The 56,970-nt window shown below is 43.0% G+C and carries 43 protein-coding genes, 3 tRNA genes and 2 pseudogenes (1 of these 48 only partly in view); 9 read left to right on the top strand and 39 right to left on the bottom strand.

The window, feature by feature from the left end:
• Positions 1 to 215 precede the first annotated feature (215 nt).
• Positions 216 to 2,786, bottom strand: a complete 2,571-nt coding sequence (gene secA, locus DW650_RS16545) for a preprotein translocase subunit SecA (protein WP_118210557.1) — start codon at positions 2,784 to 2,786, stop codon at positions 216 to 218.
• A 312-nt stretch (positions 2,787 to 3,098) separates the two neighbouring features.
• Here secA and DW650_RS16540 point away from each other — a divergent pair, with 312 nt between their 5' ends.
• Complete coding sequence (locus tag DW650_RS16540; RefSeq protein WP_117920732.1) at positions 3,099 to 3,359, top strand: TIGR03905 family TSCPD domain-containing protein; 261 nt, start codon at positions 3,099 to 3,101, stop codon at positions 3,357 to 3,359.
• Positions 3,360 to 3,488: 129 nt separating this feature from the next.
• Here the strand turns inward: DW650_RS16540 and DW650_RS16535 are convergent, their stop codons facing one another.
• The 6 genes from DW650_RS16535 to DW650_RS16510 all read right to left on the bottom strand — a co-directional run bounded on the left by DW650_RS16535 (position 3,489) and on the right by DW650_RS16510 (position 10,640).
• On the bottom strand, positions 3,489 to 4,073 hold the full coding sequence (locus tag DW650_RS16535; RefSeq protein WP_117920731.1) for a dipicolinate synthase subunit B: 585 nt from the start codon (positions 4,071 to 4,073) through the stop codon (positions 3,489 to 3,491).
• Positions 4,073 to 4,924 carry a dipicolinate synthase subunit DpsA gene (locus tag DW650_RS16530; RefSeq protein ID WP_118210556.1) on the bottom strand — a complete coding sequence of 284 codons (852 nt, stop codon included), beginning with the start codon at positions 4,922 to 4,924 and terminating at the stop codon, positions 4,073 to 4,075. Before DW650_RS16530 ends, DW650_RS16535 begins: the two co-directional genes overlap by 1 nt.
• A 788-nt stretch (positions 4,925 to 5,712) precedes the next feature.
• Positions 5,713 to 7,032, bottom strand: coding sequence for an aspartate kinase (locus tag DW650_RS16525; protein ID WP_117920729.1), 1,320 nt, complete (start codon positions 7,030 to 7,032; stop codon positions 5,713 to 5,715).
• Between the two features lie 193 nt (positions 7,033 to 7,225).
• A complete protein-coding gene (locus tag DW650_RS16520; RefSeq protein ID WP_117920728.1) occupies positions 7,226 to 8,050 on the bottom strand; it encodes a metallophosphoesterase family protein in 825 nt (274 codons plus the stop codon).
• Positions 8,040 to 8,945, bottom strand: coding sequence for a DUF4474 domain-containing protein (locus DW650_RS16515; RefSeq protein ID WP_243006814.1), 906 nt, complete (start codon positions 8,943 to 8,945; stop codon positions 8,040 to 8,042). Before DW650_RS16515 ends, DW650_RS16520 begins: the two co-directional genes overlap by 11 nt.
• A gap of 87 nt (positions 8,946 to 9,032) precedes the next feature.
• Positions 9,033 to 10,640: a mannitol dehydrogenase family protein gene (locus DW650_RS16510; protein ID WP_117920726.1), complete on the bottom strand. Its 1,608-nt coding sequence runs from the start codon at positions 10,638 to 10,640 to the stop codon at positions 9,033 to 9,035.
• Positions 10,641 to 10,819: 179 nt separating this feature from the next.
• Between DW650_RS16510 and DW650_RS16505 the strand changes: the two genes are divergently transcribed.
• The gene (locus DW650_RS16505) at positions 10,820 to 11,695 is read left to right on the top strand and encodes a helix-turn-helix transcriptional regulator (protein WP_006856715.1); all 876 of its coding nucleotides are present in this window, start codon (positions 10,820 to 10,822) and stop codon (positions 11,693 to 11,695) included.
• 3 nt (positions 11,696 to 11,698) lie between these two features.
• Here the strand turns inward: DW650_RS16505 and DW650_RS16500 are convergent, their stop codons facing one another.
• The 3 genes from DW650_RS16500 to DW650_RS16490 are packed head-to-tail and all read right to left on the bottom strand — an operon-like array spanning position 11,699 to position 14,851.
• The gene (locus tag DW650_RS16500) at positions 11,699 to 12,535 is read right to left on the bottom strand and encodes a creatininase family protein (protein WP_117920725.1); all 837 of its coding nucleotides are present in this window, start codon (positions 12,533 to 12,535) and stop codon (positions 11,699 to 11,701) included.
• Between the two features lie 56 nt (positions 12,536 to 12,591).
• Positions 12,592 to 13,461, bottom strand: a complete 870-nt coding sequence (locus tag DW650_RS16495; RefSeq protein WP_117920724.1) for an amidohydrolase family protein — start codon at positions 13,459 to 13,461, stop codon at positions 12,592 to 12,594.
• Between the two features lie 16 nt (positions 13,462 to 13,477).
• Positions 13,478 to 14,851, bottom strand: a complete 1,374-nt coding sequence (locus DW650_RS16490) for an MFS transporter (RefSeq protein ID WP_199654302.1) — start codon at positions 14,849 to 14,851, stop codon at positions 13,478 to 13,480.
• Positions 14,852 to 15,051: 200 nt separating this feature from the next.
• Between DW650_RS16490 and DW650_RS16485 the strand changes: the two genes are divergently transcribed.
• Entirely contained in the window at positions 15,052 to 16,023 is a 972-nt protein-coding gene (locus DW650_RS16485; RefSeq protein ID WP_241070865.1) for an AraC family transcriptional regulator, read from the top strand.
• A 164-nt stretch (positions 16,024 to 16,187) separates the two neighbouring features.
• Here the strand turns inward: DW650_RS16485 and uxuA are convergent, their stop codons facing one another.
• The 6 genes from uxuA to DW650_RS16455 all read right to left on the bottom strand — a co-directional run bounded on the left by uxuA (position 16,188) and on the right by DW650_RS16455 (position 21,641).
• Positions 16,188 to 17,267: a mannonate dehydratase gene (gene uxuA, locus DW650_RS16480; RefSeq protein ID WP_334294387.1), complete on the bottom strand. Its 1,080-nt coding sequence runs from the start codon at positions 17,265 to 17,267 to the stop codon at positions 16,188 to 16,190.
• 283 nt (positions 17,268 to 17,550) lie between these two features.
• Positions 17,551 to 18,363, bottom strand: a complete 813-nt coding sequence (locus DW650_RS16475; RefSeq protein WP_241070864.1) for a LysM peptidoglycan-binding domain-containing protein — start codon at positions 18,361 to 18,363, stop codon at positions 17,551 to 17,553.
• Positions 18,364 to 18,500: 137 nt separating this feature from the next.
• Positions 18,501 to 19,193 (bottom strand): LrgB family protein, encoded by a 693-nt coding sequence (locus DW650_RS16470; RefSeq protein ID WP_118210553.1) that lies wholly within the window; start codon positions 19,191 to 19,193, stop codon positions 18,501 to 18,503.
• The gene (locus tag DW650_RS16465) at positions 19,190 to 19,555 is read right to left on the bottom strand and encodes a CidA/LrgA family protein (protein WP_118210552.1); all 366 of its coding nucleotides are present in this window, start codon (positions 19,553 to 19,555) and stop codon (positions 19,190 to 19,192) included. The genes DW650_RS16470 and DW650_RS16465 overlap by 4 nt, the downstream gene beginning before the upstream one ends.
• A 144-nt stretch (positions 19,556 to 19,699) precedes the next feature.
• A complete protein-coding gene (locus tag DW650_RS16460; RefSeq protein WP_117920717.1) occupies positions 19,700 to 20,356 on the bottom strand; it encodes a YkgJ family cysteine cluster protein in 657 nt (218 codons plus the stop codon).
• Positions 20,357 to 20,459: 103 nt separating this feature from the next.
• On the bottom strand, positions 20,460 to 21,641 hold the full coding sequence (locus tag DW650_RS16455; protein WP_117920716.1) for an alpha/beta hydrolase: 1,182 nt from the start codon (positions 21,639 to 21,641) through the stop codon (positions 20,460 to 20,462).
• An 812-nt stretch (positions 21,642 to 22,453) separates the two neighbouring features.
• On the opposite strand from DW650_RS16455, the gene trkA reads away from it, so the two are divergent.
• The 3 genes from trkA (at position 22,454) to DW650_RS16440 (ending at position 26,182) form a co-directional block, all read left to right on the top strand.
• Positions 22,454 to 23,812: a Trk system potassium transporter TrkA gene (trkA, locus tag DW650_RS16450; RefSeq protein ID WP_117920715.1), complete on the top strand. Its 1,359-nt coding sequence runs from the start codon at positions 22,454 to 22,456 to the stop codon at positions 23,810 to 23,812.
• 6 nt (positions 23,813 to 23,818) lie between these two features.
• The gene (locus DW650_RS16445) at positions 23,819 to 25,258 is read left to right on the top strand and encodes a TrkH family potassium uptake protein (RefSeq protein ID WP_118210551.1); all 1,440 of its coding nucleotides are present in this window, start codon (positions 23,819 to 23,821) and stop codon (positions 25,256 to 25,258) included.
• 63 nt (positions 25,259 to 25,321) lie between these two features.
• Positions 25,322 to 26,182, top strand: a complete 861-nt coding sequence (locus DW650_RS16440; protein WP_118210561.1) for a class I SAM-dependent methyltransferase — start codon at positions 25,322 to 25,324, stop codon at positions 26,180 to 26,182.
• Between the two features lie 91 nt (positions 26,183 to 26,273).
• Here the strand turns inward: DW650_RS16440 and DW650_RS16435 are convergent, their stop codons facing one another.
• From DW650_RS16435 to DW650_RS16395, 9 genes are all read right to left on the bottom strand, one after another.
• A complete protein-coding gene (locus tag DW650_RS16435) occupies positions 26,274 to 27,215 on the bottom strand; it encodes a magnesium transporter CorA family protein (protein WP_186900054.1) in 942 nt (313 codons plus the stop codon).
• 78 nt (positions 27,216 to 27,293) lie between these two features.
• Positions 27,294 to 27,794, bottom strand: a complete 501-nt coding sequence (locus DW650_RS16430; protein WP_241070863.1) for a GNAT family N-acetyltransferase — start codon at positions 27,792 to 27,794, stop codon at positions 27,294 to 27,296.
• A gap of 128 nt (positions 27,795 to 27,922) precedes the next feature.
• Entirely contained in the window at positions 27,923 to 28,585 is a 663-nt protein-coding gene (locus DW650_RS16425) for an HAD family hydrolase (protein WP_118210550.1), read from the bottom strand.
• Entirely contained in the window at positions 28,576 to 29,214 is a 639-nt protein-coding gene (thiE, locus tag DW650_RS16420; protein WP_118210549.1) for a thiamine phosphate synthase, read from the bottom strand. Before thiE ends, DW650_RS16425 begins: the two co-directional genes overlap by 10 nt.
• Complete coding sequence (gene thiM / locus DW650_RS16415) at positions 29,201 to 30,028, bottom strand: hydroxyethylthiazole kinase (protein WP_118210548.1); 828 nt, start codon at positions 30,026 to 30,028, stop codon at positions 29,201 to 29,203. The genes thiE and thiM overlap by 14 nt, the downstream gene beginning before the upstream one ends.
• A 542-nt stretch (positions 30,029 to 30,570) precedes the next feature.
• Positions 30,571 to 31,299 (bottom strand): TraX family protein, encoded by a 729-nt coding sequence (locus tag DW650_RS16410; protein WP_118210547.1) that lies wholly within the window; start codon positions 31,297 to 31,299, stop codon positions 30,571 to 30,573.
• An 83-nt stretch (positions 31,300 to 31,382) separates the two neighbouring features.
• A complete protein-coding gene (pyrF, locus tag DW650_RS16405; protein ID WP_118210546.1) occupies positions 31,383 to 32,081 on the bottom strand; it encodes an orotidine-5'-phosphate decarboxylase in 699 nt (232 codons plus the stop codon).
• A gap of 132 nt (positions 32,082 to 32,213) precedes the next feature.
• Positions 32,214 to 34,331: a methyl-accepting chemotaxis protein gene (locus tag DW650_RS16400; RefSeq protein WP_118210545.1), complete on the bottom strand. Its 2,118-nt coding sequence runs from the start codon at positions 34,329 to 34,331 to the stop codon at positions 32,214 to 32,216.
• A 178-nt stretch (positions 34,332 to 34,509) separates the two neighbouring features.
• A tRNA-Pro gene (locus DW650_RS16395) sits at positions 34,510 to 34,583 on the bottom strand.
• 246 nt (positions 34,584 to 34,829) lie between these two features.
• On the opposite strand from DW650_RS16395, the gene ymfI reads away from it, so the two are divergent.
• Positions 34,830 to 35,561 carry an elongation factor P 5-aminopentanone reductase gene (gene ymfI, locus DW650_RS16390; protein WP_186900059.1) on the top strand — a complete coding sequence of 244 codons (732 nt, stop codon included), beginning with the start codon at positions 34,830 to 34,832 and terminating at the stop codon, positions 35,559 to 35,561.
• Positions 35,562 to 35,626: 65 nt separating this feature from the next.
• Here the strand turns inward: ymfI and DW650_RS16385 are convergent, their stop codons facing one another.
• Both DW650_RS16385 and DW650_RS16380 read right to left on the bottom strand, forming a co-directional pair.
• Positions 35,627 to 37,741 (bottom strand): glycogen debranching protein, encoded by a 2,115-nt coding sequence (locus tag DW650_RS16385; protein ID WP_118210543.1) that lies wholly within the window; start codon positions 37,739 to 37,741, stop codon positions 35,627 to 35,629.
• Positions 37,738 to 38,484: a class II aldolase/adducin family protein gene (locus DW650_RS16380; protein WP_118210542.1), complete on the bottom strand. Its 747-nt coding sequence runs from the start codon at positions 38,482 to 38,484 to the stop codon at positions 37,738 to 37,740. The genes DW650_RS16385 and DW650_RS16380 overlap by 4 nt, the downstream gene beginning before the upstream one ends.
• 142 nt (positions 38,485 to 38,626) lie before the next feature.
• Between DW650_RS16380 and DW650_RS16375 the strand changes: the two genes are divergently transcribed.
• Both DW650_RS16375 and DW650_RS19800 read left to right on the top strand, forming a co-directional pair.
• Complete coding sequence (locus DW650_RS16375) at positions 38,627 to 39,661, top strand: pectinesterase family protein (RefSeq protein WP_118210541.1); 1,035 nt, start codon at positions 38,627 to 38,629, stop codon at positions 39,659 to 39,661.
• A gap of 104 nt (positions 39,662 to 39,765) precedes the next feature.
• Complete coding sequence (locus DW650_RS19800; RefSeq protein ID WP_186900061.1) at positions 39,766 to 39,918, top strand: hypothetical protein; 153 nt, start codon at positions 39,766 to 39,768, stop codon at positions 39,916 to 39,918.
• 145 nt (positions 39,919 to 40,063) lie between these two features.
• On the opposite strand, the gene DW650_RS16370 is transcribed toward DW650_RS19800, so the two are convergent.
• From DW650_RS16370 to DW650_RS19590, 12 genes and pseudogenes are all read right to left on the bottom strand, one after another.
• On the bottom strand, positions 40,064 to 41,125 hold the full coding sequence (locus tag DW650_RS16370; RefSeq protein WP_118210559.1) for a CPBP family intramembrane glutamic endopeptidase: 1,062 nt from the start codon (positions 41,123 to 41,125) through the stop codon (positions 40,064 to 40,066).
• Between the two features lie 88 nt (positions 41,126 to 41,213).
• Positions 41,214 to 41,744: a helix-turn-helix domain-containing protein gene (locus DW650_RS16365; RefSeq protein WP_118210540.1), complete on the bottom strand. Its 531-nt coding sequence runs from the start codon at positions 41,742 to 41,744 to the stop codon at positions 41,214 to 41,216.
• A gap of 128 nt (positions 41,745 to 41,872) precedes the next feature.
• Positions 41,873 to 42,535: pseudogene (locus DW650_RS20670) on the bottom strand (endo alpha-1,4 polygalactosaminidase); the annotation flags it as partial.
• Between the two features lie 204 nt (positions 42,536 to 42,739).
• A pseudogene (locus tag DW650_RS20665) lies at positions 42,740 to 43,654 on the bottom strand (DMT family transporter); the annotation flags it as partial.
• Between the two features lie 136 nt (positions 43,655 to 43,790).
• Complete coding sequence (gene tuf, locus DW650_RS16350; RefSeq protein ID WP_118210539.1) at positions 43,791 to 44,978, bottom strand: elongation factor Tu; 1,188 nt, start codon at positions 44,976 to 44,978, stop codon at positions 43,791 to 43,793.
• Between the two features lie 225 nt (positions 44,979 to 45,203).
• Complete coding sequence (gene fusA / locus DW650_RS16345; protein WP_117920699.1) at positions 45,204 to 47,321, bottom strand: elongation factor G; 2,118 nt, start codon at positions 47,319 to 47,321, stop codon at positions 45,204 to 45,206.
• Between the two features lie 168 nt (positions 47,322 to 47,489).
• Positions 47,490 to 47,960 carry a 30S ribosomal protein S7 gene (gene rpsG, locus DW650_RS16340; RefSeq protein ID WP_207661930.1) on the bottom strand — a complete coding sequence of 157 codons (471 nt, stop codon included), beginning with the start codon at positions 47,958 to 47,960 and terminating at the stop codon, positions 47,490 to 47,492.
• Positions 47,961 to 48,298: 338 nt separating this feature from the next.
• Positions 48,299 to 48,718 (bottom strand): 30S ribosomal protein S12, encoded by a 420-nt coding sequence (gene rpsL / locus DW650_RS16335; protein WP_006859047.1) that lies wholly within the window; start codon positions 48,716 to 48,718, stop codon positions 48,299 to 48,301.
• 295 nt (positions 48,719 to 49,013) lie between these two features.
• Positions 49,014 to 52,685 carry a DNA-directed RNA polymerase subunit beta' gene (rpoC, locus tag DW650_RS16330; protein ID WP_118210538.1) on the bottom strand — a complete coding sequence of 1,224 codons (3,672 nt, stop codon included), beginning with the start codon at positions 52,683 to 52,685 and terminating at the stop codon, positions 49,014 to 49,016.
• A gap of 19 nt (positions 52,686 to 52,704) precedes the next feature.
• Positions 52,705 to 56,601 (bottom strand): DNA-directed RNA polymerase subunit beta, encoded by a 3,897-nt coding sequence (gene rpoB, locus DW650_RS16325; protein ID WP_117920696.1) that lies wholly within the window; start codon positions 56,599 to 56,601, stop codon positions 52,705 to 52,707.
• 204 nt (positions 56,602 to 56,805) lie between these two features.
• Positions 56,806 to 56,879, bottom strand: a tRNA-Arg gene (locus tag DW650_RS16320).
• A gap of 34 nt (positions 56,880 to 56,913) precedes the next feature.
• Positions 56,914 to 56,970: transfer RNA gene (locus tag DW650_RS19590), tRNA-OTHER, on the bottom strand; it runs 71 nt beyond the window's last position.

Here is a 56,970-nt window from a genome sequence, read left to right as displayed (position 1 = left end):
TCTTATTTTCGTACAACGGAACAAAACGAGTCCCGGCTTGATGCAATTTGCCAATCGTAACCCCCCGGAACCACCCTACACGAGGAAACTCATGTCACCCACAAACCACAATTTAGCGAACCCCCCGTCTGCTAAGCAGCTCATCCTATAAAGTAAAAAGCGCCACATCTATGAATCACTCCATAAACATAACGCTTTTTTATTATTTTTTAATTTTATGCCATTCTTCCACAGCACTGTTTGTATTTTTTACCGGAACCACATGGGCACGGATCATTTGGGTATACTTTAGCAGCCGCACGTTTCTTTGGTGTATTGGTTGCCGTTTCATCCTTATTAGTACCGGTTACTTTCGCAACCTGCTCGCGCTCTACCTTCTGCTCGATCTTGACATGGTACAGCAGACGGACTGTATCTTCCTGAATGTTGGCGATCATATCGTCAAACATATCAAATCCTGCCATCTTGTATTCAACCAGCGGATCTCTCTGTCCATATGCCTGTAAGCCGATACCCTGACGAAGCTGATCCATATCATCAATATGATCCATCCACTTGCGGTCGATGACTTTCAACAGTACTACACGCTCTAATTCACGGAACTGCTCCGGCTCCGAGAATTCTGTCTCTTTTGCCTCATACAGTTTCACTGCACGCTCTTTTAAGAGATGTTTTAATTCTTTGTTGTTCTTAACACTGTCCACATCAGCAGCATTTACAGGCTCTAATGGGATAATATCTGTCAGAAGCTGATTTAACTCGTTTAAATCCCACTCTTCTTTCGGCAGCTCAGAAGAAATGCAGGTATCCACACAGCTCTCAACACGGTCTGTGATCATCTTGAAAATCACATCACGCATGTTCTCTCCGTTTAATACACGCATACGCTCTGCATAAATGATCTCTCTCTGATCATTCATAACCTGATCATACTCAAGAAGATTCTTACGGATACCAAAGTTGTTACCCTCAATCTTTGTCTGCGCTTTCTCGATCGCAGAGGTTAACATCTTATGCTGGATCTGTTCATTTTCAGGAACACCCAGTGTATTAAAGATATCCATCAGCTTTTCTGAACCGAACAGACGCATCAGATCATCTTCCAGGGAAATGAAGAACTGGGATTCACCCGGATCTCCCTGACGTCCGGAACGTCCACGCAGCTGATTATCAATACGTCTTGACTCATGGCGCTCTGTACCAATAACTTTTAATCCGCCAGCCTCTTTTGCATCATCATCCAGTTTAATATCCGTACCACGACCAGCCATATTTGTAGCGATCGTTACCGCACCGTGCTGTCCTGCTGCGGCTACGATTTCAGCCTCAAGTTCATGGAACTTCGCATTCAAAACAGTATGTGGGATTCCCTCTCTCTTTAACATCGCACTGATCGTCTCAGATACATCGATCGTGATCGTACCAACCAGTACCGGCTGTCCCTTTGCGTGGGCAGCTTTTACTTCCTCGACAACTGCATGATATTTTTCTTTCTTTGTCTTATAAACAGCATCCTGTTTGTCCACACGGATGACCGGTCTGTTGGTCGGGATCTCGATAACATCCATGCCATAGATATCACGGAACTCTTTTTCCTCAGTCAGTGCCGTACCTGTCATACCGGATTTTTTGTCAAATTTATTAAAGAAGTTCTGGAACGTGATCGTTGCAAGAGTCTTGCTCTCACGTTTTACTTTTACATGCTCTTTTGCCTCGATTGCCTGATGCAGACCATCCGAGTAACGGCGTCCCGGCATGATACGTCCGGTAAACTCATCAACGATCAGTACCTCATCATCTTTTACAACGTAATCCTGATCGCGGAACATCAGGTTGTGTGCACGCAGCGCAAGAATCACATTGTGCTGGATCTCAAGATTTTCTGCATCTGCAAGGTTACCGATCTTGAAGAACTGCTCAACTTTTTTCACACCCTCCTGTGTCAGGCTGACAACCTTGTCCTTCTCATTGACAAGGAAATCACCTGTTTCTTCCTGCTCGATACCCATAATAGCATCCATCTTGGAATACTCCGGTACATCCTCGCCACGTTTCATCTGCTGTGCTAAGATGTCACAAGCCTCATAAAGACGGGTGGATTTGCCGCTCTGTCCGGAAATGATAAGCGGTGTACGTGCCTCGTCGATCAATACGGAATCGACCTCATCGATGATCGCATAATGAAGACCTCTCTGAACAAGCTGTTCCTTATAAATAACCATGTTGTCTCTCAGATAATCAAATCCGAGCTCATTGTTTGTTACATAGGTGATATCGCAGTTATATGCCTCACGGCGCTCATCATTGGTCATGGAGTTTAAAACTACTCCGACTTTTAAGCCAAGGAACTCATGAACCTGTCCCATCCACTCAGAGTCACGCTTTGCAAGGTAATCGTTAACTGTTACAATGCACACACCCTTGCCCTCTAAGGCGTTCAAGTATGCAGGAAGCGTAGAAACAAGTGTCTTACCTTCACCAGTCTTCATCTCTGCGATACGGCCCTGATGTAAGATAATACCACCAATGATCTGTACACGGTAGTGTTCCATTCCAAGTACACGCTTTGCTGCTTCACGGACAGTTGCATATGCCTCCGGAAGAAGATCATCAAGTGTCTCTCCTTTTTCCAGTCTCTCTTTATATTCTTTCGTCTTGTCTCTTAATTCTTCATCGGACAGCGCTCCCATAGCGTCACGGTATGACTCCACTTTATCAACGAGTGGATAAATTCTTTTTAACTCGCGTTCGCTGTGCGTTCCGAATAACTTTGTAAATGCGCTCATAAAAACTCCTATTCCTGGCTATTTCTCAAATTTGCAAGTCCTTTTACAGGCTAAACCTTGCACAATATTGTCATTGTAACACTTTTCCCTTATTACCACAACCAAAATAGGGGTAAACGTTTTGTGAATTTTTTATTAACGTTAGAAAGAATCCTGTCCGGAGGTTTTTTTATGTAAGCGGGAATTTCAACGAATTTTCCGCTTACATAAAAAAGTCCTTGCACTGCTGCACACTTGTGTTTATACTCTTACTGAATCGCAGTTTCTGCGACGGCACACAGACTATGATCTATAACAAAGGAGGAATCTGATATGACTTATTCTTATAAAACAAAAGGAACCTGCTCCACACAGATCGACTTAGAACTGGATGGAAATGTTGTCCACAACGTAAAGTTTACCGGTGGATGCAACGGTAATCTGCAGGCAATCCCAAAATTAGTGGAAGGTCTTACCGTTGAACAGGTAGAAGAAAAAATCGGCGGCATCCGCTGTGGCGGACGTCCTACTTCCTGTGGCGACCAGCTTGCAAAAGCATGCCGTGAGGCATTAGAGGCATCCAAAAACGCATAAGACCTCCGATATACCTTTCTGTTATCTGGTATGAATATAAGAGAATGCCACAAACATTCTATAGTCATGAATAAGCTGGCACTTTTATGATGAAACAACTCATAAATGTGCCAGTCTTTTTATACTCTTTTACGGCTCCTGCAGCACCGGCTGGATCTGTCTGCCCTGCAATGCCGCCTCAATTGTTTCCGGAAGCAGTTCCATCTTCGCAACCATGGAATTTGGTTTGCTCTTATAATTATCCTGTCCAAACGGCACAAAATAAATATTTTTCATATTCATCAACATACCGATATTTTTAAAACCTGCTCCAAGGGCATCATTTGTGGAAATCGCAATGACAAGCGGTTTTCCGTTCCGCATATGTGCCTTTGCCGCCATCAGTACCGGTGTATCAATGATTCCTCCGGTCAGTTTTGCTGCGGTATTGCCGGTACAGGGTGCGATCACCATAATATCGAGAAAATTATTCGGTCCGATCGGCTCTGCGGCACAGATAGAGCGTATCCCTTCATTTCCGGTAATCTCACATATTTCTTCCACATATTCTTTTGCACTTCCAAATCTGGTATCACAGGTCTGTGCCTGAAATGAGAAAATCGGGATCACATTTGCTCCCATCCCGCAAAGAAACTCCACCTCTTTTTTCGCTTTTGCAAATGTACAGAAGGAACCTGTGATCCCAAAACCAATATTATATTTATCAAAATCCATCAAATCTTTTCCCCCTGTTTTTGCTGTAAAATAAAACGTTCCACAGAACGCTCTAATATATATGCACTCTCTTTTGGCGCATATTTTCCTGGGATTCCAAGCACATGATCTGCATGGATACCATATTCCCTTGCACAAGCAAAATCCGTGCCGCCCTCCCCCGATGCAATATCCACAATATAAGCATCTCTTGGAAGTTCTTTTATGATCTTTTCTGTGATGACAAGCGCCGGAACCGTATTGACAACCATTGCAGCTCCCATTGCCTCCTCCGGCCCAAATGCAAAATCTACCGCATAGAAACCATCTTCTTTTGCTGCCTTTCGTACTTCCCTCCTTCTTGCAAGCACCGTCACACGCGCTCTGAGTGCTCCTAGTCTTTTCGCGATCGCCTTTCCGCAATATCCGTACCCGGTCACAAGCACTTTTGCCTCATCAATATTATACGGACTTTTTTCCACCAGTTGTGCGATCGTTCCCTCTGCTGTTGCCACGGCATTCTCCTCTGTCACAACTGTATCTTCCATAAAATCCAGAAAATGAATATCTCTTCCTGTTAATAGCGCTCTCTGCTCTTTCGAAAAACATCCTCCCATCACAAGTGTTTTCTTTTGCAGATTTTTATTTAATATATCATAAAAAAGTTCCTGTTCCGGTACCTTCTGCACCGGGATTGGAAGAATCAGTACATCTGCCTTATCCAGAAAACGTTTCAGCTTCTCTAACTGCTGCAATGCCGTCTCACGATTTCTGATATCAAGGCAGCGCACGTTATAACCCTTTTTTGTCAATATCTCAGCAAGATAAACCTGACGCATATCACTGATCAGAAGAATTGTCTGTCTGTCCATGCAAACTCCTTTACGCTCCCTTTACATTATTATATGAACCATTTGTTCCTGCTGTTCCTTGTTGTTTTCTTTCTGCTGTTATTCTTTCTATTTTTATCCAGATGCTCATTCCCTCCTTTGTTTCTTTTGTTGCAATATTCTGAATTTTTCTTTATTTTTACGCAATTATTTCTTAGTTTTTATTTTTTTTACTTTTTTTCTATTTTTTTATTGACAAATATATTTTTATCAGATATAATCAAATTACAAAATAACAAAAGAGATAAGAAAGAAAACAAAACGATTGCAGAAGAGGCAATCAGAAAGGAAGGTACAGACCACCGGAAACATAATGATTTACCTCAAACGATACTAAAAGAAAAGAGGTACAGACCACCAGAAAGATAACGATTTACACCAAACGATACTAAGAAAGAGAGGTACGGACCACCAAAAACGTAAACGCATTCGTTTTTTCATTCAAAAGAGGAAAGAAAACATGACGATCCTAAAAAAGGATTTACGAATCAGTATCAGACGAAATTCTCAGATATGATACGATATCAGGAGTCATAAGAATAACAGATCCGGATTGAAGATGAAGCGAAGAAGTACAAACGAATCTGAGACAAGCTCAGAAAATACAAATGAATTGAGGTAAAGTCCCATGGACGAGATAGTTTAGAAGGCGGCATCGCATGAATGAATTCCATACGGTGTCGCCTTCATTGTGTGTCACAGCAGTTCTGGCTTTACGCTGCATATACTCTCCTGCAGCCGGAAATAAAGTTCCGCCGCAGGTTTCTTTTTTATAACTGGGTCACTACAAAAATATCATAGATCGCACGGATCGCATTTTCAAAATCTGCATTGCTGACACCGATGATAATATTCAGTTCAGAAGATCCCTGATCGATCATCTTGACATTGATGTTTGCGTGTGCAAGTGCGGAGAAAATTCTTCCCGCAGTTCCACGGGTAGATTTCATACCACGTCCAACGACTGCTATCAATGCCAGATCTCCCTCTAACTCAATGCTGTCCGGCTTTGCAAGGCGATGGATCGCGGAGATCACGGACTGCTCTTTGCCCTCAAACTCCGGCTGATGAACAAAGATCGTCATTGTATCGATACCGGATGGCATATGCTCAAATGAGATTCCATTTTCCTCAAATGCGGATAATACTTTTCTTCCAAAACCAACTTCGGAGTTCATCATATCTTTATCAATGTTAACGGAGACAAAACCTTTCTTTCCGGCAATACCTGTGATCGTGTATTTTGACTGGTGGCAGGTACTCTCAACAATCCAAGTTCCTGCGTCATCCGGCGCGTTGGTATTACGGATGTTGATCGGGATACCGGCTTTGCGGACCGGAAATACCGCATCCTCATGCAGCACACTTGCTCCCATATAGGAAAGCTCTCTTAACTCGCGGTAAGTGATCGTCTTGATCGTTTCCGGATGGTCGATGATTCTTGGATCTGCAACCAGAAAACCGGATACGTCTGTCCAGTTCTCATAGCAGGACGCATGTACAGCCCTTGAAACGATAGATCCGGTAATATCAGAACCGCCTCTTGAAAATGTACGGACACTTCCATCCGGATTAGAACCATAAAATCCAGGAATTACTGCTCGCTCGATCTTTGCAAGACGCTTGCCAAGTACCTTATCCGTTTTTTCTGCATCAAAATTTCCCTCTTTATCAAAGAAAATCACTTCTGCAGCATCTACAAACTCATAGCCAAGGTAATTTGCCATGATGATACCGTTTAAATATTCTCCACGTGAAGCTGCATAATCCACACCGGCTTTATTTTTGAAATTTTCTGCAATTTTCTTAAACTCATCTTCCAATGATAATTTCAGATTCAGACCATTGATAATTGTGTCATAGCGGTCTTTGATCTTCATAAGCGACACACGGAAATCTTCATCTGCCTCCACCAGGTCATAACATGCATATAACATATCGGTAACCTTAGTGTCTTTGGAATTTCTTTTTCCCGGTGCACTCGGAACTACATATCTTCTCTCTTTATCTGCGTTGATAATTTTACCAACCTTTGCAAACTGTTCTGCACTTGCAAGAGAGCTGCCGCCAAATTTCACAACTTTAATCATTTTCTTCTGAACCTCCACTTACTTTCGCGTGTAAGAAAACACCCGATACTATCCATATAATGAATATATATTATCATAAATGCAGTTTCCGTCAAATGATTTTTCCGATTTTTAGTTCCATGGAATCAAAAATTTTTGTATTTTTCTATATTATGTCAACTTTTCATTACCTGTACTTATAAGTACTTTAAATTCAGGTAATACCAACCGGTCCTATCAGCACTTCGCGCGCTACAAAAAGCGACAGATCCGGTCTCGTCGCCATCTTCCATTTCACCAGTGTAAGCTGCATATCTGTGATTTCAATTCCAGTAATGCCATACGGATGCACGCAGCTCCCGGCATTCAGGTACAGACTGCCGTCTGCCGGCAGCCTTGGACGGTGGGAATGTCCGGCCGCCAGATAGCAGTCATGCTCTTTTGTCCAGTTATCTAAACATTTTTCATATTTTAAGGTCTTTTTATAATTCCGCGCCGCACTCGTCGGATCACTGACGCCAAAATGCTCTAACGGTTTCCAGAAATACCGCACCAGAAAACGGGATAATTTCCAGCAGACTGAGTTAAAAAAATCTGCCTGATGCCCGTGGATCATGCAGATATCCCTGCCTCCCTCACAGTTATCTAAGATCATTGCTTCCCCTAACATGCCTTTCATTTCCATATTGTGATTTCCGTAAATGCGGTATATCCGGCACTGTTTCTGCAGTGTTTCAAACCGGCAGTAGACATCCTGATGACTCTCCTCAATGCGGGAAAGATGCCTGTTTTCCCACAATTCCTCCCCGTCACCGAGTTCAAAATAGGTAAAACCATGCGCGATATAGTAGTTTAACGCCGCCATATACAGATGCTGGTTTCTCAAGAAATTATCATTTGCCCCTCCCTCTCCCCGGTGGCAGTCGCTGATGATGATATAACGACTGCAACTGTTAAGCGGAAGATGGACTGCTTCTGAAAGCGCTTTATCGATCCGCATCTGACAGGAAAAGGGCGGATATCTTTTCTTATTTTCCATGCTTCCATCCCCGCATCCGAAACGCATGTTTCAAACACCACGGAAGCTGATAGTATAAAAATAAAAGACGGTCAGGTGTAGCAATAAACGGATGTGTGAACAGACGGTAAAGGAAACAGCAGAAACAGTTCCAAGCCTGCACCATGCAGCGCCAAACGGACGCACAGAATTTGTGTTTCATACAGAAATCCATTCTGACATAAACTTCATTGCGGCAGATCCGGTATTTATTCCCCGGTATTTTTCCTTTCGCCCGCTTTAATCCCTCAAAAAATGCTTCTGCCATGCATTCATTCTGAAACCGTATTGTCGTCACCAATATCAGATCCGATGGTCTCGAAAATGTCCCCATCCCAAATCCGGTCAGCCACCAGTGCCGCTTCTGCAGGAAATAAACTTTTTTCCGCCTGCGGTCTAGCCTGCACTGGATAAACGGCATATCCTGATCTTCCACCGCCTCAAAATGGGCGATCCTGTAATATCGTTCCGGGACGACCTTTCCCGCATGATATACGCCAACCTCTCCTCCGGTATTGATGCCATACTGCCCCTTCCAGAATTCGATCAGCCATGTTTCGCCAGCATAATCAAAATAGATAGGCAGTGCATCAAACACCATGCCTGCTCCCACTGCTGCCCTGTCGTAAAGCGCCTCATACCCCTGTTTTCTCTGCCACGCATCTTCCCTCGACGTGAACACGTCTTCACACGGCACATAACAAAAGCCGAATGGTTCTGCGAGTTCATTCAGAAGCTGAATTTTCTCTGCAGCACACATCCGGCGTATTTTTCTCTTACTTTTTTCTCTTTTTACCGTGATGATCACTGCTGCAATCAGTAAAACAAGCAGGATCACCACAATACATCCAATTTTTATCACATTAAAATCTGGCATTTTTCCCTCCTGCATATTTTTTTCAGGAATTCACATCCTGTACTATAAGATATGCAGGGAAAAATGGTTTGGCATCAGAATCAGCGCCTATACATACTTCTTTAAAGTAGCACGCACTGCGCCCACCCCGGCGATCAGTTCTTTAAAATACTGCACCGTCAGTCCGGCAAGACCGGCCTCATAAAGATCCACACCAAAGATAGTACGGTTTGTCAGCAATGGCCGGATCATTCCTTCCACATCTGTATCACCAAATTTGATACCGGCAACGACCGGACAGACGGTCTCAAGCAGTGGATCCGGGCTTAACTCAAATTTTTCGCCATTATCATCAACTGCCATGAGATACCGAAGCCATCCAGCAAATACCAGTGGGATCAGTTTTAAGTTTTTGATATCCTTATCTTTTGATGCAAGATAATTTTTCACAGTTTCTCCAAAGCGGATCGCAAGTTTCTGTGAAGTATCTGTGGCAATACGCTGTGGTGTATCCGGCATAAACGGATTTGGTATGCGGACATTTAACACGGTATCAATAAACTCTTTCGGATCAAGGATACCCGGATCCACAACGACCGGAAGTCCCTCGGTATATCCGATTCTCTCCACCATTTTCCGAAGCTCTGCATCTTTCATTTCATCGGAGATCTTTGTGTAGCCAAGCAGACAGCCAAACACTGCAAGAGCCGTGTGAAGCGGATTCAAGCAGGTGCAGACTTTCATTTTTTCCACCTTGTCAACGGTTGCGCGGTCGGTAAACATGATGCCGCCCTTTTCCAGCTCCGGGCGTCCGTTCGGGAACCAGTCCTCAATCACTAAATATTCACATTCCTCTGCATTCACAAATGGAGCTACATAGGTGTTTTTGGATGTAACGACCGGATCAAGCCCATCGATCTCATCTTTCTTTAAGATCTCTTCCACGGAAGCATCCGGTCTCGGCGTGATCTTATCGATCATAGACCATGGGAACGAAACCTTTTCCCTTTCATTGATATAGTTTACAAAATCTTTCTCTGCAAGACCGTTTTCTGCCCATTTTTCGGCAAATGTATGGATTGCCGCATATAATTTATCCCCGTTATGGGAGCAGTTGTCCATGGATACCATGGCGATCGGAAGCTGTCCGTTTTTAAAACGTGTGTATAAAAGAGATGCAACTTTTCCGATATAGCTTGCAGGTTTCTCCGGGCCGGCTGCAAAATCGGCAGCGACTGCCGGAAGCAGTTCTCCTTTTCCGTTTACCAGACTGTATCCCTTTTCTGTGATGGTAAAGGATACCATCTGCAAGGACTGTTTGCAGAAAATCTCTTTTAATCTGCCATACTCGCCCTCATTTTCCGAATCGAGGATACAGGACTCCACAACAGAACCGACAACTGTTTTTTCGACGCTTCCATCTGCCTTTAATGTGACAAGAATGGAATAATCATCATGCGGACGGTTCATTTTTTCAATGATCTCATAATCAAAACCTTCCGCTACGATCAGGCCTGTTTCCATTTCCCCTCTGTTTAAGATATTCTGCATTACATTTGCCTGAAATGCACGGAAAATATTTCCTGCACCAAAGTGAATCCAGCACGGATTTTCTCTGGTTGCCTCTGTTACTGCTGCACGGTCAAACTGCGGAAGCTGATATCCCTTTGCTTCCCACTGTGCCCTGTCTTTTAAACCAAGTGTACTTAATTCCATAGCTTTTCCTTTCTCCATTGTTCAACGTTTTTTGATATGTTTATTATAAGTGAATCCCCTTAAGACATCCAATAGAGTTGCTTGTTGTTCACATTGCAAAAATTGCGATTCTGTGGTAAATTTTTTATATCAGATCGTCACTTTTTCCTTATATTTGAAATATTTCAGAGGATTTTACCATGCGCAGACAGTTACAGTCTCCTTTTAATGAACGACAGTATATGCTGTCCAAAGATTTTGAAATTTACTATTATAATGACAACCACTTTTATGGCGTGACAGATCACACTCACGATTACTATGAATTCTATTTTTTTCTGGAGGGAAATGTAACGATCTCCATTGAAAAGGAACATCACCATCTGAAACCGGGGGATATGGTCTTCATTCCCCCTGGTATTCACCACCATGTGTCCAGTGTGGGGGAAACACTTCCCTATCAGCGTTTTGTTTTCTGGATCAGTCAGGATTACTGTCAGAAACTGAAAGAATTATCCAAAGACTATGTTTATCTGATCGAACATGCACAGGATACCCATCATTTTATTTATCACTATGATGTCGTGGCTTTCAATGCGCTTTCCGCAAAGATTTTCCGGCTGATCGAGGAGATCCATGCGGACCGTTTTGGAAAAGCTGCCAAGATCGAGCTCTGCGTGAACGATCTGATGCTCCACATCAACCGGGCTGTCTATGAGGCAGAACATCCTGCAGCCCGCAAAGATGCCTCTGGTCTGTATGACGGCATCCTGCAATACATTGAATCTCATCTGGATGAGGATCTCTCCTTAGACAGCCTCTCCAAAGCTTTTTTTGTGAGCAAATACCATATTTCCCATATTTTTAAGGATAACTTTGGAATATCCGTCCATCAGTATATTACTAAAAAAAGGTTATCCATGTGCAGGGATGCCATTCTCAGCAATGAAAATATCACAAAAATCTACCTGATGTACGGATTCAAAGATTACACCAGTTTTTTTCGTGCATTCAAAAAAGAGTATGGCATCTCACCCAAAGAATATAAGGAACTTTATGCGCAGAAACCGCAGTAGAATCTACCGCTCTGTTTTAGTGTTAGAGGGAACCCATGGGCATTTTTTTGCAACTTCGCTGTTATAATGCTCCAATTCCCTCATCTGTGCTACGATATGGTTCATATCCATGCGCTCCACCAATTTTTCAATGATTTCCACACCCTCTTTTGCAAGTGTTTCCCTCGCTGCTTCATCTGCAATGACCGATGTACTCATGTGGTCTTTTTTCTCGCCAAAATAATAACCGATCGCAGCACTCTGATATGCCAGTCCGAAAATATCCTCAAATCCGGCACAGGACTGCGGCTCGTTATGCGCATACTCCGTTGTGAGCGGCACGTCACTTAATCGGTTCATTTTCTGATAAGCTCCCACTGTAATTGCGTGGAAACTGTCCATTGATGTAAAAATATCCCTTGCATTTTTCATCATCTGCATGGTGAGGTCCATATATAAAATCGGCACTCCGGTCTCATCAAAGAAATCCCGCACCATCGGACTGCATGTCATATGTGCCGGGCCGTGAAAACTGATGTAGATCTGGCGTTTGAATCCCTGGCGCAACAGGCTTTTTGCCACCGCCATCAAATAGTCGATTCCTTCCCGCACACTCACCTGGACGGTTCCCCTGCCGCTTGCCGTTGCGCCTGCGTAAAAATACGGAAGTCCTGTCAATACCAGCCCGTCACACGCCTCTGCCATCTCCAGTGCAAATGCCTCACTGATGGTGGTTTCTGAATCCAGTGGAAATCCCCCGTGCATCTCTACCGTTCCGACCGGTACAATGATAATGTCATTTCTGGAAAGATATTCTTCCACCTCATCATTTAACATTCTAGGTAATATTCTTGTTCTCATATGTTTCCTCCTGTTTTTGAGGGATGTGGTATGTTTTCGGCTCTCCCTCTTTTTTCTTATAAGTGAAATAATTTTTCTGCATTTGTACGGCAGATTTTTTCATAGGCACTCCGGCTGAGTCTTCCTGCGTGTTCCTGCTCATCCAGCCAGTTTCCAAGCGGAAATGTCATTTCACAATTTGCCATATCTGTTCCAAACAGCAACCGGTCCTGATATTTTTCCAGAAAAGCCAGCCCAAATTCTTCGTCACGCATGATTGCACATCCGCCACTGTTTGCGGACAGATCTCCATATAAATTTTCATAGGTTTCAAACAGATATGGCAGTCTGCCGCCGGGACATACAGCTTCCTCTCCCCATTTCATCCGTTCCTTTGGGGTCGCCGGTGCATCTTTTGAAATTTCATGCCAGAATGGCTGACTGTGCCCGATGAACTTTAATCCTTTATAACGCTTTAAATTTTCCTCCAGCAGCGGGAGCCCCGGCCCGTCCACAACCCCATACTGAAAGCCCTCTTTCGGACTCATGTGAAAAAGAACAGGTAATTTTAATTCTTCTGCCACCTCAAATACACTCTGTAAAAATGGAGCATCCAGCCTCTGGTTTACCATCAGTTCCCCGATTCCGACCGCACCGCTCTCTTTACAGGCTAAGATCCGTTTATACACATCTGTCTGGTTTTTTGCATCCACATTGCACATCCAGTGGAACTTCTTGGGGAACTGTTCACAGATGCGTTTACACTCCTCATTTGCTGCAACCAGGATCTGCTCATTTTCCTGTTCGCCGGAAGATAACACGATTCCCTGTTCAATTCCAAGTTCCTCTAAGTGCGGCAGCATCTGTGCCGCACTGGAAAGGAACATGGTATCTGTTTTCGGATACTGCTGTAATGTCAGATGAAGATGAATATCAATTTTTTTCAATCTAATCTCCTCTTTACTATTCACGTCTTTGTTTTAATTCCGCATACATTTCTTTGGTCTGTTCCTTATCCAGATTAAAGATTGCGCCGATACCAATGAGTTCCAGCACACAGGTCAGCACCGGGATCAATGCCACTAACATGTAGATATTGTTTATGGTTGCATCTGACTGCACCACATTATTTCCAGAAATATATCCGATCGCCTGGAGTCCGAAGGAAACACCTGCGGAAGCAATGGTGGAACCGATTTTACGGCTGAACGTATAAAGGGAATACATCGAGCCATCACTTCTCTCATAGAACTTCCACTCACTGTAATCCAGACAGTCTGTGACAAGCGCCCAGATCAGCATGGTAAATACGGTCTGTCCGATCATTGCCAGTACATTCAGTACCGAATAAACATAAACGTTTGGTATTTTTACGGCAAAAATGATTACACTGAGCACGGTACTGCTGATTACGCCAAACATCAATGTCGTTTTCTTTCCAAACTTTGCAACCAGTTTTGGCACAAGCGGGAAACAGATGATAATGATCGGCACACTTGCAAGACTAAGCAGAGTCATTGCAGAGGTATTTCCATAGTACTCTTTGAATACATAACTTCTAATCTGGTTTGAACCGGTGATATAGAGCATACTTCCAATGGTTGCAACCATGACACCGATCAGTGGCCTATTTTTTACGACTGCTTTCAACACATTTCCATAATTGAACTTTTCTGTATTCTGTTTCTTTTCCTCACGCACACGCTCTGTCGTTAAATGTAACAGCAGGCAGTAGCAGACCACACTTAAAATTCCAAAAATAACTGCCAGAAGTGTAAATCTTTCCGGGATAATGTTGCTTTCGCTGTCAAAACAGACTACCGGCACAAAGGATAACGCTGCAATTCCCACAAATGTTCCGCCAAGACTTCTTGCCCTTGAGAGTTTACTCCGGTCAATCGGATCTGTGCTGACCACACTTGCCATCGCACCAAACGGCATGGAAGTTCCGGTATAGCTCATTCCATATAAGACATACACAAAAGCGACCCACGCATGAAGTGCAACACCTTCAAACGGCACTTTGGAAAAACAAAGCACACCTGACAACGCCAGCGGTATCATAAATATTTTAATCCACGGTTTGAATTTATCTCCTGATTTTCCAAGCATCCAACGGTCCGGAAAAGAACCCATGATCGGGTCATTTACTGCATCCCAGAGTCTCGCTGCAAGGAACAGGGAACCCATCCACGCCGGACTGATTCCCAGCACATAAGTACAAAACGTCAAAAAATATGCGTCTACAAATAAATTGACAAAACTGCCCGCCATATCTCCAAACACATATCCGATCTCATCCCTTTTTGAAAAGGGTCTTACATTTCTTTTATTCATAAATTTTTCTCCTTCTGGTATTTGTACGCGCGCATTGGTTTTGTGTCTGTACATTTCACAAGAACCGATATCCTTATGATACATTTGCTTTATTGCAATTTAAATTGCATTTATACCAAAATACATTGCATATCTTACATTTATTGTGCTACAATATTTGTAGGATTGTATAAATATAACAAATCAGAACAGGAGTTTTTATGAAATATAGCCAAATGAAACGTTTTTTAATGGAACATAAGGATTCGATGAAGCCTCCGTATATTTCCACGCTCGATGGCATCCTGACTGCCGGTGGGGAATTGATCGGATACCAGGAACTGGAAATGGACAGCCCCTATCTGGATGTACATGAGGATACCAGTTACACGAAAGACTATGTAACCCTCCACAGCCACGAGTTTTACGAACTTCTTTTCTGCCGCAGTGGAAACTTGCAATATCTCATTGGAAACACCCGTTACCAGATCCGCAAAAATGATATCATCCTCGTTCCCCCCGGCACCAGCCACCGCCCTTTATTTTTAGAGCAGCTTCGGGAACCCTATCAGAGAACCGTACTCTGGATCAACAACGATTTTTTTGAGACCTGTAAGCAGAACTTCTTTGCGGATGCAGGCTCCTCCCAATATGCACCACAAAAGCAGCTCCCCTATGTCATCCGCCCGGAAGGAACACTCTTAAACCAGATCGACCAGCTTCTGGCTGCACTGTTGTACGAGGGTTCCACCATGCGTCTTGGAAGCGAGCTCTACCGCATGGGGCTTTTTCTGCAGTTGTTCTGTCTGTTTTACCGTATGAACGACCATCCGCAGTCAGACATCCCCAAACCGGAGAATACAGGCCTGTTAGACCAGATTCTCAACTACATTGAATTGCATTTATCCGAAGACCTCAGCCTCGCATCTATTTCAGCGCAGTTTATGGTAAGCCAGTCGACAGTAAGCCAGCTTTTTAAAAAGCAGCTTGACACCGGCTTTTACAAAATCGTTACCCAGCGGAGACTGATCGAATCTAAAAATCTGATCAATTCCGGCATTCCATTGAAAGAAGTTGCCGAACAGTGCGGCTTTTGTGATTATTCTGTTTTTTACAAAGCGTTTGTGAAAGAATATGGCATCTCTCCACGCAGCTTCCGGACCCGTGAAAAAGAAACGCATGATTTTTACTGATGTGGATTCAGGTGTCAAAAGGTAACTTCAGATTTTTTGACTGGCAAATAATGCCCTTTTGATAACCAGAGATAAGCATACAAAAATCCGCGGCATATGCCACGGACTTTTCCATAATACAAGGGACTGCCATACGGCAGTCCCTAATTATGCATATTTTATGCTTATTTATTTTCATCCAGCTTATCGAGCATATCCCACACGCCGAGCATATACATAATACCCAGTGCACGATCGTATAAGCCATAACCCGGACGGACATTGCCCGGCTTTTCATCCCAGAGGTGGCGTCCGTGATCCGGACGGATATAACCCTCAAATCCGCAGTCATGGTATGCTTTTAAAATGTCAAGGATTCCGGTATCACCATCACAGTCACGATGGGAAGCCTCCGAAAAATCTCCATTCGGAAAATGTTTTACATTGCGGATGTGCGCAAACGCAATGCGGTCACAATGCTTGCGGACAATATCTGCCACATTGTTTCCCGGGTCGGCATTCAAAGACCCTGAGCACAGTGTCAGACAGTTGTACGGGCTGTCAACCATCTTTAAGAAACGGTCAATATTTTCCTCGCAGGTCAGAAGACGTGGAAGTCCGAAAATATCCCATGGCGGATCATCCATGTGGATTGCCATTTTGATATCGCATTCTTTACAGGTCGGCATAAGCGCCTCAAGAAAATATTTTAAGTTTTCCCACAATACTTCTTTTGTCACCGGCTTGTAAGCTGCAAAAAGCTCGTCCAGTTTCTCCATACGTTCCGGCTCCCAGCCTGGAAATGTCATTCCATGTAAATTATTTAAAATATAGTCTGCCATTTCCTTCGGATCATCATGGATCTTGCTTGCTTCGTAATAAAGTGCTGTCGAACCATCTCCTACCGGATGAAATAAATCCGTGCGCGTCCAGTCAAAGATCGGCATAAAATTATAGCAGATAACCTTGACACCGAATTTGGAAAGGTTCTTAATTGTCTGGATATAGTTTTCAATATACTGGTCACGGCTCGGAAGTCCGATCTTGATATCATCATGTACATTGACTGATTCCACAACGTCCATATTAAAACCATATGGCTCAAGCTGTTTCTGCACTTCTGCAATCTCTTCTACTGTCCACACTTCTCCCGGCAGTTTATGATGCAGTGCCCACACGATGCTCGTCACACCCGGAATCTGTTTGATATCAGCAAGGCTGATCTTGTCATTGCCCTCGCCATACCAGCGGAAACCCATCTGCATTGGCATATCTTTTTCCCCCTTAATCTTGATAATTGCATTATAGCATGTACATTTTTTTACTGGCAATTCAAGTTAATTGCTGTTTTTATTGCAAATCTTGCGATTCCGTTACTTTTGGCATTTTTCGAATCGTCCGGAATACCCCTGTGTATTTCTGCTGTTCCACCATGCGGTCTGAAAACATACTCTACCGCATGGGGCTTTTTCTGCAGCTGTTCTATCTGCTTTAACGAATGAATGATCCGTTGAATTGCATTTAGCAGAAGGCTTCAATCTATACGTTTTATCTTGCCAGCAGTCCTCTCGCAAAGTAATCCGCCATCGCAAGTGCCTGCTGCTCTACGTCCCGAAACACATCAATGCTCTGCTCATACTCTCCATTGACCTGTTGCTCAATCTCCTCCCTGGTCAGATCCAGATGATTTAACAGCATATTTCTGGTTTCCCTGCTCTCAAAATACGGATTGTGACTGGCAAAAAGAGCTGCCATCTGATTGGCATTGCGGTACCACTCCTTCACCAGCGCATCATAATCAGACATATTTTTTGCCTTCAATGCCTGAATAATCTGTCCTGCGATCTCAATATGCTCCGTCAGAAGATTGCGGAGCTGTCTGGTCGTTGCGATCGGAAGATACCTTGCAAACACATCCGTGATCTCGTCTGCAGTCTCAAGCAGCCGTTCTTCCACCGCCTGCTGGTCTGCATTGTCTGCGACTGCACTCATCAGATACATCCTGGTCCAGTAAACATGATTTAACCACGCAAGACGCATATCCTCGTTGAGGCGGAGGATGGAATCCTCACGCTCCGATTCGGTCTCGTTGTTACTTCCCGGATTGCCTGTTCCTCCTCCCATGTTTCCGCCTCCCGGATTGCCTGTTCCTCCTCCCATGTTTCCGCCTCCCGGATTCTGCTGAGGCACATATCCCTCTCCCGGGCAGATAAAAAGCTGCATCCCGATCTGGAGATTATATGGATTGACTCCCGGATTTCCAAGAATCAGTTCCGTCACTGTCGTGTGATACTGTCTCGATAATTTATACAGGGAATCGCCTGCCTGTATCGTATGCACAATTTTGTTCTGACAATACATATCTTTATTTCCAACCATAACTTTTTCATATTATGATATGTAAATCGAAAAAAAATGTGAAATACCATCTCTGATATTTCACATTCTACATTTGGCTTAATATTAATAATCACCTTAATAAAATCACGGCATTATATTTACAACATCGTTGCAAAAATCGGTGCAGCGATTACCGTCAGAATACCTGCCACCGCAATGGAAAGACTGCTCATCGCGCCCTCGATTTCACCAAGTTCCAGTGCTTTCGCCGTTCCGAGTGCATGTGAAGATGATCCGATCGCAATTCCTTTTGCCACCGGTTCTTCGATCTTAAAAACCCGGCAGATTGTCTCTGCTAACACATTTCCGATGATACCGGTGATAATGATGACCGCAACCGTGATCGTGACATAACCGCCAAGTTCTTCCGAGATTCCCATTCCGATCGCCGTTGTGATCGATTTTGGAAGAAGCGTGACATACTGCGCATGGTCAAAATGGAATAACAGTGATAAGACCAGAACACAGATCACACTCGTCAGAACACCGGAAATCAATCCAGCAAAAATCGCGGCAACATTCTGTTTCAGCAGTTCAAACTGCTCATAAAGCGGGATTGCCAGACATACCGTTGCCGGAGTCAGAAGATAGCTTAAATATTTTGCGCCCTCGTTGTAACGCTCATACGGAATATGGAACACAACCAGAAAAATGATCACGGCAACGATCGATATCAGAAGCGGGTTAAATACCGCAAGTTTTAATTTCTTCTTTAAAAACACGCCAAGCTCATATGCAAGTATGCTGATCGCAACGCCCAAAAATACGGAATCACATAAAAACTCTCTCATTTCTGTTCTCCTTTCTTTTTCCCTCTGCGCATGACAAATTGTGTCACATGACCGGACACGATCATAACCACGATCGTTGATACCACCATGATCACCACGATCTGTACACAAATTGGGCGTAGTGCATCCCATGCATCAATGAGTCCTGCACCGGCCGGAATAAACATTAACGGCATGATCTCGATCATGAACTTTCCGGCATCTTTGACTGCTGCAAGCGGAAGGAGTCTTGTTTCCAGTGCAATAAATAAAAGAACCAGGCCATAGATGCTTGCCGGTACCGGAAACGGGAGCACATATTTTAACAGCTCTCCCAGAAAGGTAAACAACAGAATGATCATAAATTGTCTCAAATACTTCATAAAATATCCTTTTCTTCAGAGGCTTCTCTGAAATTTCAATTTTCAGCCGGATATTATCATAGCACTTTTTGTTAGAATATCAACCTTTTCTGTTACTAATTACCCACTTGTATTTTTAAAAAAACATCAGAATCACACAACATTTTATTCTGGCAGGAGCGAATGAAGCTGTTTTCTCCGCTCCCCCCATTCCTCATAAAAATCCCGCCTGCTATCGTATGGACGGAAAAAGAAAATCTGCAAAAACATCATACAGACTGTTTTCTTTTCTTCCTCTTTCGTCATACGGCTTAAATATTCCTGCATGTTCTTTTTCAGACTATGCCACTCTGTCAAAAACTGCTGATATCGTTTTAACTGCGGCGTATCTAACCATTTTTCCACTTTGATTTTCGTTTTACCGCGTTCACAGGCACCACTCTGCAGAAAATAGGAAACACCCTGCTCCTCATAAATTCTTCCCAGAGGAAATAATCTGCAGATTCCCGGACGGTATGCATGGATACTGCACCTTCCCTCCTCATTTAAAAATACACATGTGCCCGTCTGCTCCTGCATTTTCAAATGAGGAATGATCAGACCATCTTCCACATGAAGTCCGACATAAGACTGCATCAGTCCTTCAAAGCCCATCCCCAGCTCTTTTTCTAATCTTTTGCAATCGTATGGATCAACTAAAACGGTATCCCCCATCTGCTCACAGCAGCTATGGCAGCCTGCACAGTCACTGCAGCCAACACGTACCATATCATGTATGCCATATATTTTTCCATCTGAAATCTCATTGATATCCTGTAACATATACGATATTCCTCTCTTATGTTTTCTGCCCGGAATACACAGACTGATCTATACATTAGTTCAAAACACTGATTGATCTATACATTTAACTGAAATCCCTGTTTTATAAATTTTTATCGAAAAAAGCAAGCATATTTTCACTCCACATTTTTGCGGAAGTATGGTATCCAAGCCCGATTCCATGATCTCCGGTCGGATATACCTCACACAGATGCTTTACACCTGCTTTTTCAAGTGCTTCATTTAAACGCACGGTATTGCTCGCCGGTACACAGCCGTCATCCGCATTTGCATAGGCATAGGTCATTGGATAATCCGGTGTGATATGGAACTCTACCGATAATTTTTCCCGCAGTCCTGTTTCCTCATTGGTATTATAAAGATAACTTCCCTCGTGATATTCCGAAGTAAAACTGATAACAGGATACAAAAGTCCTATGGCATCCGGTCTGGCAGAAATTTTTCTGTATTGTTCTACCATATCAGCTTTCTGGAATTTTGCAAGGTTTTCCAGTACATTTTCCTTTAATTCCTCATGGAGCAGCGCTTCACTTGCACAGAGATGACCGCCTGCAGACGCACCCATGATCACGATCCGTTCCGGGTCTACCTGATATTCCGCTGCATGTGCCCGCACATACATAACTGCTCTTGCAAGATCCATCTGTGGCAGCGGATAATAGTTCGGACGAATCCGATAACATAAAACAAATGCCTTGTAGCCGCCATCACGCTCCATACGCTGTGCAGGCTGAAGTCCCTCATTATAAAAGGACACCATCTCGTAACCACCGCCGGGACAGAGAATTACCGCCGGCTTTAAGTCTGTTTTATTTTTTTTCTCCTCTGCGACCGCCGTGGATTCATAAGGAGGAATAGAATCGCTGCCTGCTGTATGCGCAAATGCTTCATTATCTACTGCTGGATCACCGGTAAATAACCAGACGCCTTCCTCTGTATTTAAATCCGACTGTGGAATACCATTTTCCCAGTGCGGCATCTTAGCGCCTGCAGACGCGTCATCTGTTTCGCCCCAGAGCGGAATATATTTGAATTTCTTTGTCTCCGCTGTTTCTTTGATCAGATTCGCACACTCTAAAAAAGCATCCGCCAAAAACGGGGCTCCCCATTCCATTGTTTCTTCTTTTTCGATCTGCGCCATCGTATGATCTCTGTGTTCCAGCGGCACACGGTTTAAAAAACAGGTTGGAAATAAATTGCCGATCGCACGGCTGACTGGTTCTGTGTTTAAAATTTCATTCATGGTATTGTTTTTTGTAAACATGTATTTTCCCCTCTTTACACTATTTTTTCAATGCATCGATTCCTGTTTCACATATTATAATGTGTTCTCTGTATTTATCAAAACACTATTATTACGCAAAAATCTGATGATACTTTTAATATACATCAGATTTCTTATCCCCGGTACCAGAAAAACTGTATGATTTTTACATGGAGAATAAGTTGCACAACAAATGATGGTGTGTTTATGACATGAGTCTCCCGTCCAAATGGTATTTCGTAGGCTTGTGAGTGGCATCTTGCGCAAAGCCGGAGTAATTTTCTCCCAAAGTCACAGAATTAGCTTCGACTTTGTGCAAGATGCCAGACCAATAACACAAAATATTTTCAAATGTGTAGTCAATAAATATGGGCATAGTGGGATATATTGAGGTTTTGCCAGTGTTGTCAAACAAATAATAAATTATTGAATATAGTTATTTGGAAATATTTTTTTATCAGATTCAGACACAAAACACTAAAAATTTACGCACCTATTTCGCACTAAGCGCATACACATCCATGATATCTCCGCTAATGTTTCTAAATTTAGTAGCATTTCTGCACGCATATGGTATAATGTGCGTATGCAATGAGCAGTGCCAAACATGGAAATGACAAAAAAAGACTGCTTGCAGGCTCTTTTTTGTTATTTTTATGTTTGATAGGGCGAATGCCCGTCAGTCCGGAAAATCTTTGATTTTACGGACGTGCACTGCGGACTACAGTTTCACTTGAAACTAACAAAAAGACTGCTTGCAGACTATAGTTTCACATAATCCAGAATATTATCAATAGAGGAGTTATCATATCATGAAGATCATTATCGTAGGCTGTGGCAAGGTGGGCTACACGCTCGTAGAACAGCTTGGCAGCGAAGACCACGATATCGTAGTCATTGACGAGAAACCGGAAAAGGTTTCCGCCATCACAAATAATCTCGATGCGATGGGCATCGTAGGAAACGGAATCAACCACCAGACACTGATTGATGCCGGCATCACGACCGCCGATCTTCTGATTGCTGTGACCGGTGACGATGAGAAGAATCTTCTCTGCTGTGTGATCGCAAGAAAGACAGGTCACTGTCAGACGATCGCACGTGTGCGCAATCCTATATATAATAAGGAAATAGAATTTTTAAAAAAAGAATTCGGGCTTGCAATGATCATAAATCCAGAGCTTGCCGCTGCAAATGAAATCGCACGTATTTTCCAGTTTCCATCTGCGATCCGCGTGGATACATTTGCCAAAGGTCACGTGGAACTGCTGCATTTTAAAGTTACCAAAGGTTCCCCGCTTATCGCCTTAAAGTTGTTTAACCTGCATCAGACACTGCACAGTAATGTCTTAGTCTGCACGGTTATCCGTGGCGATCAGGTGATCATTCCAAATGGTGATTTTGAATTTCAGGAAAACGATGTGGTTGCGATAGCATCAGAACGCCGCAATGCGATCGACTTTTTCCGCAAGATCGGTATTGTAAAAAACCGTGTTGGAAATGCAATTCTTGCCGGTGGCGGTAAAGTATCCTTTTATCTGGCAAAAAGTCTGCTTGCTTCGGGTATCCGCGTGACGATCATTGAGATAGACCGTGAACGCTGCGATGTATTAAGTGAACTGCTGCCGCATGCCACTGTAATCTGCGGCGACGCAACCGATCAGAATCTCCTTTTGCAGGAAGGTCTTGAACATGCACAGGGTTTTGCAGCCTTAACAGGCTTAGACGAAGAGAACATCCTTCTCTCCCTCTATGCAAATGATGTCTCCAATGCCAAGACTGTAACAAAGATCAACCGGATCAATTTTCATTCCGTCATTAATGAGCTGAATCTTGGAAGCATTATTTATCCGCGTATTATTACCTCTGACTATATTTTAAAATATGTACGCTCAACTTATAATTCCAAGGACAGCAATGTGGAAACACTTTATAAATTAGCAAACGGTAAAGCAGAAGCATTAGAATTTATCATCAAGGCAGATTCCGCCGTTGCCGGCATCCCGCTTGCCGATCTGCATTTCCGCAAAAACACTCTGATCTGCTGTATTTACCGTAACGGCAAAGTCATCATCCCAAGTGGTCAGGATATCATGATGGCTGGTGACTCCGTTTTAGTCGTTCTTTCCGGTTATCGTATTTCCGATATCAAAGAGATTCTGGAGGAGTAGACGGCAATGAATTATTCGATCGTTTTATATATTTTAGGCTGTGTTTTGAAATTCGAAAGCGCGTTTTTAGTCCTTCCCGCATTGGTCGGGCTGATATACCAGGAAAAAGCCTCTGTCTCTTATCTTGCAGTTGCTGTTTTATGTCTGGTACTTGGTATGCTTCTGACACATAAAAAGCCTCATTCTACAAACCTTTACACCAGGGAGGGGTTTGTGACGGTTGCCTTAAGCTGGATCATCATGAGTATTTTTGGTGCTATTCCTTTTGTACTGACCGGAGATATTCCATTTTATGTAGATGCACTGTTTGAGACGATTTCCGGTTTTACCACAACAGGTTCAAGCATCCTGTCCGATGTGGAGAGTATATCAAAAGCCAGCCTGTTCTGGCGCAGTTTTTCACACTGGATCGGCGGTATGGGAGTATTTGTTTTTATCATGGCGATTCTCCCTCTGATGGGCGGTTCTTCGATGAACCTCATGAAAGCCGAAAGCCCTGGTCCTTCTGTAAGTAAACTGGTTCCACATGTGAAAGACACTGCAAAAATCCTCTACGGTATTTATATTGCCATCACGATCTGTGAAGCAACGATTCTGCGGGCGCTTGGCATGCCCCTATTCGATTCGCTGACTACTACATTTGGTACCGTAGGCACTGGTGGATTTGGAATAAAAAATGACAGTATTGCCAGCTATTCCCCTGCAATACAGATTACGATCACCGTATTTATGATTTTAAGCGGCATCAACTACACTGCGTATTTTTATATTCTGACAGGCAAATTAAAAGACTTCTTTAAAATAGAAGAAGTCCGCTGGTACCTTGCCATTATACTTGGATCGGTGGGTATTATTACCTGGAATATCCGTTCGTTTTACCCAACGTTAGGTGACACTGTGCGTCATGCTTTTTTCCAGGTCGGCTCCATTATCACAACAACCGGATATGCGACTACAGACTTTGATCTCTGGCCGGCTTTATCAAAAACTTTGCTGGTTACACTAATGTTTATCGGTGCCTGTGCCGGCAGTACAAGCGGTGGTATTAAGGTGTCCCGTATCCTGATCTTATTAAAAACGATCCGTAAGGAGCTTTCCCTGATCATCCATCCGCGTCAGGTGAAAAAAATCCGTATGGACGGACACCCGGTCGATCATGAGACTTTACGTTCTGCAAATGTTTTTCTGGTCGTTTATTTTGTACTACTGTTAACTTCCATGCTTCTTATCAGTGTGGATGAATTTGACTTCACAACAAATTTTACTTCCGTTGTCACAATGTTAAACAATATCGGTCCGGGCTTAAATCTGGTCGGTCCGACACAGAATTTTTCAATTTTCTCTCCGTTTTCCAAGTTTATCCTGATGTTTGACATGCTTGCCGGAAGACTCGAACTGTTTCCGATGATGATTCTTCTGATGCCGTCAACCTGGAAACGTAAATAATAGAATACGCTTCGCGAATATTCTATTGTCATGAATAGTAGAATGATTATGAAAGGATTTTTTATGTGGATTGCAAATAACTGGAAAGATTATGAAGTAATAGACTGCTCCTGTGGTGAAAAATTAGAACGATGGGGCAATTATACACTTGTGCGTCCTGACCCACAGGTCATCTGGGACACACCAGAAAAAGAAAAAGGCTGGAAACATATGAATGCCCACTACCACCGCAGTAAAAAAGGCGGTGGCGAATGGGAGTTTTTTGATCTGCCGGAACAGTGGAGTATTCGTTATGGATCTTTAACATTCCAACTGAAACCATTCAGCTTTAAGCACACCGGACTTTTTCCGGAACAGGCAGTAAACTGGGACTGGTTTTCAGATAAAATCCGCTCTGCAAAACGTCCGGTCAAGGTCTTAAACCTTTTTGCCTACACCGGCGGTGCAACACTTGCAGCTGCCTCAGCCGGAGCTTCTGTCACACATGTGGATGCCTCAAAAGGTATGGTTACCTGGGCAAAAGAAAATGCTGCATCCTCCGGTCTTTCGGACGCACCGATCCGCTGGATCGTAGATGACTGTGTGAAATTCGTAGAACGTGAGATCCGCCGTGGCAATCACTATGATGCGATCATTATGGACCCGCCATCCTACGGCAGAGGTCCTAAGGGTGAGATCTGGAAGATCGAGGAATCTGTTTATCCGCTGATCAAGCTCTGTGCACAGTTACTGACAGATACGCCATTGTTCTTTCTGGTAAACTCTTACACTACCGGACTTCAGCCAGCAGTGCTGCGTTATATGATCGCAACTGCATTAGAAAAATATGACGGAACCGTCACCGCAGATGAGATCGGTCTGCCGGTATCCTCCAATGGACTGGTGCTGCCTTGTGGCGCAAGCGGACGCTTTGAAGGGAACTAAAGACTGTCTGGATTTTACTTTTCAGCATAATGTTCTCCAAAAAAGGAGTTCTGCATCAACCAAAATTGTTGTTGCAGAACTCCTTAATATTTTACAGCATCTTCTTCTTCCGAAGCACCAGCATCGTGACTAAACAGATCAGCAGTGTCAGAACACAGATGATCAAAAATCCATGCGGTGTATTTGCAAACGGCATCCACTTTTCATTGACGTTCATTCCGTAAATACCGGATATAACGGTCGGAATCGCCATAACGATCGTGATGGATGTCAGATATTTCATAACGTTGTTCAATCGGTTGTCGATCACAGATGACATCAGTTCCCTGGTACCATTGATGATATCACGGTAAATCGATGTCATCTCGATTGCCTGCCGGTTTTCGACGATCACATCTCCTAACAGTTCCTTATCCTCCGGGTACTGCTCTAATCGTTTATATCTGGTCAACCGGTCTAAGACAACGCCGTTGGCACGCAGGGACGTTGCAAAGTAGACCAATGTAGACTCTAATTCATGAAGATCGATCAGATCGATATCTTCTGTATTTTTTCCGATCCGTTCCTCAATCTCTGTTCTTTTCTTATCAATCACGCGCAGATTCATCTGGTAATTTGTCGCCGTACGGAATAATATCTGATATACAAAACGCAGTTTTTTCTTTGTGCTGAACTCTTTCACACGGTTGTTTACAAAATTCTGCAGCACCGGTGTATCATCCGTACAGACCGTCACGATCACATCCTGTGTTAAAATGATACCTAACGGGATTGTCGTATAACTCTGTTTTTCATGACGTATCTCAACGGTTGGGATATCGACTAAGATCAGTGTATAACCATCCTGAAGTTCGATACGGGAACTCTCCTCTTCATCGAGTGCGGCCTGGATATCCTCAATATCTACATTCAATACTTCTGCGATCTCGGCACATTCCTGATGCGTCGGCTGGAGCATCTGCACCCATACGCCATCACCGATTTTTTCCTCCTCATGAATCCTCTGGTTATCTGTCTTAAAATATCTTATCATGGCATTTTCCTCAATTTCCCGGGATACTGCCATGTATTATGCCAGATTTTTGCACACTACATCTTTCCGGGAATCTTTCTATTCAATTTCTCTGTCATAAATGATCTGATATGCGTTTAAGCCCAGTTTTTTCCCAAACTTAACGCCTGCCTGTCTGATCTGACCACAGTAAGAAAAACCAAAACGTTCATGCAGATGGATACTGACTTCATTTTCACTTGTGATCAGTGAAATAACCGTTCCGATCTGCGGACATTCTTTTGCATATTGCAATGTTTTCTCCATAAGACTGCAGCCAATGCCACGCCCTCGATAACCCGCATGAATATAGATAGAGATCTCAACTGCAGGGTCAAAAGCCTTCCTTTCCCTGTAACGTGAAAGAGAGGCATAACCCGCGACTGTTCCTGCCTCTTCATATACAAAGATCACATATTGTCCCGTGTGCGCATGGAACCATGCCAGACGATCCTCATAATCTTTGACTTCCGTATCAAATGTTGCTGTTGTATGTAAAATGGCATCGTTATAAATATCCATCAATGCCGGAATGTCTTTTAACTCTGCTCTGCGAATCATAATAATCCTCATTCCTGCATGTGAAAATCTTATTTTCACACTATACCTCAATATTATCTATCATAGCATAGTTTTTTATACGACGCCACGTAAAATTTGTAAATTCCATATAAATGAAACTTTTTATGTTACCGTTGCAGACTTTCCACAGCACTCACAAATCCTTCCAGATAAATATCTGCCTGCTCCTTTATCTTTCCCTGCTCTTTTCTGCTCGCATCATCATAAACCCCGACTGTCACAAATCCTGCTTTCTTTGCCGTCCCGATCGCATACAGTGCATCCTCAAACACCAGCGTATTTTTCGGTTCTGTCTCAAGAATATCAGCCGCTGCATAATATATATCCGGAGCCACTTTTCCCTTGCCAACTTCCGTACATGTGAATATCTGTTCAAAATAGGAAAACAGTCCGGTACGTTTCAATGCTGCTTCCACCATAGGACGGTCAGTCGAAGTTGCCACCGCCATCTTTATCCCATTTACCTGCAAAGTGTCTAACAGCTCTCTTACACCTTCTTTGGGCTGCACCTCTTTTTCATATGCAGTATAGACAATGTTATTCACGCCCGCCACAATCTCATCAACTGACTCTGCGAGATGATAATTTTCTTTCACATATTCTGCGCCCTTTTGCATGCTCATGGAAAATAAGATATCCGAAAGTCTTTCCCTTACCTTGATTCCTTTGTTCTGCAGATAGCGCTCACTCGCATGTTCCCATACCGGCATGGAATCAAGCAGTGTTCCATCCATATCAAAGATTGCCCCCTGTATGTTCCTTATCTGCATATTTCTTCCGACAGCCCCCTCAGTTCCTTTGATGCCGCACGGATATCTTTCTGTGCAAAAATAGCGCTGATCACAGCCACTCCGTCAATCCCCGTGCCCTTTAACTGTAAAATATTATCCCGGCTGATCCCTCCGATCGCAACTACCGGGATCTGCACTGCTGCACAGATTTCTTTTAGCACTTCATGGTCTAATGTTCCGACATCTTTCTTGGTTCCGCTTCCAAACACTGCCCCGGAACCAAGGTAAGTTGCCCCGCATTTTTCAGCGCGCAGTGCTTCTTCCACCGAGTGTGCCGAAACACCGATGATCTTATCTGCGCCAAGCCGCCTGCGTACTTCCCCGGCTTCCATATCATCCTGACCAACATGCACGCCGTCCGCATCGATCTCTAATGCAAGATCTACATTATCATTGATGATAAATGGAACCTGATACTCCCTGCACAGTTTCTGTATTTCTCTTGCTTCCTCTAAGAATGCCTGTTCTGAAATATTTTTCTCACGAAGCTGTAAAAAAGAAACTCCACCCTCCAATGCCTGTCTGACCTGCTCATACAAGGTCTGGCCATTTAACCAGGTTCGATCCGTTACCCCATATAATAATAACTGCTTTTTATCGAATCTCATAACGTGCTCCTCTCTCTAACATATCTCCATCCATACATGACACTGCATCCATCAGGCTCACACGGTAAGTCCCACTGCCTGACTGCCCGCTTTTTTCCGCCGCAAGCTCCCCTGCATATCCCATCATACACACTGCTGCCGCTGCCGCCTGTAACTTATCCTCTGGATTTGCTGCAAGGAAAGCCGTTAAAATACCAGAAAGCTGGCACCCGGCTCCGGTGATCCGGCTCATCTGTGGATTGCCGTTTTTTATCACATAACATTTACTGCCATCCGTTACAAGGTCAATAGCTCCGGTAATCACAATGATCGTTTTCAGTTGTTGTGACAGCATCTTTGCCGCTGCGATATTCTGTGCTAAATTTTCTTCTGTCACTCTGTCTGTATTGTCTGCATCCACGCCTTTTCCGCTATTTTCTTCTGATTCACATAATGATGCCAGCACCCTGATCTCAGAAATATTTCCACGGACTGCATCAAAATGTATTTCTTTTAACAGTTGTTCTGCTGCCTGTCTGCGAAAACTGCCTGCCCCCACTCCAACCGGGTCTAACACCACCACATGCTTCCGTTTATTTGCCATCTTCCCCGCTTTTAACATAGTCTGAATTTTCTTTTGATTTGGCGTTCCAAGGTTTAAATTAAGTCCCATGCATTGTGCCGTAATCTCCTCTGCCTCTGCTTCCTCGTCTGCCATGATAGGACTTGCTCCGCATGCCAAAAGAACATTTGCGACATCATTTGCCGTCACATAGTTTGTTATATTATGAATTAACGGCGCTATACGCCGCACATTATCAAGATACTTTTTCATAAATCTTTCTGCTCCATACTGTTTACTTCTATGCACATTATATCATGCGCAAAAGCAGCACATGATCGTGATCTACACTCGCTTCGCTCGGCAGTCTTATTATATCATAAATACTTCAAACTGCAGTGCACGTCCGAAAAATCAGAGATTTTCCGGACTGACGGGCATTCGCCCTATCAAACATAAAAATAACAAAAAAGCTCCTGCAAGCAGTCTTTTTTGTCATTTCCATGTTTGGCACTGCTCATTGCTTATGCACATTATACCCTATTTCTGCCCTCCCGCATATGTGACTTTATAATTTTCTTATCTGTTTTTAAGATTTCCTTCATTTTCCAGTCAAGAAATGGTCACAATTATCCCGTATCATTAATAACATCAAAAGGAGCTGTTGAGTTTCGACTCGGGGGTTGGGGTTCTGTCAGTTCCGTCAAAAAACAATCCTGCCAGATATTCCGGCAGGTTTACATATAAAGAGGACTTTAGAAAACATCCCCTCCGTTTTCTAAAGTCCTTTTCTATGAATCCTTATATTAAAATTTTCAGATTGCAGATACAGCACCATATCCCATTTTATATACGATAAAATACAAGGTCAGCAGATGTACCGGATAAAATGCGTAAAAGAAATATTTCATGCCAAAACCACGTTTTCCATTATAGAAATAGATCGGAATAAATGCAAATACTGCCGCCCATTCCCACCAGACAAACGCCAGACATCCAAATACGACCTGCTGCATCCTGCTTCTTCGAAACAGATAAAACACCATGATACAAAGCACTCCAAGCGCACCATAATCCGTCGATAAAAACTCTGCTGCGAACATCCCGACGAGGATTGCAAGTGTGGAAAGTCCTGTCCTTTTCCAGACGCTAAAACGGCTCTGTTTCATCACAGAATCATATGCCATCATGGTAAGCAGACCAAGCAGCAATGTAAAAAACACATTCTGATATCCGACTTCTAAAATTTTTCCGTTAAATGCAAGATCAAACGGTATTTCGGATATTGCAGCAAAACACCCTAGACGCAGCGCATATTTTTCCCGGTCTCTCGTGTGCATAAATCCTTCCACCAGAAGGAAGCAGAAAATCGGGAACGCAATTCTTCCGATATTCCGCATCACACGGTATAACTGATACAGGCTGTCATTATAGCCTCCGAATTTTAATACACGAATGATCACAGTCGCTGCAATATGGTCAATAAGCATTGTGGCGATCGCGATCATCTTTAATGCACTTCCACTGAGTCCTTTTCTTTCCATGAAATCCCCTATCTGTTCCAATCCTCTCTTTTAACCGAAAAAAGAGAAAGACCGTTCATCTTTCTCTTTTTCCTGTTTTTCATCTAGCCTACAAATTCTTTTACACATCTGCGGTATGCAGCTACCGGATCATCTGCCTGTGTGATCGGTCTTCCGACTACGATATAGTCAGATCCAAGCTCTTTTGCTTTCGCCGGCGTTGTCACACGCTTCTGATCACCGACATCGCCGTCCGCAAAACGTACTCCCGGTGTGATGGTAAGGAATTTGTCTCCACATACTTCATGTACTTTTCCGGCTTCCAATGGAGAACATACCACACCGTCTAATCCTGCTTCCATTGTATTTTTTGCATAATGCATAACCGTCTGGTCGATCGGTTTTTCGATCCACAGTTCCTGCTGCATTACCTCTTCACTGGTGGAAGTAAGCTGTGTGACTGCGATCAGAAGTGGTCTCGTTCCATCCTCTCTCGTAAGTCCCTCGATAGCAGCCTGCATCATCGCTTTAGTGCCTGCCGCATGTACATTACACATGTCTACATCCAGTCCCGATAATACAGACATTGCTTTTTTTACGGTATTTGGAATATCATGTAATTTCAGGTCAAGAAAAATCTTGTGTCCCATCTGTTTGATCGTACGGACAATCTCCGGTCCCTCTGCGTAAAATAACTCCATACCAATCTTTACAAAAGGTTTTTCCTCTTTAAATTTTCCAAGAAAACTGATCACTTCTTCTTTGCTGTTAAAATCACACGCAATAATAACGTCTCTTCCCATCTCTTCCTCCTGTTTCATCCCATCCGGTTTGTTTTTCAATTCTCAAATGCAATAGATTGCACGCTTTGATGCAACCCCATTGTCATGAATTATACCTGTATGGAATGTGTTTTGCAAGTCATTTTACATGACTTAAGAGAGTTTGAATCGATTAATCGTCTCCATCAGATCTTTGGCAATTGCCTGTAGTGTGCCGGTATGTTCACTGATCTCTGCCATTGTAACATTAACCTGCTCCGTGGAAGCATTAACCTCTTCGGTTGCCGCTGCTGACTGCTCGGATACCGATGCGATCGTTCCCATCTTATCCACAACAAGATCTTTATTGGCAGACATATTTTCATTTAATGTATTGATTCGTTCCATGCCAGATCCTAACATTTCGATCTGTTTCATAATCTCACCAAAGATCTCTTCCGTACGGTTGATTGCTTCCTGCTGCTCACTCTGCAGTACCTCATTCTCCTGCATGGTTGCCTCAACCAGTTTTGATTTCTCTGTGATCTCCGTGATGATCTTTTTGATCTCATCCGTTGACTCTTTCGACTCATCTGCCAGTTTACGGATCTCATCTGCAACAACTGCAAAACCTTTTCCCATCTCTCCGGCTCTTGCTGCCTCAATACTTGCATTTAATGATAACAGATTCGTCTGGGAAGTGATATCTGCGATCGTATCTGATATATAGAAAATTTTATCAATACTCTCGACCATCTCGTTCATGACCTCTAACGAAACTTTGGATTTTTCGGCTGTTTTTCCGGATTTTTCAATCAGGTCTTTTACGCTTTCAATTCCCTCGGTGCTGACCTCATTTGCCTTCTCCGTCATGCCATTCATGCCGGAAACATATTCTTTGGTCTCATCTAAGCTATTCTTCAAATGCTCCACCTGGGTATTGGCTTCCTGTGTACTTTCTGCCTGTTTTACTGCCCCCTGCGCAACACTGTCAATTGCCTGTGTTACCTGTTCGATCGTCGTTTTCGTATTGCCTGCGACCTCAGAGATACCACCTGCAACTTCAAGAATATGATTCGACTTATCCTCAACTGCATGAATCAGTCCGGACACATCATCCATCATACCGTTAAAGTTTGTCTCAAGTACACCAAATTCATCGCTTCTGGTAACTTTGATCTTTTCGGAGAAATCACCGCCTGCAACACGATGTGTCGCATTCTGAAGTTTTTTGATCTCACGGTTAAAACTGAATGCTGTCACAACTGCGATCACACAGCCAAATACCAGTCCGATCATTCCCGCTGCAAGTGTTCCAATATTAATATTGATGAGATTTTTCTGATTTTCCTGATCATTGATGCATCCTATCATTCTCCATCCGGTCACGCGGTCTGTCATCGCTGTGATCGCGCAGTTCCTTCCTTCGGCACGCATATTATAGGATGCCTGTAATACAATATCATCTGCTGCAGGATCTTCACTTTCCTCCAACTGTGCTTTCTGTTCTTCAAGATTATCTAATTCTTCTGTCAAAGGAGCGAAAAATTCAAGGTCTGCAACTGTACCATCTGCAAAAGTATTGCTTTCGCTGTCAACCATGATATTTCCCTGTTCATCTACCAGCATGACAAATCCTGTATTTAAAAGCCTGATGTTTTCCACATAATCTGCCAGTGCAGATGCCTCGATATCCATGGCAACAACACCCTGGACAACATCTTTGTATTTTACTTCCTGACAGACTGTGATAATCTGTTCTCCGGTCTCCTCATCTGTATAAGGTGCTGTAATATAACTGAAAATAGAATTTACTTTTGCCTTTCTTCCCTGACATGCAGTGTACCATTCTTTTCCGGAAAGATCCTTATTTTCTACTGTATTCATCGCTGTCTTTGAACCGTCAGCTTCATATTTTACCCATCCGGTGATCGTTCTGCCGTCATTTAAAGCATAATATGCACGCACAGATCCATTCACGACTTTACAGGCTGCAACCAGTTCGTCATTTACATTGTCGATATATTTATCATAGTTTTCCGGCTCGATCAAAAGCTGTTTGATACTGTCTTTTCTAGTCAGAAGATCGACCGGCAGACTGATCGTTTTCTCATATGTCTGCAGACTCGTCATTGCACTGCTTAATGTCTGCTCGCTCGTAAGCTGCATGTTACTGTTTAACACGCTTTTTACCTTACTGTGTGTAAGAAGTGCACAGATCAAAACACTTCCAAGGATCGCAACCATAAAAGCTGCGATCAGCTTTACACTAAGACTTATTTTTTTCTTCATTTGTGAAATTCCCCCTTCTTTTTTTGCAATGTAAACGGTTACATTTTTGTATTATATCACATATTCAGAAAATAGGGAATCATTTTTAATAGCATTGTTAGTCAGACCACAAAAAAAGAACTTTCCATCTTGGAAAGTCCTTTTTCATTCTCCCTTTATTCTCAAAGGTTTCATATAGTCGGCGCGACAGGATTCGAACCTGCGACCTCTGCGTCCCGAACGCAGCGCTCTACCAAGCTGAGCCACGCGCCGTAATCAAGTTGTCTTGAATCGTGCTTGATTATATTATCACATCTTTCTGAAAATGTCCATACCTAATTTTTACTTTTTTATTTAAATTTCATCATTTTTCAAAAATTGTCTTCTGATTTTTTTCATGATACAATGAGCGCAAGAGAGTCAACATGCTTGCATGATTGACGGACAACGAATTGGATCATGTGCTGATTTTACACACAATATACTAAAACAACAAATTATTAAGAAATGGAGATTTTTATGAATAGAACTGTATTAGTCACCGGAGCTTCCCGCGGGATCGGACGCGCGATCGCAACTGCATTTGCAGCAGAAGGCGACCGCCTGATCATTACCTGTTCGAAATCCACACAGGAACTTATGAGTTTAAAAACAGAACTGGAAGATACTTATCATACCGAGGTACTCGCCAGTATCGGCGATATTTCCTCCTTTGAATATGTCGAGCAATTATTTACCCAGATCACAGAGCATTTTGGTGGCATAGATATCCTGATCAATAATGCTGGAATTTCCTATATAGGTCTGCTGACAGATATGTCAATTGATGACTGGAATCATATCGTTTCCACAAATCTTACCTCTGTTTTTTCTACCAGCCGGCTCGCCATCCCGCATATGGTGCATGAAAAAAAAGGTAAGATCATCAATATTTCTTCCGTCTGGGGCATCGCCGGCGCCTCCTGCGAGGTTGCATACTCCGCATGCAAAGGCGGAATCAATTCTTTTACAAAAGCACTTGCAAAGGAACTTGCTCCGAGTAATATCCAGGTCAATGCGATCGCATGTGGTGTGATCGATACACAGATGAATGCCTGCTTTTCTGAAGAAGAACGTAAAGAACTTGCCGATGAGATTCCTGCCGGAAGATTTGGAACACCGGAAGAAGTTGCACATCTTGCCGTGCAGCTTGCTAATGGAAATGACTATCTGACTGGACAGATCATCACACTTGATGGCGGCTGGCTATAGATGTTTCTGCAAAATCAGCCAGTTTCATGCACGATCGCATGTCACTGGCTGATTTTGTTATATATCTATTCTGCCACTAAAATAACCACACTTCTCGGCGGGATTTTTAACGATTTTTTATAATAAAATTCCGTCTGTGATTCTACATCTTTTCCGTCCTCATACTCTACATTCGTATTGACACAAATTTTCCACTGCAGATTATTCGGTAATTCCGGAAGCTGCATGACAAGCGTTTCCCAGTACGCATTCATTCCATAGAAAATAATATCATCTCTGGTATTTGCATCATCCCTACCGGCATACATAATACCAATCAGTTTGCTGGTAAAATCAGTTCCTCCATTCCATGGAAAACCATTGTGAATGCTGATCTCCGGGAGTCCGCAAAGCGCTTTTTTTGTCGAGCGGCGCAGAACCGGATATTTTTTACGAAAAGCGATCATATAACGGAAGAAATCATGGATCTCCCGATATTTTTCCAACCTGCTCCAGTCAAGCCAGGATATGATATTATCCTGACAATAAGCGTTATTATTGCCAAACTGTGTGTTACAAAATTCGTCTCCAGCATAAAACATGGCAGGTCCCCTGCTGCACATCAGTGTCGCAAATGCATTTTTGACCATTCTAAGGCGCAGGCCTTCGATCTGCGGATCATCCGTCTCACCCTCTGCTCCACAGTTCCAGCTATTTCCGTTGTTATCTCCGTCAGAATTATTCCAGCCATTTTTTTCATTGTGCTTTGTATTATAGGCATATAGATCGTACAATGTAAATCCATCATGACAGGTGATGAAATTGACAGATGCACTGTCACCACGGTGCTTCGGGTAAAGGTCTTTCGAGCCTGTGATACGTGTGATCGCTGTTCCTGCCATTCCATCCGTGCCTTTTAAAAACTGTCTTATATCATCACGGTATCTTCCATTCCATTCTGCCCAACGGTTCCATGACGGAAAACTTCCAACCTGATAAAGTCCGCCTGCATCCCATGCCTCTGCGATCAGTTTAACCTTTCCAAGGATCGCATCACATGCGATAGCCTGGAGTAATGGCGGATCTGCCATCGGTGCTCCTTTTTCATCACGCGTCAGAATAGATGCAAGATCAAAACGGAAACCATCCACACGATACTCCGTTACCCAGTATCGCAGACAATCAATGATAAAACGTCTTACCGCCGGATGATTACAGTTCATGACATTACCGCAGCCGCTGAAATTATAATAGTAGCCATCCGGTGTCAGAATATAATAAGTATTATTATCAATTCCTTTAAAAGAAAAACACGGTCCCTGTTCATTTCCCTCCGCTGTATGGTTAAACACAACATCCAAAATGACCTCAATACCGTTTTCCTTTAACTCATAGATCAGTTCTTTTAACTCATCACCTTCATGATTATGCTCTACAACTGATGTATAACTGGTATTCGGAGCAAAAAAGCAGACAGTATTGTACCCCCAGTAATTATACAGACGTTCTCCATCCACTACTCTGGTGCTTTCCATCTCGTCAAATTCAAAAATCGGCATCAGTTCAACTGCATTTACCCCAAGATCTTTTAAATATGGGATTTTCTGCCGCAGTCCCTCATAGGTGCCTTCTGCTCCAGGTGTCACACCGGACGATGCATCTTTTGTAAATCCCCTTACATGCATCTCGTAGATGACAAGATCTTCAAACGGATGCTCAGTCGGGCGGATATCTCCCCAGTCAAAGTTATTTTCCACAACTCTGGCATGATAAATAAAATCTGCTCCGCCTTCCGGACGCTCTCCCCAGTTTCTCTGTCCTGTCACCGCCCTCGCATACGGATCAAGCAAAATGTTTTCTTTATTGAACAATAAACCTTTTTTCTCATCATAAGGTCCGTCCAACTGAAATGCATATTCAAACTCTTCGATTTTCAATCCAAAAACGAACATGGAATATGTGTTTCCAATATGATAAGCCTCCGGATATTTTAGGGTCACATATGGCTCTTTTTCCTGCGGCTGGAACAACAGAAGATAACATGCTGTCGCACCAAAGGAATGGATCGTAAAGCTGACACCTCTTGTGGTTGCTGTCGCACCATCCCTGTTATAAAAACCCGGACGTACCTGATATCCATTGATCTCATCCAATGGCTGCAGCCCAACGCCGCGTTCCTGTTTATGTCTGCCTGTACTCATTTTAATCCTCCTTTCTTTTTGGGAGTATTTTCCTCCTTGTTTTGCGGAGCAAAATGCCTGCTATATTTCTTATACCCCGGATGTTTTCCACTCATTTTATAATAATTATTTCTAAGGTCCACAAGTCTGTCGATATTTTCCCGGTCGATCTCTTCTGCACCACCAAGCAGATGTGCCGTCAGCGTGATCTTTGCAAACTGCTCTAATGTTTCCATCCTATAGTATGCCGTATAGACATCAGCACCTACCGTCACAGCTCCGTGATTTTTCAGCAGGATCGCATCATGCTCTGGCAGATACGGAGTAATGGCATCCGGCACTTCATCCGTGGAAGGTGTCGCATAAGGCGCAACTGGCACCGAACCAAGTGCGAGCACAGTCTCAATCATGGAATATTCATCAAGAGGGATATCTGCCACGGCAAACCCTGTCGCAACCGGAGGATGTGCATGCAAAACTGCGCCGACATCCTCACGTTCCTCATAGCATCTGAAATGCATCCTCATTTCAGACGACGGACGATAACCGTCCATGGCTTCAATAATCTCCCCTGTTTTATCTATATGCACGATCATTTCCGGGGTTACCATACTTTTTGACACGCCTGTCGGTGTTGCCAAAAATGTACCATCCGAAAGTTTTACCGACACATTTCCATCATTTGACGCAACCCATCCCAGCTGCCACATCTTATGGCATACATCACAGATCTGTGCCCTGATTTCCTTATAACTTAGTTCCATAATAATCTCCACACCTTTCAATACTGTACCTTTTTCCTATTTTATATTCTATTATAAACATCCTCTTTCCCAATTTCAACCAGACAATATCTGTGTTATACTATCCTCAGAAAATATTAAGAAACAAAGAAAGGATTTTCCCATGCAAAAAATACTCCATGTTTCCAGCAATCCGGATCATTTTTCCACTATCAGTGCTGCAATAGCACATATTCCTGCCGCTGATCAGACACCAACTGTCATTGAAATCGAACCGGGCATTTATCATGAAAAACTGACTATAGATAAACCCTATGTTACACTGCGTGGTATGGGTAAAAACAATTCCGATACTGTCATCACCTATGATGATTATGCCCTGGATCTGATGCCCGATGGAAGTAAGCGTGGTACCTTCCGCACATATACACTGTTTATAGATACACATGATGTAACGCTTCAAAATCTCACCGTTGAAAACGCTTCGGGAGATTCTGCCACACATGGACAGGCGATCGCTCTCTATGCTGACGGTGACCGCCTTACGATCGATTCCTGCCGCCTTCTCGGACATCAGGACACACTTTTTACCGGACCGCTTCCTGAAACAGAACGACAGCCCGGAGGATTCATCGGTCCAAAACAGTTTGCCCCGCGTATCAACGGCAGACATTATTATAAAAACTGCTATATCTGCGGCGATATTGACTTTATTTTTGGCAGTGCCACAGCATATTTTGAACATTGCACCATAGAATCCCTGCTGCGCACAAAAACATCAGCCCAGTCCGATGCGCTTTCCGATACATCTGCATTCCCTCTTATCCAGGGCTATGTAACTGCCGCCTCCACACCAAAAGGTCAGGCATACGGCTACGTTTTTTCCGACTGCCGGTTCATCTCCAAAGACTGCCCTGCCGGATCTGTCTATCTTGGCAGACCATGGCGCGACTATGCAAAAACGATCCTGATTTCCTGTGAACTTGGCGCGCATATCCATCCTGCCGGTTTTCATGACTGGAACCACGAAAATACACATGAAACGGTATGTTATGCCGAATACGCAAGTTACCCCGCAACCTCTGACTGCCGTCCACTTTCTGACCAGGCTGATTTTGTTCAAAATCTGGATGAACAACAGGCCAGACACTTTGCAAGAAAACTGGTTCTCGGTGACTGGACACCCGATGAACTGTAATTTTTATCAGATATTTTTTAATCTAGGTTTGTATATTCATGAGAATAATGATAGAATAATATACATTAAGAATATGAGAAATCCAAACAAAGGGGGCATATAAGATGGACGAAAAAATTTATAAGACAATGGGTTCTACCGGGGCTTGTACACTGGCAGTTGGTATCTGTGTCCTTGCGGGTGGAATCACCGCCGGGATTCTTCTGATCGTAAATGGTGCCAGACTGTTAAAAAATAAATCAAAAATCATGTTTTAAAATAGAATTCACGTTCTGCAGGCTTTCTATTGTCATGAACCAAAAGCGCATATGCAGTAAAATCATCTTTCTGACAATCTTTTTTACTGTACATGCGCTTTTTCATATGACACCATATGCTTTTTACAGTTAATTTTTCTTCAAATTAATCCTCTTTTTGAACTTCTTTCTTTTTGAACACATCTGCAAGCAGGAAAAATCCAAAGCACAATCCATTTAGCACCAGCGCAGCCGGAAGTTCTTTCCAGCTTACAGTCTGATTTTCCAGAACATCTGCGGAAAATGTACCTGAAATGATCGGTATCAGGTTGTTATTCAGATAATGCAGGCAGACCGGCACCCAGATATTTTTTGTTTTCATATAAGCATATGCAAAAAAGATTCCAAGTGCAATACAGGTGATCTGCTGTGCAAAAATCATCTGGATTCCCGATGTCTGTGTATAATAAAACAGATCATCCGGAATATGCCACAGTCCCCATACCACACCAAGCACGATCACACCTGCACGAAGACCGAACTTTTTCTGTAAAATGGGCTGCAGATAATATCTCCAGCCATATTCTTCTCCGAAAAATGCAATAAATACAAAAAAATAATTGATCGGAAGTGCAACGATATTCAGCCACATCACAGGATCTTTAAACATTGCCGCCCATTCTTTTACATACTGCATTCCATTGCCGTCAGACACGCCCTGTCCTGCCATCGACACTACAGTTCTTACAATATAAATACCCACAAATAAAAGTACAATAAACACAGCACTTTTCCAGTTTTGTCTGGTCAGTCCCGCAGCTGCCCTCTTTTCATTTCCTGCAACCGCAAGAAAAATGAATGCCACGATACTCCCAATGATAAGTACATACTGTGAGATCAGATTATAAACGGACATCGTCATTCCTGCAATATTCAAATCCTCCACCGGAGAAAATACGGATAAAAGCGCAAGTACAATCAGGACTCCAGTTGTTGCCAGAACCGTAATAAAAAAACCTGTCGGCAGAATCTTTTCTCCTTTGTGTGCCAGAAAAAGTCCAATGATCACGCCTGTGGCCGGATACATCATCTGCGCCGTTGGAAATGCCGTAAGGTCATAACCCTTTGTACTGCCATACCACATCAGAATTCCCATGAGATAGGTCAGACCATAGGCAATAAGCACATAAATAATTAACCTCTTTTTTGCCATCTCTTTTTGTTCCATTCCAAAACTCCTCCCCTTACAATCAATAAATGTTACCTTTTTATTGTAAGGATTTTGTTCTGCATTGTCAATTGCATTAACTGCTGTTCTATCTCCGTCCACGGATGATTCGGATGATTCCTCCTGCGATCGCAGCTACACCGACCATTCCCCAGATGTATGGTTTTACATCACCAAGTTTTCCCGCATAAAATACTGCAGCCGGTCCATCTGCGCTATTCGGCAATATCGCACTGAATGTTACGCTGGCATGCAGATATACTGCATTAAAAATTACAAATGCACCTGCTACAATCAGTCCAAAACCCTGCATCATCTTTTTTCTCTGCATCTTCTGCTGATATTTTGCGATATCAATGCCCGCCTCGATCACCGCATCAGTATCCTGCACACTTACCTCCTGCTGCTGCATCTTCTGACATTTCATCAGCTCTGTCAAAGTAACGCCCAGTGCCTCTGCCAAAGGTTCTAGGGTCTGGATATCCGGAAATCCCATTCCCCTCTCCCAACGGCTGACAGCTTTGTCTGTGACTTTCAGGCAGGCTGCTAGCTGTGCCTGTGTCATTTGATTTTCCTTGCGTATCTGTGCGATAAATGCTCCTAATTCTTTTGCTTCCATAGTTTTCCTTTCCTGCCATGTCTGACATCCATAGCCTTTTTACCCAAAAGATAGCAAAAAGGCACCGAATTTTCAACCGATGCCTTGTTTACCAGACTCTATCCATCGTTTACACGCTACAAAATGCACTAATCAAGTTCGATCGAATCTGAGATATAATAATGAAATTTATTTTTTTTGCAATACTCTTTGATCTGTCTGATCAGCTTTTTATCTTTTGTATATTCCAGCAGATAAACTTTCATTCCATCCTTTTTACATTTCTTAACATAATCAGTAAAATATCCGCGCGCTGCTTTGGTCTGTTTTCCAAACGAACCTGTTTTAAATTGAATACTGCTCCACACACATTCCTGATTAACTGCAGTCATAATGTCTTTTGCTGAACCATATGTTTTTCTGTATTTCGTGACAAAAACATCCCCACCATTGATTACGACATCTTTTCCAAGGCGCTTAACATTTTTCAGTATCTTTGCAAGCCCTGTAAAATTCTGCTTTGTCTTTGCGTAATCATAAACGTCACAATTATCAATAAAGAAACCATCCACGCCTTTTTTCAACAGCTTCTTTGACAAATTTCCGATAAACTTCTGCCAATTCTTATTGGAAACATCTACCCACTTTTCCTCTTCCCAGTTCTCATAACTCCCAATCGTAAGATGTTCATATTTTTTATAATAATCACGAAATTTTTCAATGGACCCGACATTTAAGTAGGTATAAACTTTTACACCTTTCTTATGCAGGGCGCGTATCTCTTTTGCCGAAAAATACTGTGCATCAATGACCACAAGTTTGTATGCGTATAATTTCTGCATCTTAGACGAATCAATGCTTAAAAATACACCATAGTCTTTTTTCTTTTGATCCGCCTTTGCATTGATCGCACATGGATCTGCAAATAACCCTAGAAATACGGCAAACAATAATATTAATGCTAAATTCTGTTTACCAGAATATTTTATTTTTTTCATTTTTCTCCTATTTTTCCCTTTCACCGGAAGCTGCGCCAGAATAATTGCTGCAAAAATCAGACAACAGCCAAATATCTCTTTCGTACTAAGTTTCTGATTCAAAATCAGCCATCCAAACACGGCTGAAAACACGGCTTCCAGACTCATGATAAGAGATGCCACTGTTGGATTCAGCCCATTCTGACCAATGATCTGCAATGTATATCCAACCCCACAGGACATAATTCCTGCATATAAAATCGGAACCCATGCCGACCATGATAAAAAAGCTTGCGCCCACACCTCAATCCCTGGGATTGAATGCTGCATATCAACCACAAACATTGGAACTGAAGTCAGCACCCCGGTTACAAGAAATTGGATCATGGAAAGACGTACCCCATCCACCTTCGGTGAAAAATAATCGACAAATAAAATCTGAATAGAAAACCCAAACGCACAGCAAAGAAGTAACAAATCTGCCGGGTGAAATCCATTCTTATCCTGCATACACAAAAAATACAGTCCCACCAGTGCAAGCGCAACTGCAAACCATATATTCATACCACATTTTTTATGTAAAAATAAACCTAAGATCGGCACGAGCAAAATATAAACTGCTGTCAGGAAACCCGCTTTTCCAGCACTGGCTCCCATCAGGATTCCAAGCTGCTGTAAATTCGTAGAAATGCAGAGTGCCACTCCACAGCAGATTCCGCCTTTTATCAAAAGTTTGTAATCTTCCTTTGTCTTTGGTCTTTTCGGTGATAAATTTTTTTTGTCCAAAAACTTCATAACCGGAATCAACACCAATGCACCGATAATGCTGCGGATACAATTAAATGAATACGCTCCGATCGCCTGTCCGCCAACTGTCTGCGCCACAAAAGCTGCCCCCCAGACAGCTGCCGTCACTAATAGTAGTAGACTGTTTCTGGTTGTTTTGTTGTTCATCTTCTGCCTCTTTTCAAATTATTAAAATAACAAATAACAGTTTACCATTTTTTCACTAAAATTACATTATAGTTTCAAAATAATATCAAAAAAGGGCTCCCATCACTGGGAACCCTTAATTTTAAGCAATTATAAATTACTCGATAACTGTAGCAACACGACCTGATCCAACAGTACGTCCACCCTCACGGATAGCGAATGTAAGACCCTGCTCCATAGCTACTGGGTGAATTAACTCGATAGTCATCTCGATGTTATCACCTGGCATGCACATCTCTGTACCAGCTGGTAAGTTACATACACCAGTTACGTCTGTTGTTCTGAAGTAGAACTGTGGACGATAGTTGTTGAAGAATGGAGTATGACGACCACCCTCATCTTTTGTTAATACGTAAACCTGAGCTGTGAATTTACGATGACATGTAACTGTACCTGGTTTAGCAAGAACCTGACCACGAACGATCTGATCACGGTTGATACCACGAAGTAATGCACCGATGTTATCACCAGCCTGAGCCTCGTCTAACTGTTTACGGAACATCTCGATACCAGTTACAACTGTTGTCTGAACTTCCTCTTTAACACCAAGGATCTCAAGGTTATCATTTAAGTGTAATGTACCTCTCTCAACACGTCCGGTAGCAACTGTACCACGACCTGTGATTGTGAATACGTCCTCAACTGGCATTAAGAATGGTTTATCTGTATCACGCTGTGGATCTGGGATGTACTCATCAACAGTATCCATTAACTCCATGATCTTGTCTCCCCACTCGCCGTTTGGATCTTCAAGAGCTTTTAAAGCAGAACCTTTGATGATTGGGCATCCTTCGAAGCCGTACTCTTCAAGCTGCTCTGTAACTTCCATCTCTACTAACTCGATTAACTCTGGATCGTCTACCATATCGCATTTGTTTAAGAAAACAACGATGTAAGGTACACCTACCTGACGGGATAATAAGATGTGCTCTTTTGTCTGAGCCATAACACCATCAGTAGCAGCTACAACGAGGATAGCACCATCCATCTGAGCAGCACCAGTGATCATGTTCTTAACGTAATCGGCATGACCTGGGCAGTCAACGTGTGCGTAATGTCTCTTCTCTGTCTCATACTCGATGTGAGCAGTAGAAATTGTGATACCACGCTCTCTCTCTTCTGGAGCTTTATCGATGTTATCGAAATCTGTAGCTGTGTTACCAGCAACTCTTGCAGCTAATACTTTAGAGATAGCAGCTGTTAAAGTTGTTTTACCATGGTCAACGTGTCCAATGGTACCGATATTACAATGTGGTTTTGTTCTTTCAAACTTAGCTTTTGCCATTTTTGAATATCCTCCTTAAAATGATGCCCTATGGGCTATAGTTGTTATTTTCAATAACTCGGCTAACTCTGATTATATAAAATAATCATTGGTTTTTCAAGCTATTTCTATCGGATTTCCTATAAAATATAGGAAATCCGGATGTTTTAATTTCAGTAAAAGCAGTCAACCAATTATTTGGATTTATCTGCTAATACTTTTTCCGCAGGAAAAGCAGGTAACCGATTATTTAGATTTATCTGCTAATACCTTTTCCTGTACATTCTTTGGTACTGGCTCATATTTCTCGAAGAACATAGAGTAGTTACCACGTCCCTGTGTCTTAGAACGTAAATCTGTAGAATATCCGAACATCTCAGCAAGCGGAACATAAGCTTTTACAAGTTTACCGCCACCGATATCATCCATTCCCTCGATACGTCCACGACGGGAGTTGATATCACCGATAACATCACCCATGTATTCCTCTGGCATAGTTACTTCAACCTTCATGATCGGCTCAAGTAATACCGGACTTGCCTTCTGCATAGCTTCCTTGAAAGCCATAGATCCGGCAATGTGGAATGCCATCTCGGATGAATCGACTTCATGGTAAGATCCATCGTATACATTAGCATGTACGCCAAGTACCGGGAATCCTCCAAGAATACCAGCCTGAGCTGCTTCTTCGATACCTTCACCTACTGCCGGGATGTATTCCTTCGGAATAGCACCACCAACTACGGTAGACTCGAACTTGAATGTTTCTTCACCGTTCGGGTCCATCGGCTCGAATTTAACTTTACAGTGTCCGTACTGTCCACGTCCACCAGACTGTTTTGCATATTTGTATTCAACATCTACAGGTTTTGTAAATGTCTCTTTGTAAGCAACCTGAGGTGCACCAACGTTTGCCTCTACCTTGAATTCACGAAGGAGACGGTCAACGATGATCTCCAGATGAAGCTCACCCATACCAGCGATGATTGTCTGACCTGTTTCCTGATCAGTATGCGCACGGAATGTAGGATCCTCTTCTGCAAGTTTTGCAAGAGCCTCACCCATCTTACCCTGTCCAGCTTTTGTTTTCGGCTCAATAGCAAGCTCGATAACCGGCTCTGGGAATTCCATGGACTCTAAGATTACAGGATGCTGCTCGTCACAGATTGTATCACCTGTTGTGGTGAACTTAAATCCAACTGCTGCTGCAATATCACCAGAGTAAACTCTGTCGAGCTCCTGTCTCTTGTTTGCATGCATCTGAAGGATACGTCCAACACGCTCTTTTTTATCTTTTGTTGCATTGAGAACGTAAGAACCTGCTGCCATGCTACCGGAGTATACACGGAAGAAAGCAAGTTTTCCTACGAATGGGTCAGCCATGATCTTGAATGCTAAAGCGGAGAACGGCTCATCATCAGATGAATGTCTCTCTACTTCATTTCCATCCAGATCCACACCCTTGATTGAAGGGATGTCTGTTGGAGCCGGCATGTACTCGATAATCGCATCAAGAAGTTTCTGAACACCTTTGTTTCTGTAAGCAGAACCACAGCAAACAGGTACAGCTGTACATTCACAGGTAGCTTTTCTCAATACTTTTTTCATTTCCTCTACGGATGGTTCTTCACCCTCAAGGTACATCATCATTAAGTCATCATCTAACTCGCAGATTTTCTCGATTAATTCAGAACGATAAAGTTCTGCATCATCTTTCATATCACCTAAATCGTCGGTAACAGTGATATTATCACCCTTATCGTCGTTGTAGATGTATGCTTTCATCTCGAATAAGTCAATAACACCTTTGAAATCATCTTCTTTACCGATCGGTAACTGAAGAACGATTGCATTTTTTCCTAATCTTGTACGGATCTGGTCAACAGCGCCGTAGAAGTTTGCACCTAAGATATCCATCTTATTGATGAATGCCATACGCGGTACATTGTAGGTATCAGCCTGACGCCATACATTCTCTGACTGAGGCTCAACACCACCCTTTGCACAGAAGACGCCGACAGCGCCGTCAAGTACACGGAGTGAACGCTCTACCTCTACTGTAAAGTCAACGTGACCTGGGGTATCAATGATATTGATACGATGCTCTAATGCACCTGCCTTTGGTTTTGTGAACTCTTCCAATGTCCAGTGACATGTTGTAGCGGCTGATGTAATCGTGATACCTCTTTCCTGCTCCTGCTCCATCCAGTCCATGGTAGCAGTACCTTCATGAGTATCACCAATCTTATAGTTAACACCGGTATAGTAAAGAATACGCTCTGTCAATGTTGTTTTACCAGCATCGATGTGAGCCATAATACCAATGTTTCTGGTTCTCTCTAATGGATATTCTCTTCCAGCCAAGGTATTTCCTCCTTAATTTACTAACGATATGCTATCGCCGCGAAAGCAAATGCTCACGCAGCGATCAAAAATTCCATATTTAAAAGCAACAGCTTCGCGGAGACACTATAGATTTTATTAGAATCTGTAATGCGCGAATGCAAAGGCTTCGTGGAGATTCCTTTCGTCCTAGAATCTGTAGTGCGCGAAAGCCTTGTTTGCCTCTGCCATTTTGTGCATATCTTCTTTTTTCTTAACAGATGCACCAGTATTGTTTGCTGCATCCATGATCTCGTTCGCAAGTCTTTCTTCCATCGTCTTCTCACCTCTGGCACGAGAGTAAGTGGTCAGCCAGCGAAGTGCTAACGCCTGACGACGATCCGGTCTTACTTCGATCGGTACCTGATATGTTGCACCACCGATACGTCTTGCCTTTACTTCAAGAACAGGCATAACGTTATTCATTGCTGCTTCAAATACCTCAAGAGCTGGTTTCTCTGTTTTCTCCTCAACTCTTGTGAAAGCTCCGTATACAATTTTCTGAGCAACACCTTTCTTACCATCTAACATGATGTTGTTGATAAGTTTGGTAACCACTTTATTGTTGTATAACGGATCTGCTAATACGTCTCTTTTCTGAGTATGTCCTTTACGTGGCACGGTTCTTCCCTCCTTAATCATAATTTACTATACAGAAATATTTTCTGCATTTACTGAGTGCGGCAATGCCGCCATTTACAGCCTTACTACCTGACAGCATACCGCTATCGGCAGGCTGTTTCAGTGAACTTCATTTCGATTAATTCAACGGTACTCACAATGTGTAAAATATCGGTCAAAGACCATCTATTTCGCCATAATGTTCGTGCGGAAATCTATCGTTTGTGATAATAATCCCAACACCAACCTATAGTCCATCCGGCAAAATATGCCAGATACAACAAATGTGATACTATGGTTCGCTAAATTATCAAGCAACTTCGGTCCAATACCTAAAATTACTTAGAAGCCTTTGGTCTCTTAGCGCCGTATTTGGAACGAGCCTGCTTTCTGTTAGCGACTCCTGCTGTATCAAGTGTACCACGGATAATGTGATATCTTGTACCTGGTAAGTCCTTAACACGACCACCACGGATCAGAACAACGCTGTGCTCCTGTAAGTTGTGTCCCTCACCTGGAATGTAGCTTGTTACCTCGATTCCGTTGGAAAGACGAACTCTGGCGATCTTTCTAAGAGCTGAGTTAGGTTTTTTAGGAGTTGCTGTCTTAACAGCGGTACATACACCTCTCTTCTGCGGAGAAGAAGTATTTGTAGGTCTCTTCTGCAGGGAGTTGTAACCCTTCTGAAGTGCAGGTGCAGTAGACTTCTTAACAGATGTCTGACGTCCTTTTCTTACTAACTGGTTAAATGTTGGCATTATTTTCACCTCCTGTTATATTAAATATGCATCCCTAAATATGCATGCTAAATTATTATATAAGTGCAATTCCTGTATGTCAAGCCTTTTTTCTATTTTCAGACTTTCTTCTATAATAATCTGTTTTTTTTGCACCCTTATCTATTTTTTCCAGTTTCTTGTGAATTATACATATTTTTTCCAGCTGCCAGAAAAAAGAATCCTATGAATCAAAAAAATCCTATAAATAAAAAAAAGAACCGTGCACCACTGACTTTTATCAGCTGGTGCGACAGTTCTTCTCATAAATATTATTTTATTCTTCCTCTACCGGAGCTTCTTCGATCTCATTTTCTTCGTTCATCGGAATTTCATCCTCATAATCATCAAAGTCATCGAAATCATCAAACATCAGCTCATCATCCTCATTGATATCGGAATCCAGTTTAATGTTACGGTATCTCTTCATACCTGTTCCGGCAGGGATCAGTTTACCGATGATAACATTCTCTTTCATACCGATCAATGGATCAACTTTACCTTTGATCGCAGCTTCTGTAAGAACTTTTGTTGTCTCCTGGAAGGATGCTGCTGATAAGAAGGAGTTTGTTGCAAGAGAAGCCTTGGTAATACCAAGTAATACCTGCTTGCCCTCTGCCGGCTCTTTTCCTTCTTCAATCAGTTTTTCATTGGTATCTTCGAAATCAAGTGTATCTACTAACACACCCGGAAGCATCTCTGAATCACCGTTTGTCTCAACACGTACTTTCTGTAACATCTGACGTACGATAACCTCGATATGCTTATCGTTGATTTCTACACCCTGCAGACGGTATACACGCTGTACCTCACGGAGCATGTAATCCTGAACTGCACGGACACCTTTGATCTTTAAGATATCGTGTGGATTTACAGAACCTTCTGTCAGCTCATCACCGGCCTCAAGCACTGCGCCATCCATGATCTTGATTCTGGAACCGTAAGGAATCAGATATGCCTTTGACTCTCCGGTCTCATTATTTGTAACAATGATCTCACGTTTCTTCTTAGTATCCTTAATGGTTGCTACGCCGCCAAACTCTGTGATGATTGCAAGACCCTTAGGTTTTCTTGCCTCAAAAATCTCCTCGACACGAGGAAGACCCTGAGTAATATCGTTTCCGGCAACACCACCGGTATGGAACGTACGCATGGTAAGCTGTGTACCAGGCTCACCGATAGACTGTGCCGCGATGATACCGATTGCCTCACCAACCTGTACAGCCTGACCTGTAGCCATGTTTGCACCGTAACATTTTGCGCAGACACCCATATGGGAACGGCAGGATAATACGGTACGGATCTTAACTTTCTTAAGTGGCTCGCCATTTTCATCAACACCCTGGCTCATGACTGCAGCTGCACGTTTCGGTGTGATCATATGGTTTGCTTTTACAATGACATTTCCATCTTTGTCACAGATCGTGTTACAGGAGAAACGTCCTGTAATTCGCTCCTGAAGACTCTCGATCTCTTCTTTTCCATCCATGAACGCAGTTACCCACATTCCAGGGATCTCTCTGCCTGTACCCTCACAGCAGTCGGACTCACGAACGATCATATGCTGTGAAACATCAACAAGACGTCTGGTCAGATAACCGGAGTCAGCCGTACGAAGTGCAGTATCGGAAAGACCTTTACGAGCACCATGTGCGGACATGAAGTACTCAAGTACATCAAGACCTTCACGGAAGTTTGACTTGATCGGCAGCTCGATCGTACGACCGGTTGTATCTGCCATAAGTCCACGCATACCGGCAAGCTGTTTGATCTGTTTATCGGAACCACGGGCTCCGGAGTCAGCCATCATGAAGATATTGTTGTATTTATCAAGTCCGGAAAGAAGTGCATGTGTCAGTTCCTCATCGGTCTCTTTCCAGGTCTCAACAACCTCTTTGTAACGCTCTTCCTCAGTGATAAGACCACGTTTATACTGTTTCATGATACGGTCAACAGTATCCTGTGCATCTTTGATCATCTGCGGCTTCTGAGGCGGTACGGTCATATCGGAAATGGATACGGTCATAGCTGCTCTTGTGGAGTATTTGTAACCCATAGCTTTTACAGCATCAAGAACTTCTGCTGTCTTTGTTGCACCATGGATATTGATAACTTTTTCCAGAATCTGTTTATTCTGTTTCTTTGCAACAAGGAAATCTACTTCCAGTTTTAATTCGTTGCCCGGAATACTTCTGTCTACAAATCCAAGATCCTGTGGGATGATCTCATTGAAAATAAAACGTCCCAGTGTAGATTCTACATTTCCGGTAAGTGTTGTTCCATCCGGCATAGTCTTTGTCATGCGGACAGTAATTCTTGAATGAAGCGTTACTACGCCATTCTCATATGCAAGAATTGCTTCGTTTACACTCTTGAAGAATTTACCTTCACCTTTTGCTCCCGGTCTTTCCTGTGTCAGATAGTAGATACCAAGTACCATATCCTGTGAAGGAACGGCAACAAGACCACCATCAGACGGTTTTAACAGGTTGTTCGGTGAAAGTAACATAAAACGGCACTCTGCCTGTGCTTCTACAGAAAGTGGAAGATGCACAGCCATCTGGTCACCATCGAAGTCGGCGTTGAACGCGGTACATACCAACGGATGTAACTTGATCGCCTTACCTTCTACGAGGATCGGCTCGAATGCCTGAATACCAAGACGATGCAGTGTAGGAGCACGGTTTAACATAACCGGATGCTCTTTGATAACGTCTTCGAGAACATCCCAGACCTCTGTCTGGAGTCTCTCGACCATCTTCTTAGCACTCTTGATGTTGTGTGCGGTACCGTTTGCAACAAGCTCTTTCATAACGAACGGTTTGAACAGCTCGATTGCCATCTCTTTCGGCAGACCACACTGATAAATCTTTAACTTCGGCTCTACACAGATAACGGAACGTCCGGAGTAGTCAACACGTTTTCCAAGCAAGTTCTGACGGAAACGTCCGGATTTACCTTTTAACATGTCAGAAAGAGATTTTAATGCACGGTTACCAGGACCTGTAACAGGACGGCCACGACGACCATTATCGATCAGGGCATCAACTGCTTCCTGAAGCATACGTTTTTCGTTGCGGACGATGATATCCGGTGCTCCTAACTCTAAGAGTCTTCTTAAACGGTTGTTACGGTTGATGATACGTCTGTACAAATCATTCAGATCTGATGTTGCAAAACGTCCACCATCGAGCTGAACCATAGGACGTAAGTCTGGTGGGATAACCGGGATAACTGTCATGATCATCCATTCCGGTTTGTTTCCAGACTCACGGAAAGCCTCTACAACTTCCAGTCTCTTAATGATTCTTGCACGTTTCTGACCGGTTGCATCCTCAAGCTCTGCCTTTAACTCAGCGGAATCTTTCTCAAGATCGATCGCCTGTAATAATTCCTGAATAGCTTCGGCACCCATTCCAACACGGAAAGAACTGCCGTACTGCTCTCTTGCTTCCTGATATTCACTCTCGGAAAGTACCTGTTTGTACTGTAATGCGGTATTGCCCGCATCCAGTACGATATAAGAAGCAAAGTAAAGAACTTTTTCAAGAGTTCTCGGGGATAAGTCAAGGATTAATCCCATACGGGATGGGATACCCTTAAAGTACCAGATATGGGATACCGGAGCTGCAAGCTCAATGTGTCCCATACGCTCTCTACGAACGCTTGCTTTTGTGATCTCAACACCGCATCGGTCGCAGACAACGCCTTTGTAACGGATTTTCTTATATTTACCACAATGACATTCCCAGTCTTTGCTCGGTCCAAATATCTTTTCACAGAACAGACCATCTTTTTCCGGTTTTAAAGTTCTATAGTTAATGGTTTCCGGTTTCTTTACCTCACCCCTAGACCACTCCCGGATCTTTTCCGGAGACGCCAATCCAATTTTGATGGCATCAAATGAGATAGACTGACCTGTGGCTTCTTTACTCATTGTTTCTGGCATTATGACACTCCCTTTCTATTTATTCTTCGTCAAGAGTATTTTCTTCTGCATCGTCGAAAAAGTCGGAATCATCCTCATCTTCCTCCGGCTCCTCATCCACATCTACGAGTTCTTCATTTTCCGCATTGAACTCTTTCTGTGAGAATCCCATCTTTGCAAAGGAATCACTGTCCTCAAATGCAAAATCCTTATCTCCGGAAATAATGGAATTCAGATCGGTATTGCCGTATTCGCTTGTCTCCATCAGCTCTACTTCGTTTCTGTCCTCGTCTAAGACTTTGACATCCAGACCAAGTGACTGAAGCTCTTTTAACAGAACCTTGAAAGACTCCGGAATACCCGGCTCAGGGATATTATCACCCTTAATAATTGCTTCATAAGTCTTAACACGTCCGACAACATCATCGGATTTTACTGTTAAGATCTCCTGTAAGGTATAAGATGCACCGTATGCTTCCAGTGCCCAAACCTCCATCTCTCCGAAACGCTGTCCACCGAACTGTGCTTTACCACCTAACGGCTGCTGCGTTACTAAGGAGTAAGGACCAGTAGAACGTGCATGGATCTTATCATCTACCAGATGGTGGAGTTTCAGATAATGCATGTGTCCAATGGTTACCGGTGAATCAAACGGCTCTCCGGTACGTCCGTCACGAAGCTGAACTTTTCCATCACGGGAAATCGGAACACCTTTCCACAGTGCACGATGCGCACGGTTATCAGAAAGATACTTCATAACGTCTTCTCTTAAGATATCTTTGTATTTTTCTTCAAAACTCTCTGTTTTGCCTTCTTTTGCTGCTTCCTGCGCATCAAACGGCATATTTACATAGTCATTTGCAAGCTCAAGTGTATCCTGGATATCGATCTCTTTTGCACCATCAAATACCGGTGTTTCAATGTTAAATCCAAGTGCCTTTGCAGCAAGACTTAAGTGGATCTCAAGGACCTGACCGATGTTCATACGGGACGGCACACCAAGAGGATTTAATACGATATCAAGCGGACGTCCGTTTGGCAGGAATGGCATATCTTCAACAGGAAGTACACGGGAAACAACACCCTTATTACCATGACGACCAGCCATCTTATCACCGACAGAGATCTTTCTCTTCTGTGCGATGTAAATGCGGACTGCCTGATTTACACCAGGAGATAACTCATCACCGTTTTCTCTTGTAAATACTTTCGCATCAACTACGATACCATATTCACCATGTGGTACTTTTAAGGAAGTATCACGAACTTCTCTTGCTTTCTCACCGAAAATTGCACGAAGCAGTCTCTCCTCCGCAGTCAGCTCAGTCTCTCCCTTCGGAGTAACTTTTCCGACTAAGATATCACCGGCACGAACTTCTGCACCAATACGGATGATACCTCTCTCATCGAGATCTTTTAACGCATCATCGCCGACACCAGGAACATCTCTTGTGATCTCTTCCGGTCCGAGTTTTGTATCACGTGCTTCTGCTTCGTATTCCTCAATATGGATAGATGTATAAACATCATCCTGTACCAGTCTCTCACTTAAGAGAACAGCATCCTCGTAGTTGTAACCTTCCCAAGTCATGAATCCGATCAGTGGGTTTTTACCAAGTGCTAACTCACCGTTTGAAGTAGACGGACCATCTGCGATTACCTCTCCGGCTTCCACACGGTCACCTTTGAATACGATCGGTCTCTGGTTGTAGCAGTTAGACTGGTTACTTCTTGAGAATTTTGTCAGTTTATATACATCTCTGGTTCCCTCATCACTCTTAATGATGATCTGGTTTGACTCAGAGCTTTCTACAATACCGGATTTCTTTGCGATCACACATACACCGGAGTCAACCGCTGCCTTTGTCTCCATACCTGTTCCGACTACCGGAGCATCTGTGGTAAGAAGCGGCACTGCCTGACGCTGCATGTTAGATCCCATCAGCGCACGGTTTGCATCATCGTTCTGTAAGAACGGAATAAGTGCTGTTGCGACAGAGAATACCATCTTCGGAGATACATCCATGTAATCAAACATAGTCTTCTCATACTCCTGTGTTTCCTCTCTGTAACGACCAGATACGGAATTACGGACAAAATGTCCTTCTGCATCCAGTGCCTCATTCGCCTGCGCTACATGGTAATTATCCTCTTCATCTGCTGTCATATAAACTACTTCGTCTGTGACACGCGGATTCTTAGGATCTGATTTATCGATTTTACGGTATGGTGCCTCTACGAAACCATACTCGTTAATTCTTGCATAACTTGCCAGTGAGTTGATAAGACCGATGTTTGGTCCCTCAGGTGTCTCGATCGGGCACATTCTTCCGTAATGGGAATAATGTACATCTCGTACCTCGAATCCGGCACGGTCTCTGGAAAGACCACCAGGTCCTAATGCAGAAAGACGTCTCTTATGTGTCAGCTCACCTAATGGGTTGTTCTGATCCATAAACTGTGACAACTGGGAAGAACCAAAGAACTCTTTTACCGCTGCTGTTACCGGTTTGATATTGATCAGACTCTGTGGAGAAATACCGTCTAAATCTAAAGTAGTCATTCTCTCACGAACAACTCTCTCTAATCTGGAAAGACCGATACGATACTGGTTCTGTAATAACTCACCAACTGCACGGATACGTCTGTTTCCAAGGTGATCGATATCATCATCATTACCGATACCATACTCTAAGTGCATATTGTAGTTAATGGATGCAAAAATATCATCCTTTGTAATATGCTTCGGAATCAGGTCATGCACATTCTTTTTGATCGCTTCTTTTAATTCATCAATATCTGTATGTTCTTCCATCAACTGAGCAAGTACCGGATAGTACACCAGCTCGGTGATACCAAGGTCTTTTGGATTGCAGTCCACATATGTTCTTAAATCAACCATCATGGAAGAAAGAACTTTGACATTTCTAGTCTCTGTCTGAATCCATACATATGGAACAGCTGCATTCTGGATATCATCTGCAAGACTTCTTGTCACTTCCGTACCAGCCTCTGCAATGATCTCACCAGTTGCAAGATTTACAACATCCTCTGCGAGAACCTGTCCGTTGATACGGTTCTTTAACATAAGTTTCTTATTAAATTTGTAACGGCCTACTTTTGCAAGATCATATCTTCGCGGATCAAAGAACATAGCAGAAATAAGGCTCTCCGCACTTTCAACTGTAAGCGGCTCGCCTGGTCTGATTTTCTTATATAACTCAAGAAGACCTTCCTCATAATTTGTTGCAACGTCTTTTCCAAAACTTGCAAGAATCTTCGGTTCCTCACCAAACAGATCGATGATTTCCTGATTGGTTCCGATACCAAGTGCACGGATCAATACTGTGATCGGCACCTTTCTCGTTCTATCAACACGAACATAGAATACGTCATTGGAGTCTGTCTCATACTCTAACCATGCACCACGGTTCGGGATCACGGTACAGGAATACAGCTTTTTACCCACTTTATCGTGAGCAATACCGTAATAGATACCCGGAGAACGTACCAACTGGCTGACGATAACACGCTCGGCTCCGTTGATTACGAAAGTACCTGTCTCGGTCATCAAAGGAAGATCACCCATGAAAATCTCATGTTCATTAATCTCATCTGTTTCTTTGTTGTGAAGTCTTACCTTTACCTTTAAAGGTGCTGCATAAGTTGCATCTCTCTCTTTGCACTCCGGAATTGTATATTTTACATCTGATTCACATAATGTAAAATCAACAAATTCCAGACTCAAGTGACCGCTGTAATCTGCGATTGGGGAGATATCGTCGAAAACTTCTTTTAAGCCTTCTTTTAAAAACCACTGATAGGAGTCTTTCTGAACCTCTATCAGATTCGGCATTTCCAATACCTCTTTCTGTCTTGAGTAACTCATACGCATGCCTTTACCGGCTTTGACTGGTCGTATTCTGTTTTTCTCCATTTGACGTTTCACCTCTCGTTTTTATTAACATAAGGGCAGAACCCGTTGTTTATAACGTTACCGGACTTCTGCGAATAAGCGCACTAAGTCCACTGCACCACAATAGTGCAACGTATATGATAGCACAAGAGAGGAGATTACGTCAAGAACTTTTTTAAATTATATATAGAAAAAGAGACATGATAAATCATGTCTCCATACATACGTGCGCGAGAAGATTCGAACTCCCGACACCTTGGTCCGTAGCCAAGTGCTCTATCCAGCTGAGCTACGCACACATATTTAATTCATTGTATCTGAAACCAGATACAATGCCGGCGACCGGAATCGAACCGGTACTGTATTTCTACAACAGGATTTTAAGTCCTG

Origin of the sequence: Roseburia sp. AM23-20 (assembly GCF_003470905.1) — a bacterium.
Lineage (GTDB): Bacteria > Bacillota > Clostridia > Lachnospirales > Lachnospiraceae > Roseburia > Roseburia rectibacter.
The sequence above is the reverse complement of the archived record's forward strand: the minus strand, read 5'-3'. Positions and strand labels throughout refer to the sequence as shown.

Coding starts and splice junctions, on each gene's coding strand:
- secA (WP_118210557.1), bottom strand. CDS start 2,786: ATGAGCGCATTTACAAAGTTATTCGGAACGCACAGCGAACGCGAGTTA.
- DW650_RS16465 (WP_118210552.1), bottom strand. CDS start 19,555: ATGAAGTATTTGAGACAATTTATGATCATTCTGTTGTTTACCTTTCTG.
- DW650_RS16485 (WP_241070865.1), top strand. CDS start 15,052: ATGAAATATAGCCAAATGAAACGTTTTTTAATGGAACATAAGGATTCG.
- tuf (WP_118210539.1), bottom strand. CDS start 44,978: ATGGCAAAAGCTAAGTTTGAAAGAACAAAACCACATTGTAATATCGGT.
- DW650_RS16475 (WP_241070864.1), bottom strand. CDS start 18,363: ATGTATTGTCAGAACAAAATTGTGCATACGATACAGGCAGGCGATTCC.
- thiM (WP_118210548.1), bottom strand. CDS start 30,028: ATGAAAAAGTATCTTGATAATGTGCGGCGTATAGCGCCGTTAATTCAT.
- ymfI (WP_186900059.1), top strand. CDS start 34,830: ATGAATAGAACTGTATTAGTCACCGGAGCTTCCCGCGGGATCGGACGC.
- DW650_RS16505 (WP_006856715.1), top strand. CDS start 10,820: ATGCGCAGACAGTTACAGTCTCCTTTTAATGAACGACAGTATATGCTG.
- DW650_RS16410 (WP_118210547.1), bottom strand. CDS start 31,299: ATGGAAAGAAAAGGACTCAGTGGAAGTGCATTAAAGATGATCGCGATC.
- DW650_RS16430 (WP_241070863.1), bottom strand. CDS start 27,794: ATGATTCGCAGAGCAGAGTTAAAAGACATTCCGGCATTGATGGATATT.
- DW650_RS16515 (WP_243006814.1), bottom strand. CDS start 8,945: ATGCCAGATTTTAATGTGATAAAAATTGGATGTATTGTGGTGATCCTG.
- DW650_RS16365 (WP_118210540.1), bottom strand. CDS start 41,744: ATGGAAGCAAAAGAATTAGGAGCATTTATCGCACAGATACGCAAGGAA.
- DW650_RS16530 (WP_118210556.1), bottom strand. CDS start 4,924: ATGGACAGACAGACAATTCTTCTGATCAGTGATATGCGTCAGGTTTAT.
- DW650_RS16445 (WP_118210551.1), top strand. CDS start 23,819: ATGAATTATTCGATCGTTTTATATATTTTAGGCTGTGTTTTGAAATTC.
- DW650_RS16425 (WP_118210550.1), bottom strand. CDS start 28,585: ATGCAGATAAGGAACATACAGGGGGCAATCTTTGATATGGATGGAACA.
- thiE (WP_118210549.1), bottom strand. CDS start 29,214: ATGAGATTCGATAAAAAGCAGTTATTATTATATGGGGTAACGGATCGA.
- DW650_RS16535 (WP_117920731.1), bottom strand. CDS start 4,073: ATGGATTTTGATAAATATAATATTGGTTTTGGGATCACAGGTTCCTTC.
- uxuA (WP_334294387.1), bottom strand. CDS start 17,267: ATGCAGATGGGTTTCCGCTGGTATGGCGAGGGCAATGACAAGATCAGC.
- rpsL (WP_006859047.1), bottom strand. CDS start 48,718: ATGCCAACATTTAACCAGTTAGTAAGAAAAGGACGTCAGACATCTGTT.
- DW650_RS16525 (WP_117920729.1), bottom strand. CDS start 7,032: ATGATTAAAGTTGTGAAATTTGGCGGCAGCTCTCTTGCAAGTGCAGAA.
- DW650_RS16385 (WP_118210543.1), bottom strand. CDS start 37,741: ATGAGTACAGGCAGACATAAACAGGAACGCGGCGTTGGGCTGCAGCCA.
- DW650_RS16510 (WP_117920726.1), bottom strand. CDS start 10,640: ATGGAATTAAGTACACTTGGTTTAAAAGACAGGGCACAGTGGGAAGCA.
- DW650_RS16440 (WP_118210561.1), top strand. CDS start 25,322: ATGTGGATTGCAAATAACTGGAAAGATTATGAAGTAATAGACTGCTCC.
- DW650_RS16540 (WP_117920732.1), top strand. CDS start 3,099: ATGACTTATTCTTATAAAACAAAAGGAACCTGCTCCACACAGATCGAC.
- DW650_RS16435 (WP_186900054.1), bottom strand. CDS start 27,215: ATGATAAGATATTTTAAGACAGATAACCAGAGGATTCATGAGGAGGAA.
- pyrF (WP_118210546.1), bottom strand. CDS start 32,081: ATGGGAAGAGACGTTATTATTGCGTGTGATTTTAACAGCAAAGAAGAA.
- DW650_RS16375 (WP_118210541.1), top strand. CDS start 38,627: ATGCAAAAAATACTCCATGTTTCCAGCAATCCGGATCATTTTTCCACT.
- DW650_RS16500 (WP_117920725.1), bottom strand. CDS start 12,535: ATGAGAACAAGAATATTACCTAGAATGTTAAATGATGAGGTGGAAGAA.
- DW650_RS16370 (WP_118210559.1), bottom strand. CDS start 41,125: ATGGAACAAAAAGAGATGGCAAAAAAGAGGTTAATTATTTATGTGCTT.
- DW650_RS16455 (WP_117920716.1), bottom strand. CDS start 21,641: ATGTTTACAAAAAACAATACCATGAATGAAATTTTAAACACAGAACCA.
- DW650_RS16460 (WP_117920717.1), bottom strand. CDS start 20,356: ATGTTACAGGATATCAATGAGATTTCAGATGGAAAAATATATGGCATA.
- DW650_RS16470 (WP_118210553.1), bottom strand. CDS start 19,193: ATGAGAGAGTTTTTATGTGATTCCGTATTTTTGGGCGTTGCGATCAGC.
- rpoC (WP_118210538.1), bottom strand. CDS start 52,685: ATGCCAGAAACAATGAGTAAAGAAGCCACAGGTCAGTCTATCTCATTT.
- DW650_RS16520 (WP_117920728.1), bottom strand. CDS start 8,050: ATGGAAAATAAGAAAAGATATCCGCCCTTTTCCTGTCAGATGCGGATC.
- DW650_RS16380 (WP_118210542.1), bottom strand. CDS start 38,484: ATGGAACTAAGTTATAAGGAAATCAGGGCACAGATCTGTGATGTATGC.
- DW650_RS16400 (WP_118210545.1), bottom strand. CDS start 34,331: ATGAAGAAAAAAATAAGTCTTAGTGTAAAGCTGATCGCAGCTTTTATG.
- DW650_RS16490 (WP_199654302.1), bottom strand. CDS start 14,851: ATGAATAAAAGAAATGTAAGACCCTTTTCAAAAAGGGATGAGATCGGA.
- trkA (WP_117920715.1), top strand. CDS start 22,454: ATGAAGATCATTATCGTAGGCTGTGGCAAGGTGGGCTACACGCTCGTA.
- rpoB (WP_117920696.1), bottom strand. CDS start 56,601: ATGGAGAAAAACAGAATACGACCAGTCAAAGCCGGTAAAGGCATGCGT.
- DW650_RS19800 (WP_186900061.1), top strand. CDS start 39,766: ATGGACGAAAAAATTTATAAGACAATGGGTTCTACCGGGGCTTGTACA.